The sequence below is a fragment of the Streptomyces sp. NPDC058239 genome, assembly GCF_042882185.1.
In the GTDB taxonomy this organism is placed as follows: Bacteria; Actinomycetota; Actinomycetes; order Streptomycetales; family Streptomycetaceae; genus Streptomyces.
Genome location: NZ_JBHVWS010000060.1, coordinates 1 through 54,474 on the forward strand (window position 1 = coordinate 1; position 54,474 = coordinate 54,474).

At 69.8% G+C, this 54,474-nt stretch carries 55 protein-coding genes and 1 pseudogene; 29 read left to right on the top strand and 27 right to left on the bottom strand.

The annotated features are described in order from the left end of the window. Positions 1-145 precede the first annotated feature (145 nt). Positions 146-706 carry an NAD(P)H-dependent oxidoreductase gene (locus ACFVYE_RS39395; protein ID WP_383965666.1) on the bottom strand — a complete coding sequence of 187 codons (561 nt, stop codon included), beginning with the start codon at positions 704-706 and terminating at the stop codon, positions 146-148. A gap of 114 nt (positions 707-820) precedes the next feature. Between ACFVYE_RS39395 and ACFVYE_RS39400 the strand changes: the two genes are divergently transcribed. Beyond that, complete coding sequence (locus ACFVYE_RS39400; protein ID WP_389608583.1) at positions 821-1,474, top strand: TetR/AcrR family transcriptional regulator; 654 nt, start codon at positions 821-823, stop codon at positions 1,472-1,474. 117 nt (positions 1,475-1,591) lie between these two features. Here ACFVYE_RS39400 and ACFVYE_RS39405 read toward each other — a convergent pair whose 3' ends face one another. The 3 genes from ACFVYE_RS39405 to ACFVYE_RS39415 are packed head-to-tail and all read right to left on the bottom strand — an operon-like array spanning position 1,592 to position 5,780. After that, on the bottom strand, positions 1,592-2,482 hold the full coding sequence (locus ACFVYE_RS39405) for a universal stress protein (protein ID WP_389608584.1): 891 nt from the start codon (positions 2,480-2,482) through the stop codon (positions 1,592-1,594). Between the two features lie 11 nt (positions 2,483-2,493). Beyond that, the gene (locus ACFVYE_RS39410) at positions 2,494-5,019 is read right to left on the bottom strand and encodes a glycoside hydrolase family 65 protein (protein ID WP_389608585.1); all 2,526 of its coding nucleotides are present in this window, start codon (positions 5,017-5,019) and stop codon (positions 2,494-2,496) included. After that, entirely contained in the window at positions 5,019-5,780 is a 762-nt protein-coding gene (locus ACFVYE_RS39415; protein WP_389608586.1) for an HAD family hydrolase, read from the bottom strand. The genes ACFVYE_RS39410 and ACFVYE_RS39415 overlap by 1 nt, the downstream gene beginning before the upstream one ends. A gap of 200 nt (positions 5,781-5,980) precedes the next feature. Between ACFVYE_RS39415 and ACFVYE_RS39420 the strand changes: the two genes are divergently transcribed. The 4 genes from ACFVYE_RS39420 to ACFVYE_RS39435 all read left to right on the top strand — a co-directional run bounded on the left by ACFVYE_RS39420 (position 5,981) and on the right by ACFVYE_RS39435 (position 9,514). Next, a complete protein-coding gene (locus tag ACFVYE_RS39420) occupies positions 5,981-6,442 on the top strand; it encodes a Crp/Fnr family transcriptional regulator (RefSeq protein ID WP_383965652.1) in 462 nt (153 codons plus the stop codon). 320 nt (positions 6,443-6,762) lie between these two features. Then, entirely contained in the window at positions 6,763-7,686 is a 924-nt protein-coding gene (locus ACFVYE_RS39425) for a universal stress protein (RefSeq protein WP_389608587.1), read from the top strand. 203 nt (positions 7,687-7,889) lie between these two features. After that, positions 7,890-9,050 carry a hypothetical protein gene (locus tag ACFVYE_RS39430; protein ID WP_389608588.1) on the top strand — a complete coding sequence of 387 codons (1,161 nt, stop codon included), beginning with the start codon at positions 7,890-7,892 and terminating at the stop codon, positions 9,048-9,050. Between the two features lie 146 nt (positions 9,051-9,196). Further along, positions 9,197-9,514, top strand: coding sequence for a hypothetical protein (locus tag ACFVYE_RS39435; RefSeq protein WP_383965640.1), 318 nt, complete (start codon positions 9,197-9,199; stop codon positions 9,512-9,514). On the opposite strand, the gene ACFVYE_RS39440 is transcribed toward ACFVYE_RS39435, so the two are convergent. Continuing rightward, on the bottom strand, positions 9,447-10,019 hold the full coding sequence (locus ACFVYE_RS39440; protein WP_383965639.1) for a TIGR03086 family metal-binding protein: 573 nt from the start codon (positions 10,017-10,019) through the stop codon (positions 9,447-9,449). The two genes, ACFVYE_RS39435 and ACFVYE_RS39440, sit on opposite strands and share 68 nt — an antisense overlap. 88 nt (positions 10,020-10,107) lie before the next feature. Between ACFVYE_RS39440 and ACFVYE_RS39445 the strand changes: the two genes are divergently transcribed. Beyond that, positions 10,108-10,920, top strand: coding sequence for a DUF6597 domain-containing transcriptional factor (locus tag ACFVYE_RS39445; RefSeq protein ID WP_383965636.1), 813 nt, complete (start codon positions 10,108-10,110; stop codon positions 10,918-10,920). A 71-nt stretch (positions 10,921-10,991) separates the two neighbouring features. Further along, complete coding sequence (locus tag ACFVYE_RS39450) at positions 10,992-11,537, top strand: GNAT family N-acetyltransferase (RefSeq protein WP_383965633.1); 546 nt, start codon at positions 10,992-10,994, stop codon at positions 11,535-11,537. Positions 11,538-11,570: 33 nt separating this feature from the next. Here ACFVYE_RS39450 and ACFVYE_RS39455 read toward each other — a convergent pair whose 3' ends face one another. After that, a complete protein-coding gene (locus ACFVYE_RS39455; protein ID WP_389608589.1) occupies positions 11,571-12,008 on the bottom strand; it encodes a GNAT family N-acetyltransferase in 438 nt (145 codons plus the stop codon). Between the two features lie 149 nt (positions 12,009-12,157). Here ACFVYE_RS39455 and ACFVYE_RS39460 point away from each other — a divergent pair, with 149 nt between their 5' ends. The 3 genes from ACFVYE_RS39460 to ACFVYE_RS39470 all read left to right on the top strand — a co-directional run bounded on the left by ACFVYE_RS39460 (position 12,158) and on the right by ACFVYE_RS39470 (position 14,777). Beyond that, positions 12,158-12,934 carry a phosphodiesterase gene (locus ACFVYE_RS39460; protein WP_383965627.1) on the top strand — a complete coding sequence of 259 codons (777 nt, stop codon included), beginning with the start codon at positions 12,158-12,160 and terminating at the stop codon, positions 12,932-12,934. A 136-nt stretch (positions 12,935-13,070) separates the two neighbouring features. Further along, positions 13,071-13,913 (top strand): SDR family oxidoreductase, encoded by an 843-nt coding sequence (locus ACFVYE_RS39465; RefSeq protein ID WP_383965624.1) that lies wholly within the window; start codon positions 13,071-13,073, stop codon positions 13,911-13,913. Positions 13,914-13,982: 69 nt separating this feature from the next. After that, on the top strand, positions 13,983-14,777 hold the full coding sequence (locus tag ACFVYE_RS39470) for a Mut7-C RNAse domain-containing protein (RefSeq protein WP_383965621.1): 795 nt from the start codon (positions 13,983-13,985) through the stop codon (positions 14,775-14,777). Here ACFVYE_RS39470 and ACFVYE_RS39475 read toward each other — a convergent pair. Both ACFVYE_RS39475 and ACFVYE_RS39480 read right to left on the bottom strand, forming a co-directional pair. After that, positions 14,751-15,257 carry a MarR family winged helix-turn-helix transcriptional regulator gene (locus ACFVYE_RS39475; RefSeq protein WP_383965619.1) on the bottom strand — a complete coding sequence of 169 codons (507 nt, stop codon included), beginning with the start codon at positions 15,255-15,257 and terminating at the stop codon, positions 14,751-14,753. The genes ACFVYE_RS39470 and ACFVYE_RS39475 overlap by 27 nt on opposite strands. 41 nt (positions 15,258-15,298) lie before the next feature. Further along, positions 15,299-15,415: pseudogene (locus tag ACFVYE_RS39480) on the bottom strand (TetR/AcrR family transcriptional regulator); the annotation flags it as partial. 116 nt (positions 15,416-15,531) lie between these two features. Here ACFVYE_RS39480 and ACFVYE_RS39485 point away from each other — a divergent pair. Both ACFVYE_RS39485 and ACFVYE_RS39490 read left to right on the top strand, forming a co-directional pair. After that, positions 15,532-15,867 carry a YnfA family protein gene (locus ACFVYE_RS39485; protein ID WP_093898485.1) on the top strand — a complete coding sequence of 112 codons (336 nt, stop codon included), beginning with the start codon at positions 15,532-15,534 and terminating at the stop codon, positions 15,865-15,867. A 54-nt stretch (positions 15,868-15,921) separates the two neighbouring features. Beyond that, positions 15,922-16,680 (top strand): SDR family NAD(P)-dependent oxidoreductase, encoded by a 759-nt coding sequence (locus ACFVYE_RS39490; protein ID WP_383965616.1) that lies wholly within the window; start codon positions 15,922-15,924, stop codon positions 16,678-16,680. Between the two features lie 155 nt (positions 16,681-16,835). On the opposite strand, the gene ACFVYE_RS39495 is transcribed toward ACFVYE_RS39490, so the two are convergent. Then, positions 16,836-18,029, bottom strand: coding sequence for an RtcB family protein (locus ACFVYE_RS39495; RefSeq protein WP_383965614.1), 1,194 nt, complete (start codon positions 18,027-18,029; stop codon positions 16,836-16,838). A gap of 170 nt (positions 18,030-18,199) precedes the next feature. Here ACFVYE_RS39495 and ACFVYE_RS39500 point away from each other — a divergent pair, with 170 nt between their 5' ends. The 3 genes from ACFVYE_RS39500 to ACFVYE_RS39510 all read left to right on the top strand — a co-directional run bounded on the left by ACFVYE_RS39500 (position 18,200) and on the right by ACFVYE_RS39510 (position 21,613). Further along, complete coding sequence (locus tag ACFVYE_RS39500; protein WP_383965612.1) at positions 18,200-19,087, top strand: DUF3558 domain-containing protein; 888 nt, start codon at positions 18,200-18,202, stop codon at positions 19,085-19,087. 191 nt (positions 19,088-19,278) lie between these two features. Next, a complete protein-coding gene (locus ACFVYE_RS39505) occupies positions 19,279-20,061 on the top strand; it encodes a DUF3558 family protein (RefSeq protein ID WP_389608590.1) in 783 nt (260 codons plus the stop codon). A gap of 205 nt (positions 20,062-20,266) precedes the next feature. Continuing rightward, the gene (locus tag ACFVYE_RS39510; RefSeq protein ID WP_383965606.1) at positions 20,267-21,613 is read left to right on the top strand and encodes a DUF2637 domain-containing protein; all 1,347 of its coding nucleotides are present in this window, start codon (positions 20,267-20,269) and stop codon (positions 21,611-21,613) included. A gap of 99 nt (positions 21,614-21,712) precedes the next feature. On the opposite strand, the gene lysS is transcribed toward ACFVYE_RS39510, so the two are convergent. Further along, positions 21,713-23,476: a lysine--tRNA ligase gene (gene lysS, locus ACFVYE_RS39515; RefSeq protein ID WP_383965603.1), complete on the bottom strand. Its 1,764-nt coding sequence runs from the start codon at positions 23,474-23,476 to the stop codon at positions 21,713-21,715. Positions 23,477-23,633: 157 nt separating this feature from the next. Here lysS and argS point away from each other — a divergent pair, with 157 nt between their 5' ends. Further along, positions 23,634-25,406 carry an arginine--tRNA ligase gene (argS, locus tag ACFVYE_RS39520; RefSeq protein WP_383965601.1) on the top strand — a complete coding sequence of 591 codons (1,773 nt, stop codon included), beginning with the start codon at positions 23,634-23,636 and terminating at the stop codon, positions 25,404-25,406. A gap of 48 nt (positions 25,407-25,454) precedes the next feature. Here argS and ACFVYE_RS39525 read toward each other — a convergent pair whose 3' ends face one another. Continuing rightward, the gene (locus ACFVYE_RS39525) at positions 25,455-26,855 is read right to left on the bottom strand and encodes a helix-turn-helix domain-containing protein (RefSeq protein ID WP_383965598.1); all 1,401 of its coding nucleotides are present in this window, start codon (positions 26,853-26,855) and stop codon (positions 25,455-25,457) included. A gap of 310 nt (positions 26,856-27,165) precedes the next feature. Here ACFVYE_RS39525 and ACFVYE_RS39530 point away from each other — a divergent pair, with 310 nt between their 5' ends. From ACFVYE_RS39530 to ACFVYE_RS39540, 3 genes are all read left to right on the top strand, one after another. After that, entirely contained in the window at positions 27,166-27,909 is a 744-nt protein-coding gene (locus tag ACFVYE_RS39530; RefSeq protein WP_389608591.1) for a DUF4232 domain-containing protein, read from the top strand. Between the two features lie 70 nt (positions 27,910-27,979). Continuing rightward, the gene (locus ACFVYE_RS39535; protein WP_383965593.1) at positions 27,980-28,375 is read left to right on the top strand and encodes a hypothetical protein; all 396 of its coding nucleotides are present in this window, start codon (positions 27,980-27,982) and stop codon (positions 28,373-28,375) included. 10 nt (positions 28,376-28,385) lie between these two features. Then, entirely contained in the window at positions 28,386-29,183 is a 798-nt protein-coding gene (locus tag ACFVYE_RS39540; RefSeq protein WP_383965590.1) for a HEAT repeat domain-containing protein, read from the top strand. Here the strand turns inward: ACFVYE_RS39540 and ACFVYE_RS39545 are convergent. Then, positions 29,180-29,575, bottom strand: coding sequence for an ATP-binding protein (locus ACFVYE_RS39545; protein ID WP_383965587.1), 396 nt, complete (start codon positions 29,573-29,575; stop codon positions 29,180-29,182). The two genes, ACFVYE_RS39540 and ACFVYE_RS39545, sit on opposite strands and share 4 nt — an antisense overlap. Before the next feature lie 112 nt (positions 29,576-29,687). On the opposite strand from ACFVYE_RS39545, the gene ACFVYE_RS39550 reads away from it, so the two are divergent. The 7 genes from ACFVYE_RS39550 to ACFVYE_RS39580 all read left to right on the top strand — a co-directional run bounded on the left by ACFVYE_RS39550 (position 29,688) and on the right by ACFVYE_RS39580 (position 33,935). Then, positions 29,688-30,512, top strand: a complete 825-nt coding sequence (locus ACFVYE_RS39550; protein ID WP_389608592.1) for a Scr1 family TA system antitoxin-like transcriptional regulator — start codon at positions 29,688-29,690, stop codon at positions 30,510-30,512. Further along, positions 30,509-30,760: a DUF397 domain-containing protein gene (locus tag ACFVYE_RS39555; RefSeq protein ID WP_383965585.1), complete on the top strand. Its 252-nt coding sequence runs from the start codon at positions 30,509-30,511 to the stop codon at positions 30,758-30,760. The genes ACFVYE_RS39550 and ACFVYE_RS39555 overlap by 4 nt, the downstream gene beginning before the upstream one ends. 20 nt (positions 30,761-30,780) lie before the next feature. After that, a complete protein-coding gene (locus ACFVYE_RS39560) occupies positions 30,781-31,446 on the top strand; it encodes a 1,4-alpha-glucan branching protein (protein ID WP_383965582.1) in 666 nt (221 codons plus the stop codon). A 63-nt stretch (positions 31,447-31,509) separates the two neighbouring features. After that, positions 31,510-32,301 (top strand): DUF4253 domain-containing protein, encoded by a 792-nt coding sequence (locus tag ACFVYE_RS39565; protein WP_389608593.1) that lies wholly within the window; start codon positions 31,510-31,512, stop codon positions 32,299-32,301. 68 nt (positions 32,302-32,369) lie between these two features. Then, positions 32,370-32,714 carry a hypothetical protein gene (locus ACFVYE_RS39570; protein ID WP_383965576.1) on the top strand — a complete coding sequence of 115 codons (345 nt, stop codon included), beginning with the start codon at positions 32,370-32,372 and terminating at the stop codon, positions 32,712-32,714. Positions 32,715-32,983: 269 nt separating this feature from the next. Further along, positions 32,984-33,622 (top strand): HAD family acid phosphatase, encoded by a 639-nt coding sequence (locus ACFVYE_RS39575; RefSeq protein ID WP_383965574.1) that lies wholly within the window; start codon positions 32,984-32,986, stop codon positions 33,620-33,622. 169 nt (positions 33,623-33,791) lie between these two features. After that, entirely contained in the window at positions 33,792-33,935 is a 144-nt protein-coding gene (locus tag ACFVYE_RS39580) for a hypothetical protein (RefSeq protein ID WP_383965571.1), read from the top strand. A gap of 50 nt (positions 33,936-33,985) precedes the next feature. On the opposite strand, the gene ACFVYE_RS39585 is transcribed toward ACFVYE_RS39580, so the two are convergent. The 7 genes from ACFVYE_RS39585 to ACFVYE_RS39615 all read right to left on the bottom strand — a co-directional run bounded on the left by ACFVYE_RS39585 (position 33,986) and on the right by ACFVYE_RS39615 (position 43,683). Beyond that, the gene (locus ACFVYE_RS39585) at positions 33,986-36,835 is read right to left on the bottom strand and encodes a right-handed parallel beta-helix repeat-containing protein (protein WP_383965568.1); all 2,850 of its coding nucleotides are present in this window, start codon (positions 36,833-36,835) and stop codon (positions 33,986-33,988) included. Between the two features lie 283 nt (positions 36,836-37,118). Further along, positions 37,119-38,117 (bottom strand): porphobilinogen synthase, encoded by a 999-nt coding sequence (gene hemB, locus ACFVYE_RS39590; protein WP_389608594.1) that lies wholly within the window; start codon positions 38,115-38,117, stop codon positions 37,119-37,121. A 113-nt stretch (positions 38,118-38,230) separates the two neighbouring features. Continuing rightward, a complete protein-coding gene (locus ACFVYE_RS39595) occupies positions 38,231-39,898 on the bottom strand; it encodes a uroporphyrinogen-III synthase (protein WP_383965564.1) in 1,668 nt (555 codons plus the stop codon). Continuing rightward, positions 39,895-40,881: a hydroxymethylbilane synthase gene (hemC, locus tag ACFVYE_RS39600; protein ID WP_383965561.1), complete on the bottom strand. Its 987-nt coding sequence runs from the start codon at positions 40,879-40,881 to the stop codon at positions 39,895-39,897. The genes ACFVYE_RS39595 and hemC overlap by 4 nt, the downstream gene beginning before the upstream one ends. Then, on the bottom strand, positions 40,878-42,371 hold the full coding sequence (locus ACFVYE_RS39605; RefSeq protein WP_383965558.1) for a glutamyl-tRNA reductase: 1,494 nt from the start codon (positions 42,369-42,371) through the stop codon (positions 40,878-40,880). The genes hemC and ACFVYE_RS39605 overlap by 4 nt, the downstream gene beginning before the upstream one ends. Further along, entirely contained in the window at positions 42,368-43,135 is a 768-nt protein-coding gene (locus ACFVYE_RS39610) for a redox-sensing transcriptional repressor Rex (protein WP_383965556.1), read from the bottom strand. The genes ACFVYE_RS39605 and ACFVYE_RS39610 overlap by 4 nt, the downstream gene beginning before the upstream one ends. A gap of 272 nt (positions 43,136-43,407) precedes the next feature. Next, the gene (locus ACFVYE_RS39615) at positions 43,408-43,683 is read right to left on the bottom strand and encodes a glutaredoxin family protein (protein WP_114245169.1); all 276 of its coding nucleotides are present in this window, start codon (positions 43,681-43,683) and stop codon (positions 43,408-43,410) included. Between the two features lie 170 nt (positions 43,684-43,853). On the opposite strand from ACFVYE_RS39615, the gene ACFVYE_RS39620 reads away from it, so the two are divergent. The 3 genes from ACFVYE_RS39620 (at position 43,854) to ACFVYE_RS39630 (ending at position 47,367) form a co-directional block, all read left to right on the top strand. Next, positions 43,854-44,807 (top strand): HAD family hydrolase, encoded by a 954-nt coding sequence (locus tag ACFVYE_RS39620; RefSeq protein WP_383965552.1) that lies wholly within the window; start codon positions 43,854-43,856, stop codon positions 44,805-44,807. A gap of 367 nt (positions 44,808-45,174) precedes the next feature. After that, positions 45,175-45,951, top strand: coding sequence for an ECF subfamily RNA polymerase sigma factor, BldN family (locus tag ACFVYE_RS39625; protein WP_030928170.1), 777 nt, complete (start codon positions 45,175-45,177; stop codon positions 45,949-45,951). Between the two features lie 225 nt (positions 45,952-46,176). Further along, entirely contained in the window at positions 46,177-47,367 is a 1,191-nt protein-coding gene (locus ACFVYE_RS39630) for a DUF5667 domain-containing protein (RefSeq protein ID WP_389608595.1), read from the top strand. Positions 47,368-47,471: 104 nt separating this feature from the next. Here ACFVYE_RS39630 and ACFVYE_RS39635 read toward each other — a convergent pair whose 3' ends face one another. The 8 genes from ACFVYE_RS39635 to ACFVYE_RS39670 all read right to left on the bottom strand — a co-directional run bounded on the left by ACFVYE_RS39635 (position 47,472) and on the right by ACFVYE_RS39670 (position 54,359). Further along, a complete protein-coding gene (locus ACFVYE_RS39635; protein WP_389608596.1) occupies positions 47,472-48,539 on the bottom strand; it encodes a lysophospholipid acyltransferase family protein in 1,068 nt (355 codons plus the stop codon). A gap of 15 nt (positions 48,540-48,554) precedes the next feature. Further along, the gene (locus ACFVYE_RS39640; protein WP_383965544.1) at positions 48,555-49,649 is read right to left on the bottom strand and encodes an NAD-dependent epimerase/dehydratase family protein; all 1,095 of its coding nucleotides are present in this window, start codon (positions 49,647-49,649) and stop codon (positions 48,555-48,557) included. Positions 49,650-49,837: 188 nt separating this feature from the next. Further along, on the bottom strand, positions 49,838-49,936 hold the full coding sequence (locus ACFVYE_RS39645; protein ID WP_003948845.1) for a 30S ribosomal protein bS22: 99 nt from the start codon (positions 49,934-49,936) through the stop codon (positions 49,838-49,840). 110 nt (positions 49,937-50,046) lie between these two features. Next, complete coding sequence (locus ACFVYE_RS39650; protein ID WP_014046653.1) at positions 50,047-50,259, bottom strand: helix-turn-helix domain-containing protein; 213 nt, start codon at positions 50,257-50,259, stop codon at positions 50,047-50,049. A 128-nt stretch (positions 50,260-50,387) separates the two neighbouring features. Then, entirely contained in the window at positions 50,388-51,203 is an 816-nt protein-coding gene (locus ACFVYE_RS39655; RefSeq protein ID WP_266360563.1) for a phosphatase, read from the bottom strand. A 122-nt stretch (positions 51,204-51,325) separates the two neighbouring features. Continuing rightward, positions 51,326-52,498 carry an acetoin utilization protein AcuC gene (locus ACFVYE_RS39660; protein ID WP_389608597.1) on the bottom strand — a complete coding sequence of 391 codons (1,173 nt, stop codon included), beginning with the start codon at positions 52,496-52,498 and terminating at the stop codon, positions 51,326-51,328. Beyond that, entirely contained in the window at positions 52,467-53,672 is a 1,206-nt protein-coding gene (locus ACFVYE_RS39665; protein ID WP_389608598.1) for an MFS transporter, read from the bottom strand. Before ACFVYE_RS39665 ends, ACFVYE_RS39660 begins: the two co-directional genes overlap by 32 nt. Positions 53,673-53,714: 42 nt before the next feature. Further along, positions 53,715-54,359: an HAD family hydrolase gene (locus ACFVYE_RS39670; RefSeq protein ID WP_389608599.1), complete on the bottom strand. Its 645-nt coding sequence runs from the start codon at positions 54,357-54,359 to the stop codon at positions 53,715-53,717. Positions 54,360-54,474 lie beyond the last annotated feature (115 nt).

Sequence of the window (54,474 nt, forward strand, 5' to 3'; positions counted from 1 at the left end):
ACACGCAAGTGTTGCGACGGCCCTTCGGTGAGCCGGGGAAGTCCATGTCTTCCGCCTCGGCGTCGGTCCGCACGGCGGTGACGGTGGCGCCCCGACCGGCGCGGCCGGCCTTCGTCGGCGCCTCGACGAGGCGCACGCGAGGGGGTCAGGCAGCCGCGGAAGTGGCCTGCGAGGTCACCTGCTGGATGACCTCGGTGAGCGCGGTGACGACCTCGGCGTCGTCGGCGGGGTGGGTGTCGGCGAAGCGCGTCACGGAGCCCGGGATGGACAGCTTGACGTCCTCCAGGACCACACCGCCCGCGATCCCGGCGGACTTGCGGGCGTCGTCCTGCGCCCAGACGCCACCGTACTGACCGAAGGCGGTGCCGACCACGGCGACCGGCTTGCCGGAGATGGCGCCGGCACCGTACGGGCGGGACAGCCAGTCGATGACGTTCTTCAGGACGGCCGGCATGGTGCCGTTGTACTCGGGCGAGAACAGCAGGAACGCGTCGGCCTGGCCCGCCGCCTCGCGCAGCCGGGCGGCAGCGGCCGGGACGCTTCCCTCGACGTCGATGTCCTCGTTGTAGAAGGGCACGTCGGCCAGGCCCTCGTACAGCTCGATGTCGACACCCGCGGGGGCGTGCTTGACGGCGGCTTCGGCGAGCTGACGGTTGTGCGAGCCGGCGCGGAGGCTGCCGACGAGCGCGAGGATGCGTACAGACATGGAGAACTCCCGGAAGGCGGAATCTGCGGAACAAGCGGACCGTGGTCCGTTGAAAGTTGTACCACTTAAGCGGACTGCGGTCCACTTATATCTTCCGGGCGCTACTCTGAGCCCATGACCGGTCACGTTCCCCCGCCGCTCAGGCCGCCCGACCCCGGCGAGGCGCGGACAAGTCTCCCGCTCGCCCCGACGGGTGAGCCGCCGCAACTACGGGCGGACGCGGCACGCAATCGCACGCGCCTGCTGGACGCCGCTTCCCGGCTTCTGACCGAGTGCGGAGCAGCGAACCTGACCATGGAATCGGTGGCCGCCGCCGCAGGGGTGGGCAAAGGCACCGTCTTCCGGCGCTTCGGCGACCGAGCCGGACTCCTGCTCGCGCTCCTGGACCATCGGGAGGAGCAGCTCCAGGCCGCCTTCCTCTCGGGTCCGCCGCCCCTGGGCCCCGACGCCCCCGCGGCGGAGCGTCTGCATGCCTTCGGGCCCGCCGTCCTGCGCCACGAGCGCGACCACCACTCCCTGATCCTGGCCAGCCGGACGGACCCGCTGCGCAACTACACCGTCCCGGCCCACCATCTGCGGCTCAGCCACATCACGATGCTGCTGTGTCGGGCGGACGTGGCCGGCGACCCGGAACTGCTCGCACACACCCTGCTCGGATCCATCGACACCGCCCTGGTCCACCACCTCACCGAGGAGCGCGGCATTCCGCTGGAACGCCTGGAGGAAGGCTGGCACCACCTGGTCACGCGACTCGGCGCGACCAGGTAGTCGACGGGCGCGGCGAGGGAGTGCGTCAAGGCCGCCGGCGGCCGAAGCCGGGGGGTGCCATTCCTGCCCGGCGCGTGCCGGTCGGCCGGTTCCGATGCCGGGTTCGGGGCCGGCCCGTCACGCCGACGGCACAACTGCCACCGGCGCCGGACAGTGGTGCAGGACGGCGTGGGCCACATGCCCGATGCGGGGTGGTCCGGGCCGGCGCGGGTTCGCCCGGCGGCCGATGACCACGAGTCCGGCCTCGGCTCCGGCCTCCGACAGAAGACGGGCGGGCCGCCCGATCCCGGGTTCCTCGACCACGGCGACGGCCGGGTGGCGCTCGCACCACGGTGCCAGCACGGACCGCATCGTCTCCGCGGCCCGGGCGGTCGCCTCGGCCCGCCAGTGCGGGTCACCGCCGATGCCATGCATGACATGGGGCGGCGGGTTCCAGCCGTTGATCACCCGCAGCGTGGCCGACCTGGCAGCAGCGGCTTCGAAGCCGAACCCGATCACCTCGTCGCTGGGACTGCTCAGGTCGATGCCGAGCACCACGGCGCGGCCGTCCGCATCCGGCCGCGTTTCCCCGCTCCCGGCCGGGGCCGAGGCGTCGTCGGCCTGCTCGTCGGCGCGGACGAGGACGACGGGCCGCTCGGTGTGCGCGATCGTGGCCATCGCGACGGACCCCATCAGGAATCCGGCGACCGGGCCGAGCCCCGCGGACCCGAGGGCCAGCAGTTCGCTCTCCTTCGCGGCCCGGCACAGCATCTCGGGCGGCGGGCCCGTGAGCCGGTCCGTGGTGATGTCGAGTCCGGGGAAGCGGCGTCGCAGCTCCGTGGCGGTCTCCTCCGGCAGACGCTGGGACCACTGCTCGGGCCTCTCGGTTCCGGCCAGGGGAGCGTACGAGAACGGCTGCCACTCCCACACGCTGACGAGTCGCAGCGGCAGATCTCTGAGCGACGCCTCACGGGCGCCCCAGTCCGCCGCAGCCAGGCTTGCGGGCGAACCGTTCAGGCCGACGGTCACGGGGCGGGGCATCATGCACCTCCGGTGAGAGACGTTCCGCCTTCTTCCTCCACGATCCCCCCTGTTCCTCGGCCGGGCGAGGGAGGGCTTCCGTGGCCGGGCGGGGCAGGGCTTTCGGGGCCGGGCGGGGGCAGATCGAGCCATCGGGCCGTACCGGGTGTGATCACATGGGTGTGGCCTCCCAGGACGACCCGGACGGCCGGGTGGCGCGAGTCCGGTACGGCGATCCGTAGGCGCTGGGCACGGATGCGCAGGTCCACGTCCCAGTGCCGGCGGAATCTGATGCGTACCCCGAGTTTCGAGAGCTGTGGCAGCGTGGCCGGCGCGAGCCACAGTGCGTCGTCGCGGGTCTCCAGCCCCGTCATCCCGCGCTGCACGAAGTCGAGCGTGCCCGCCATCGCCCCCAGATGGATGCCTTCCTCGGTGGTGCCGCCCTGGATGTCGGCCACGTCCCCGGTCAGCGCCTCCTCGCAGTACTTCCACGCCGCCTCGCGGCGTACGCGGGCCAGCACCCAGGCATGGACCAGGGAGCTGAGTGTGGAGCCGTGGCTCGTACGGGCGAGGTAGTAGTCGACGGTGGCGCGCCAGGTGTGTTCGTCCAGCACATGCCCGAGCTGCCGGAAGAGGCCGGCGAGTTCCTCCGGCGAGAAGAGGTAGCCGAGCATCAGCACATCGGCCTGTTTGGACGCCTGGTAGCGGTTGACGGTGTCGCCCTCCGCCTCCAGGATCCGGTCCAGCCGCCGGATGTCCCCGTACCGCCTCCGGTACCCCTCCCAGTCGAGCTCGGCCAGCTCCCCGTAACCGGCGAACTGGCTGATGACACCCCGGTGATACGGCACATGCAGCCGGTGGGAGATGTCCTCCCAGCGTTCCGGTTCATCGGGATCGAGCCGGATCCGGTCGAGGAGCTGCCGGCGTCGTGTCTCGGACAGGGCGCGGTACAGCTCCGTCGAACGTGACAGAACCCAGGCCGCTGTCACGTTCGTGTACGCGTTGTCGTCGAGGCCTGCCGCCTCGGTTCCCGGATAGGCGTCGTGGTACTCGTCCGGCCCGACGACACCGCGGATGCGATACCGGGCCAGGGACGCGTCCCATTCAGCGCTGTCCGCCCAGAACCTGGCGATCTGCAGCAGCATTTCCGCACCCTTGGAGTGCAGGTACTCCGTGTCCCCGGTGGCCTGGCAGTACTGCCAGACGTTGTACGCGACGGCCGAGCCGACATGGTGCTGCAGCCGGGAGCGGTCGGGCAGCCAGCGCCCCGAGCGCGGGTTGAGATGGAGTTCCTGGGTCTCCTCACGTCCGTTGTCGGCACTCTGCCAGGGGTACATCGCCCCGGCCCTGCCCGCCTCGCTCGCCGCTCGGCAGGCTGCGGGCAGCCGCCTGTGGCGGTAGTCGAGAAGTCCTCGGGAGACTTCCGGGAGATGCAGATTCAGGAACGGCAGTACGAACAGCTCGTCCCAGAAGACATGGCCCCGGTACGCCTCACCGTGCAGTCCTCTCGCCGGTACTCCCACATCGAGTCCTGCGGTGTGCGGGGAGAGCGTCTGCAGTACGTGGAAGAGGTGCAGCCGGAGAATGCGGCCCGCTTCGCCCGGGACCTCCAGCCGGACCTGCTGCCACAGATCGGCCCAGGCCCGCTGGTGCGAGGAGAGCAGATGCGAGAAGTCCGGGGCTCTTCGGACCTCGGCCACGGCTGCCCGCAGGGGGCTGCCGATCGCGGGGTCGCGCGAGGTGTACAGCGCCACCGTCTTGTCGACGACGGCGTCGGAGTCCGGGCTCAGCGGGAGCATCAGCCGCTGGAAGACCGCCTTCGCCGTGTGCCGGGAACTCGGGCCGACCCGCTGCTCCTTCCCTTCACCGCCGCACCCCGCCAGTGTGCGGGCCGCCAGCGCGACACCGATGTCCGACTCCACCGTGCGGCACCTCAGCGACACCGCACCGCCCTCCTCCGCCGCGGTCACCCAGCCGGTCAGGTGCCGGTTCGACAGATCCCGGTACCGCTCGACGCCGGAGTTGCGGATGTCGCCGTCGATCCCCGCCTCCACCTCGATCGCGCCCGCCCATCCCTCCGCCCGGAACACCGTGTGCAGGGCGGCGAGATGCGGATCGCCCATGTGCACCAGGCGGCACTGCTCCACATGCAGCCGCCGGCCCGTCCCGTCCTCGTAGACGGATCGCCGGGTCAGCGTGCCCCCGCGCAGATCGAGTGACTGACGGTGTTCCACGAGGTGCACGTGATCGGGTGAGAGCCATGGTCCCGGGGCGGTACCGGCGGGGTGGATGCGGTAGCGCAGCGGCAGCCAGTTCGGCAGGTTGACCAGGTCCTCGTTCTCCACCCGGCGGCCCCGGACCAAGGAGGTCAGCCGGTTGTAGCAGCCCGCCGCATAGGTGCCGGGGTAGTGCGACCGGCCCTCGGACGTCTCGGGCGCGGCTCCGCGGGTGGCGAAGTATCCGTTGCCGAGCGTGCACAGCACCTCGCGCAGCCGTTCCTCCTGCGGGTCGTACCCCTCGTACGACCAGGTCCAGGCCCGCGCCATCAGTCGTCCCCGGCCGTCAGCAGGTCTCCCGGATCGGACACCACGATGTCGGCACCGTGGCGGCGCAGCTCGGCGGCGGAGGCGGGGGTGCCTGCACGGTCCACGCCGACCACGAGTCCGAAGCCGCCGCGGCGCCCGGCCTCGACCCCGGCCAGCGCGTCCTCCACCACGGCGGTGTCCCGGGCCGGGGTCCGCAGACGCCTCGCCGCTTCGACGAAGAGCGAGGGGTCCGGTTTCCCGGGCAGCCGCAGCCGGCGCGCCTCGTTTCCGTCGACCACGGCGTCGAACCGGTCGATGAGGCCGGCCCGCGCCAGCAGTTCCGTCGCGTGCCGGGACGCGGAGACGGCGGCACAGGGCACCCGCTCGCCGCGCAGCACGCCGAGAAGACGGACCGTGCCGGGCCAGACGCCGACCGGATCGGTGCGCAGGCTCTGCGTGAACAGCTCGTCCTTGCGGGCGGCGATCGCCCATACCGTCGCGGTTCCCGATGGGTCGTCGGGGCTGCCTTCGGGAAGATCCAGTCCCCTCGACGCCAGGAAGGCCGCCGCACCGTCCTTCCGCGACCGGCCGTCGACGTGGCGCAGATAGTCCTCGGCGGCGTCGAACGGCCGCTGCCCCTCGACGGCCGACAGACAGGCGTCGAACGCCTTCTTCCAGGCTGCGGCGTGTCTCCGGGCGGAGTCGGTGATCACTCCGTCGGTGTCGAAGACCACGGCCCGCACGGAGCGCAGGCACGGTGCCAGGGACGGTGCGGCTGCCATGACCGGGGCGGTCCCTTCGTCAGGGGCTCCTCTTCATGGCACCACGGTTCCGGCGCACGGGCGCGTCGTGGACTCCGTACGGCATCGCGACCGAGCATCCTCCCAAAACCGCGCATATCGTTCACAACAGGCAGTCGCGCCCGGGCACGCGCGGCCGCCGCCGCAGCCCCTCCAGGGACCCGCCACAGATGGAGGATTCCATGTCAACGACCAGGAGTCTGCTCGACGTGATCCCGCCCGACGGCCGGACACGCCTGCTCGACGAGGCGGCCCGCGAAGTACCTCTGGCCCTCGACGAACGCCTCTTCGAGGAAGGCAGACGGGCCGACCACTTCTGGATCATCCGCTCCGGACAGGTCGAGGTCGACATCCATGTGCCCGGCCGTCGTGCGGCGGTCATCGAGACGCTGGGCCAGGACGATCTGCTGGGCTGGTCCTGGCTGTTCACCCCGCACATCTGGCACATGGGCGCACACGTGATCCGGGCGGGACAGGCCGTGGAATTCGATGCCGCTGCCGTCCGCTCGTTGTGCGAGGACGATGCGGCACTGGGCCGGGCGGTGTACAAGTACGTCGCCGAGACGGTGGCGGAGCGCCTGTACGGAACACGGAAAAGGCTGCTGCAGCTGTACGGTCCCCGCGGCGCGTCCCTTGAGGACTGAAACGGTCCGAGGCGTGGGACGTTCCGGGGTGCGGGACCTTCCGGGCGCGGGCCCCTCCGTGGCGTGACCGAGGAACGAAAGCCCGTAACACCCGGCCGGCATCTGTTCCATGCTGAAGAGACCATCGACCGTTCTGGATCTCCGGGAGTTCCGATGGGAGTTCCGATGCTCGGCCGGACACTCGACGACACAGCACTGGTCCGCCTGGGACAGGGGCCCATGGGACCGCGCACGCCACGCCGCCCCTGGGACCAGATACTGACGATCGAACCGTAGAGACATCCGGGCCTGCGCCGGGAGATGCGCCCGAGCAGCGCGAGATGAACCGAGCACGGAAGGCGGTGGGAGCGATGCGGCTCCCCGTAGTCGTCGGAGTGGACGGATCCGAGGGCAGTCTCCGTGCCCTGGACTGGGCAGCGGCGCAAGCGGCACGCTCAGGGCTTCCCCTGCGCGTCGTCCACGCGTCGCTGTGGGAGCGCTACGAAGGCACGCACGCCGCCTACGACACCGAGCGTCCCACCGAACAGATCCTCGCCGAGCATCTCGTCGCCGCCGCTCAGGAACGCGCCCAACGGCTCGACCCCGAGGTGCACGTGGTGGCCTCCGTGCAGCCCGAGGACCCGGTGGCCGCACTCGTCAGGGAGAGCCACGAGGCAGCCCTCGTCGTCCTCGGCTCCCGAGGCCGGGGCCGGATCGCCGGGATGCTCCTGGGATCCGTCAGCCTCGCGCTGGCCGGCCGGTCCCACTGCCCGGTCGTGGTGGTCCAGGCAACGGCGCCGGGCACCCCGCCGAAGCCCGGCCGCGTCGTCGTCGGGATCGGCAGCGCCACGGGCCCCTCGGCAGCCGCCGCCTTCGCACTCGACCAGGCGGCGTCGCGTCACGGCGAGCTGATCGCCGTACGAGCCTGGCGCGCCCCCGCCCACGAGGCCATGCGCCATCCGCTCCTCACGGGCTCCCCGGCCTCCGCACACCACCAACAGGCCGAGGAACACCTCGAAGAGGTACTGGCCGCGCTGGACCGGACCGGTTCCTCCGACGTCACCGTCCACGGGTCGGTGGTGCAGGGACCGGCGCACCAGGAACTGATCGAAGCTGCCGCAGGTGCCGAACTGCTGGTCGTCGGCGCCCGGCGCACCGGAGGATGGCACGGATTCCATCTGGGCCCGGTGAACCACGCGATGCTGCACTACGCGCCCTGCCCGGTCGCAGTCGTCCCCGATGCGTACCTTTCGTCCCGAGCCTGAGGGCCCGTACCCGGCTCTTCCGCGCTCGGCGTGGGGCAGGTGTCAGGGACGTACGCCGAAGCCGGCCAGGGCTCGTACGCCGGCACGGCGCGACCGACCTCATGGGCGCGAGCGACTGTCGGTCCCCGGCCGTACGGTTCTCCTCGTACCGATGCACTCATGTACGAGTCGATGTACTCATGTACGAGGGGGAGGGCCGACCCATGGCCAAGGCTGCCGCCGCACGTCTTGTCACCACGCTCGCCGCACCGCTGGATCGCAAGCAGGACGCTGCGGACGCCCCGCACCTCCTGAGGTGGCCCGCGCATCCGGAGGGCATGCGGCCCGCATCCGGCGACGAGCGGCCCGCCCCCGGCCGGCGTCTGCTCCTCCAGCGCAGCGACACCGAGTTGGTCGCCGTCGACCCGGACACCGAGGACGCCCCGGCGATCCGTTTCCCCGCGCCGTGGCCCCGCCGCTTCGGTACCTGCACGGTGGCGCCGAGCGGTGATCTCGCGGTCTTCTCCGGAGTGCACGCGCTGCGCGCGGTGGACCCGACGGGCGCGGTGCGCTGGGAGGTCCGGCACGGCTGCTGGGACGGCAGCTGCCGCACGCTCCACACCACGTACGAGGAGTACGCGACCGGTCGTTCGCATCTGTACGCGGACAGTGGCTCGGCCGTCTTCTCGGCGGACGGGACACTGGTGTGGGCCCACATCCGCGGCCCCGTCGCGGCGGCCGGACCCGACCCGGAGGCGCTGGACGAGTGGCTGGTCGTCGACGCCGCCGACGGGCGGGTGCTCGGCCGGGCGGACGCGGAGACCGTCGCCGCGGGCTCGGATCATGTCCCGCACCCGGACCCCTCCCGGATGGGGCTGAGTGTCGGCGAGGGCCAGGACGGGGTGCCGATGCTGTGGGGCCGGTGGGACGGCGAGAAGCTCTCCGTCGAGCGGTTCTGCGACGACGAGCGGGTCCTGATGGCGGTGAGCCCTTCGGGCGAGCGCTTTCTGACGGTGACTCATTACGAGGAGACACTCGGCGTGCACCGGATCGGCGACGGCTCCGTACTGACCGAACTCGACACCGAGAACGCCATTCCACGCCACCCCGAGGCCGATCCCGACGACAAGGACGCCGACGAGACGCTCTGGGACTACGAGTGCGGCTTCCTCGACGAGGAGACCGTCATCGCCGGTACGTCGGAGAGGGACGAGGAGTACGGCGAGGAGCGCCACTGGCTGGTGAGCACGGACGCTGCACAGATGCGGGTGGCGGCGCAGATCACGTACCCCTTCCCGGTATCGGGCGGAGTCACGGCCCTCGGCGACGGCACCTGGTACACGGTGTCGGAGGCGGGCGACGCCGTACATGTGTGGAGCCGGTAGGCCGCGCCGGGGGCGTCGGACCGAGGTCCCGCCCCCAATCACCCGCATTCGGCCATACATTGGCCGAAGAATGATCTTCAGCTGACCTGCCGATCCTGCCGATGCAGAAGACATCTGCGTTGTTCCGCGCCGTGAGGAGGCCTGCCATGGGCGACACTCTGCTGGCCCTGTCCATCCCCGTGCTGGTCTTCGCCGGAGGTATCTACGCGGCGTGCGAGAGCTGGTGGCGGCGCCGGCACCCCGCGCCGCCGTCCCCGTACACGCATCAGGCGGCGCGGCTGGCCGAGCGCGCGATGCTGGTGGACGCCGAGGACATCGTCGACGGCGCTCACACGAGACTGGGCGGCCTCTACGACAGCGCGGGTTCGCCGGACACACCCCCTCCGGCCCCCGGCGTCACGCGCCGGGAGGCCGCCAGCCCGGATCCCGGCCGGTCAGCGCCAGCACCTGCTCGAAAGGGCTAGCCCCGACCGGTACGGGATGGGGCTCGCCGAACACCTTCGCCTCCCGGGCCATCGGCGCCATCGCGGCCAGCCCGGGACCGATCTCGCTCAGCACGGACTCGTCCGGAACGAACTCCTGGCCGGTGGCACGGGCCAGATCCCAGGCATGAACGGTCAGATCGCCCAGCACCATGTTCCCGACGGTCCTGGCCGGGAGCCCCATGGACCCCGCGGTCCCCTCGTCGGCGCCGGGCACCGCCCAGGCCGCCACCAGCCTGGCCGTCTCCTCGCCGAAGCGGGCCCGCCAGTCCCCCGTGACGGCGTCCGGCACCTCGCCGAAGTCGGCCTGCTCCCTGGCCGCCAGGGCCTGGAAGTTGACGACCACTTGGAAGAGATGGCCGACCAGGGCCCGTACGTCGTACTCCGCGCACGGCGTGGGGTCTCCCAGGCTGCTGTCGTCGATCCCGTGCATCACGGGGACGGCCCGCCCGGCGGCCGCTTCCAGCAACTCGCTGATCTTCTTCATGCTTCGACCCTGCATGCCGGAGCCGACCGGCGCTTGAAGAAACGCGACACTGCCCCCAGGGAGTTCCGCGCATCGTAGGATCGCCGCCATGGCAGGTCCGCGACGCGACACCCGGGGCATCGTCGACGCCCCCGAACTCTTCGCGCAGGTACGTTTCCGCCGCCGCGAGCCCGCCCCCGTACTGCAGCCGTACCTGGAGCACTACTGGCTCATCGACTGGGATCTGCCGAAGCCGTACGCCTCCCACCTGGTGCCGCACCCGTCCGTGAATCTGGTCTTCCAGCGGTACGGGACCGTCGAGGACCACGGTGCCGGGTTCGCGGAGGTCTCGGGCATCGGTCTGGAGCTCTTCACGCAGAAGCTGGAGGGCCGGGGGCGGGTCTGCGGGGTGCAGTTCCGGCCCGGCGGATTCCGTCCGTTCGCACCGGGGCGGCCGGTGTCGGAGTGGACGGGGCGGCGGCTCCCCGCGGACGAGGTGTTCGCCCCGCCCGCCTCGCCGTCGGCCGTGCTGGACCCGGTGGACGAGGACGCGCGGGTGGCGGCACTCGACGCGTATCTGCTGGCGCTCGGCCCGGAACCGGACCCGCAGGCCGAACGTGCGATGGCCCTGGTCGACCTGGTACGTACTGACCGCACGGTGCGCCGCGTCGACGAGCTCGCCCGCATCGAAGGGCTGTCGCCGCGCTCGCTCCAGCGGCTCTTCGCCGCGTACGTCGGCGTCGGCCCCAAGTGGGTCATCCTCCGCTACCGCATCCACGAGGCGCTGGAGCGGGCCGAGTCGGACCCGGAGGTGGACTGGGCGGCACTCGCCGCGGAGCTCGGTTACAGCGACCAGGCCCACCTGATCAGAGACTTCACGGCCACGGTCGGTGTCCCGCCGACGGCGTTCGCCCCACACTGATTGCCGGAGGGACTCCCTCTGAATCACCCGAGCCCCATCCGGCTGTCAGTGCCGCGTCCTACAGTTTCGGCATGGAACGCACCGCTTCATCATCCGTACGGATCGAGCCCTGGTCGGACGCCGACCTGGAGCTGCTCCGCCGTGCCAACGCACCGGAGCTGATGGACCATCTGGGCGGCCCCGAGACGGAGGAGCAGCTCATAACGCGTCACGAGCGCTACGTGGCGATGAGCGCGGACCGGACGGGCGGAGGCAGGATGTTCCGCATCGCCCTGGCCGACGGGGGCGAGGCCGTGGGCACGATCGGTTTCTGGGAGCGGACCTGGCAGGGCCGGGAGGTGTACGAGACGGGGTGGGCCGTCCTCCCCGGATACCAGGGCCTGGGCATCGCGACAGCCGCCACGACGGCCGTCGCCGAACAGGCCCGCGCCGAGCACAGGCACCGCTATCTGCATGCCTATCCGTCCGTCGACAACGGCGCGTCGAACGCGGTGTGCCGCAAGGCCGGCTTCGTCCTGATCGGCAAGTGCGACTTCGAGTACCCGCCCGGCAATGTGCTGCTGACGAACGACTGGCAGCTGGACCTCACCCCGGACGCCCCGGGCGCGGGACGCTGAACCCAGGCCCACGCCGCGCCCCGGGCCTTGAGCTCAGTCCAGATCAAGGACCTTGTCGAAGTTGAACGCGACGATGCTCAGCCGCTCCCGCAGATAGAAGCGGTGGGCGTCGGTGCGCTGCGTGCCCGAGTCCAGGTTGAGGTGCAGGCAGCCTGCCTCCCTGGCCCGCCCTTCGAGATGCCCGAGGAGCCGACGGCCGACGCCGGTGGAACGGGCGCCTTCGGCGGTGACCAGGTCGTCCACGTACAGCTTCCGGATCTGGCTGGTGTTGTCCACGATGCGCCAGCCGGCCGCGCCCACGCAGGCACCCTCGTCGTCGTAGGCGGCGGTGAACCGCAGCCCCTGTGCGTGCCCCTTCTCGTACACCTCCCGGAAGAGGTCCTCGGTGAGGTGCGGGCGGAGTTCGCGCAGGACGGGAAGCAGGTCTGCGGCCAGTCGGGCATCGCCGGGTTCGAGGTCGAGGATCTTCATGCGGGAACTGTAGGCGCCGGGGCCGCCCGGGCCCATCCGCTTCCTCCCGGGTCCGCCCGGGTCTTGCGCGGACACCCCACCCATCGGTCTAATGGCAAGGAACGCATTAACCATTAGATCGACTTCATCTACTGACGGGGGACGACCCGATGCTGCTGGCACACATCAGCGATCTGCATCTCGACGGCACCGACCGGGCCACGGACAGGGCCACCCGGGTTGTGGCGTATCTCAACTCCCTGACCCGACAGCCGGATGCGGTCCTGGTCACCGGCGACATCGCGGACCACGGCGCTCCCGAGGAGTACGCGGAGGCGGCCCGGTTGCTGGCCGAACTCACCGCACCCGCTTTCCCGTGCCCCGGCAACCACGACGACCGGAGCGCCTACCGCAAGGTCCTGCTGGCCGGCGAACCGGACGACGGGGCACGCCCGACCGCCCCCGTCAACCGGCTGCACCACGTGGCCGGTTACGCCCTGCTTCTCTGCGACTCGACCATCCCCGGCGAGGATCCGGGCCGGTTCGACGACGAGACCCTGGACTGGCTGGCCCGCACACTCGACGACCTCGGCGACACCCCGGCGATCCCCGCCTTCCACCACCCCCCGGCCGCCGTCCACCACCCGTATCTGGACTCGACCAACCTGACCGATGCCGCCCGGTTCGCCGAACTCCTCGCCGAGCGCCCCATCGACAACGTCCCGGCGATCCTGACCGGACACGCACACACCGCGATGGCGGCGACCTTCGCCGGACGGCCCCTGCTCGTGGCGCCCGGAGTCGTGTCGACGCTGCGCCTGCCCTGGGAGGGCGGCGAGGGACTGACCGACCTGGTGGCGCCGCCCGGGGTCGCCTTCCATGTCCTGGACGAGGGCGACAGGGGCGCGGGCGGGCGCATCACCACGCACTACCGCGTCGTGCCGTAGCCGCCCCGCCCTCCGGAGCCCTGCCCCCGGGTCCACCCGAAACCGTTTGACGGGCGGGCCCGCCTCCAGGATATTTATCTGTGTCACGCAGCTTATGCGCATCACAGATAAAAAATGATCAGAGGAGACCCACCCCATGCTCACTCTCGTCACCGGATGCCGAGGCCGTATCGGCGCCACGCTCGTCTCACTCCTGCACCGCGACGGCCACGCCGTACGTGCCGCCTCACGCAACCCCGAGGCGCTCACCACCCTGCCCGCCGGCGTACCGGTCGTGGCCTGCGATCTCGGCGATCCCGCCACCTTCGCGACCGCTCTCGACGGGGTCGACTCCGTCTTCCTCTACGCCGAGGTGTCCGGCATCGAAGCCTTCCTCTCCGCGGCCGAGACCGCCGGGGTCGGCCACATCGTGCTGCTGTCCTCCAGCTCGGTCCTCGGCCCGGACGTCCACGGCAACCCGATCGCCGCCTCCCACCACGCGGTGGAACAGGCCCTGACGGCCTCGTCCCTCACCACGACGCTGCTCCGCCCCGGCGCCTTCGCGAGCAACGCGTACCAGTGGGCGGAGTCGGTACGGACCCACGGCTCCGTCGACCTCCCCCACCCCCGCAGCCACACCAGCCCGATCCATGGGACGGACATCGCCGAGGCCGCCCTCGCCGTTCTCACCGACCCTCGGCTGCAGGGCGCGGCATACCACCTGACCGGCCCCGAATCTCTCACCGCCGCCGAACAGGCCGGCCTGCTGGCGGCGGCGGCCGGGCGCCCCATCACCGTCAACACCGTGACCGGGGAGGCATGGAAGGAATCCGTGGCCCCCTTCGTTCCCGAGCCGATCGCCGACGCGCTGCTCGCCTACTCGGCCGCCGCGGACGGCTCACCGGCCGAGGTGACCGGCGACACGGAGAGGCTGACCGGCCACCCGGCCCGCACCTTCGCCTCCTGGGCCGAGGAACACGCGGCAGCCTTCCGCCCCTGAACCCTGAGCCCTGCGCCCCGGCGCCGAAACCCCTGGCTGACGCACCCCGCGCGGTGACATCCTGACGAGGTGAACGGACCGGAGATCCACCTCGAAGTCGACCCCGAACTGCGGCTCTTCGTCGCCCATGAACGCCGCAGGGGACGCTCTGCCGTGACCACCGACGGCTCCTCCACCCTCGGCCATGTCGTGGAGTCGCTCGGCATCCCGCTCACCGAGGCCGGACAGCTCCTGGTCGACGGCCGCCCCGTACCCGTCTCACACATCCCGGGGGCGGGCGAGCTGGTCGAGGTACGCGCCGTGGAGCGCCCCCAGCGCGTCCCGGGCGCACCCCTGCGGTTCCTGCTCGACGTCCACCTCGGCACGCTCGCCCGGCGGCTTCGGCTGCTGGGTGTCGATGCGGCGTACGAGAGCGAGGACATCGGTGATGCCGCGCTGGCCACCCGGTCGGCGGACGAACGCCGCGTACTGCTCTCCCGGGACCGCGGGCTTCTGCACCGGCGGGAGATCTGGGCCGGGGCGTACATCTACAGCGACCGGCCGGATGACCAGCTACGGGACGTGTTGGAGCGGTTCACACCGCGTCTGGCCCCCTGGACCAGATGCACCGCCTGCAACGGCCCGCTGAAGGCGGCCGACAAGGACTCCGTCAGCGACCATCTGGAGCACGGCACCCGGCGCTCGTACGACGTCTTCGCGCAGTGCACGGAGTGCGACCGCGTCTACTGGCGGGGTGCCCACCACTCCCGCCTGGACGCGATCGTCACGAAGGCGCTCCACGACTTCGCGCCCACTCCCCCGGACGGCACCGGGGAGAACGGCCACGACCGGGCGCCGTCAAGCCCGTCCGGGGCCGGCGACTGACGGGTCACCCTCCCGCAACGCCGTGACCTGCAGTGCACTCAGCTCGACCGTCCGCCGCATATGGGCGATGAGCAGAGCCACTTCGTCATCGTCGTACGCCTCGAACATCGCCGCCCATGCACCGTTCAGCCGCTCCCACACCGCACCGATCTCCGCCATCCGCTCCGGGACGGTCGTGACGAGCACCCGCCGCCGGTCGGCCGTGTCACGCCTCCGCGTCACATAGCCGCCCCGCTCCAGCCGGTCGACCAGCCGGGTCGCCGACCCCGTGGTGAGCCCGGTCAGCTCCGCGATGCGGCCCGTGGTGACCGGCACCGTCTCCAGACTGAGCAGATTGAGGCACTGCAGATCGGTCGGATGGAGCCGCAGATGGTCCGCGACGGCCTGGTTGAAGAGGGCGTACGCGGCCATGTAGCGGCGCGACTCGACGGTCAGCTCGGCCATCAGCGCACTGCGGCGGGCCCGGGACTTCTGCGGCATGCAGAGAGTGTACGAAGCAGATAATGCCCCTCGCGGCTGCGCTACGGCCGCTCGGCGGTCAGATGGCGCTGAACGGTGGGCGCGAGCCAGGCGACCACCTCTTCGCGCGACATCGAGACGGCGGGCGCGATCCGCAGGACGTAGCGCGCGAGCACCACAGGCGCAGCTCTACGTGTCATTCCATGCCCCGAAGATGTAGATCGCCCCGAATTGCCCATATCTACCCACCGGTTCGGCGTGCCCTCCCCCTCGCCGCCCATGACACGCTGATTCCATGGTCGTCGCCCGCTCTGTCGCTCTGTTCGTCATCGCCGCACTCTTCGAGATCGGCGGCGCCTGGCTCGTCTGGCAGGGCTTGCGTGAGCACCGGGGCTGGATCTGGATCGGCGCGGGCGTCATCGCGCTGGGTGCCTACGGTTTCGTCGCCACGCTCCAGCCGGACGGCGAGTTCGGCCGCATCCTCGCCGCGTACGGCGGTGTCTTCGTCGCGGGCTCGATCGCCTGGGGCATGGTCGCCGACGGCTACCGCCCCGACCGCTGGGACGTGATCGGCGCGCTGATCTGTCTGGCCGGCATGGCCGTGATCATGTACGCCCCGCGCAACCACTGACCGCGCACCTGCCTATCCTGGCCCCGTACCGATCAGCTGCCCGAGGAGCCCGTCATGGCCGCCATCCCGATCGCCGTCATCACCGGAGCGAGCAGCGGCATCGGCGCCGCGACCGCCCGACAGCTGGCCGCCGCCGGCTACCGCGTAGTCCTGACCGCCCGCCGCAAGGACCGCATCGAGGCGCTCGCCGCCGAGATCAATGAGGCGGGCCACCAGGCAACGGCCTACGCCCTCGATGTCACCGACCGCAATGCGGTGGACGAGTTCGCCACGGCGTTCCGCACCCTCGCCGTCCTCGTCAACAACGCCGGCGGCGCACTCGGCGCCGACCCCGTCGCCACCGGCGATCCCGGCGACTGGCGCCAGATGTACGAGACGAACGTCATCGGCACGCTCAACGTCACCCAGGCCCTGCTCCCCGCCCTCACCGAGAGCGGGGACGGCACGGTCGTGATCCTCTCCTCCACCGCGGGCCTCGCCACCTATGAGGGCGGCGGCGGCTACGTGGCGGCCAAGCACGGCGAACACGTCCTGGCCGAAACCCTCCGCCTGGAGATCGTCGGCACCCCGGTCCGCGTCATCGAGGTCGCCCCCGGCATGGTCAAGACGGAGGAGTTCGCCACGACCCGCTTCCGCGGTGACACCGAGAAGGCGGCAAAGGTGTACGCGGGCGTCGAGGCCCCCCTCAGCGCCGACGACGTGGCCGACACCATCACCTGGGCCGTCACCCGCCCCAGCCACGTCAACATCGACCTCCTGGTGGTCCGCCCCCGCGCCCAGGCCTCCAACGCCAAGGTCCACCGCACCACCTGACCCGCACCACCCGGCCCGCACCGCCCGAGCCCGGCGAAGGCCCGAAAGAGCCCGGAGACCGGAAGAAGCCCCGGACACACCACCCGCGTCCGGGGCTCCTCCGTTCAGAGGTCCTTCCGCCCGAAGGCCCTCCGTTCAGTCGCGCGCAAAAGGCCTCAACCCTTCACACACACAACCTGCTTGAGCTTGGCGACGACCTCCACCAGGTCCCGCTGCTGCTCGATGACCTGCTCGATCGGCTTGTACGCGGCCGGAATCTCATCCACGACGCCGGAGTCCTTGCGGCACTCCACGCCCCGTGTCTGATCCTCCAGGTCACGCGTCGAGAAGCGCCGCTTCGCAGCGTTCCGGCTCATCTTCCGGCCGGCGCCGTGCGAGGCCGAGTTGAAGGACTTCTCGTTCCCGAGGCCCTTCACGATGTACGAGCCGGTGCCCATCGAGCCCGGGATGATCCCGAAGTCCCCGGAACCCGCACGGATCGCCCCCTTCCGCGTGACCAGCAGGTCCATGCCCTCGTACCGCTCCTCCGCCACATAGTTGTGGTGGCAGGAGATGACCGGCTCGAAGGTGACCTTGGCCTTCTTGAACTCCTTGCGGACCACGTTCTGGAAGAGCGCCATCATGATGGCGCGGTTGTGCTTCGCGTACTCCTGCGCCCAGAACAAGTCGTTCCGGTACGCCGCCATCTGCGGGGTACCGGCGATGAATACGGCCAGGTCGCGGTCGATCAGGTCCTGGTTGTGCGGCAGCTTCTGCGCCTGCCCGATGTGGAAGTCGGCCAGTTCCTTGCCGATGTTCCGCGATCCGGAGTGCAGCATCAGCCAGACCGAACCCGACTCGTCGAGGCAGAACTCGATGAAGTGGTTGCCCGATCCGAGCGTCCCCATCTGCTTCGTGGCACGTTCCTGACGGAACTTGACCGCATCGGCAACCCCGTCGAACCGCCCCCAGAAGTCGTCCCAGCCCGGCGCCCGGAAGCCGTACAGCTGGTCCGGCTCCACGGACTCGTCATGCATGCCGCGGCCCACCGGAATCGCCTGCTCGATCTTCGACCGCAGCCGGGACAGGTCGCCCGGCAGGTCATTGGCCGTCAGAGAGGTCTTCACCGCGGACATTCCGCAGCCGATGTCCACACCGACCGCCGCCGGACAGACCGCACCGTGCATCGCGATCACCGAACCGACCGTCGCCCCCTTGCCGAAGTGGACGTCCGGCATGACGGCGAGCCCCTTGATCCAGGGCAGGGTGGCCACGTTGCGCAGCTGCTGCATCGCGACGTCCTCGACCGAGGCCGGGTCGGCCCACATGCGGATGGGGACCTTCGCGCCCGGCACCTCTACATACGACATAGTTCCTCGATTCCCCCGAAAAGTCTTAAAGCGCAAAACCGGTGCCAAGGTCGGCAAATGAGTCGGTCGACCGGCATTCACAGCGGCGCGTGCGATACACATTGTGTCCACCGGTCGCCATCGAGCGGCAACCGTTTTTCGCACGAAGGGAGCCCAGGACCGTGCGACGAATGGCGTACGTACCCGGCACCGCGCTACTGGCAGCGCTTGTCGTCGGCTGCAGTGCCAGCACCGGAACGGGTGGCTCCGCCCCCGACAGCAAGCCCGGCGAGGCGACCGTCGCCGCGGCGGCCCCCGGCAAGTACCGCACCCTCCCCGACCCTTGCCGCGCCGTTGCGTCGTCCGCACTGAAGGACCTGCTCCCGGGCGCCGCCGAACTCCCGGAGGACCAGCAGAAGAAGGTGTACGAGGGCACTGCCACCGTCACCTACGACACCGACCGCAGGGTCGGCTGCCACTGGAAGTCCGAGGCCCCCGACTCCTCGCACACCCTCTTCATCGACTTCGAGCGTGTCGTGTCCTACGACCCCTCGGTGAGCGACGACGACCGCGCCCGCGAGGTGTACGCGAAGAAGGAGACCGCCGCCGGTCTGTCCTCGCCCTCCGCCACACCCAGCAGCACGAAGGACGCGGAGAAGCAGACACCTTCCTCCTCGGAGCCCGGGGCGGACTCCTCCTCGGACTCCACCTCGCACGCCCTGTCCGGCCCGGCCTCCGAAGACGGGAGCGACGTGAGCACGGACGATCCCGCAGGCGAGAGCACCGACGAGAACGGCAGCGACACCGACGGCGGCACGAACGGCAGCGCCGACGAGAGCCTTCTGCCACGCACCCTCGACGACCTCGGAGACGGTGCATTTCTGGACGATCTGCTCACTCGGGCAGGTTCCACCGCACAGAACCGCACGGTGAGCGTGGTATTCCGCACATCGAACGTCATCGTGACCATCGAGTACACCGAGCAGCCGGCCGTCTCCACCGTGCCCCCCGACAGCAAGGAACTGCAGGACAAGGCCCAGTCGCTGGCCCGAGAGCTGGTCGACAAGTTCAGCGAATAGCCCCGCCCGGAGCACCCCGGACCGGTGTCGCCCACGCCCGCCGGGTGCCCGGCCGAGGCGGCATCCGGTCGCCGTCCGTCGTACCGTGGCCCTCCGGAACACCCGCCGAACCACCCGCCGACCGCCGACCTCCGACCGCCCGCGCCGAACACCTGGCAGCCCGCCCGCCGCGCCACCCGAGTGAAGGAACCATGCACCGTTCAGCCCCGCGACTCTCCCGCATACTCGCCTGCGCCGCCGTTCCGGTGATGCTCGTCGTCGCCGGCTGCTCGTCGGACTCCGGCGACAAGAAGGACTCGGGTTCGTCCTCGTCGTCCGCCGCGCCGAGCGCGAAGAAGTCGGAAGCGAGCGTCGAGCCGGCGAAGTTCGCCGCACTGCCCGCCGACCCGTGCAAGTCGGTCAGCACGAAGACGGTCACCTCCCTGGTCCCCAAGGTGAAGTCCAAGGGCGGCACGCCTGCCTACTCCAGCGACACCGCGTACCGCGCGGGCTGCTCCTGGAACGGCCTCGACGACAACGGAGTGAAGGGTTCCCAGTACCGCTGGCTCGACGTCGGCTTCACCCGCTTCGACTCGGACCAGGCCCTGGGCAGCGGCGCCAAGCGCGCGCAGCAGGACTTCGCGAAGCAGGTCGCCAAGGCCAAGGCGACCGAGGGTGCGAAGAAGGTCGCCGAGGCGCCCGTCTCCGGCATCGGCGAGCAGGCCACCAAGATCACGTATGACCTCACCAAGACGAGTGAGGACTTCAAGTACGCAACGGTCGTGGCCCGTACAGGGAACGTCGTCGTCACCCTCACCTACAACGGGGCGGGTTACGCGGGCGCGAAGTCTCCGTCCGCCGACGACATCCTGAAGGGTGCCGAGAAGGCGGCCAAGGAGGCAGTGGCCTCGGTCGCCGCCGCCGACACGAAGTCGGCCGAGCCGAGCGGGTCGACCAAGCCCAGCGAGAAGTCCACGGAGAAGAAGACGAGCTAGCCGACGCGGCAGGGCCTGCCCCAACGTCCCTGCCCGGAAGCAGTTTTACGAAGCCCGGCCCTCCCCCGAGTGCCGGGCTTCGCCCCTCCCCGCGCAACACGCCGCCCCCTCATGTGCCAGGCTGTGCCCGCCAGAAGTCGGAACAGGACGTCGAAGCAGAGCTTCAGCGCAGGACGTCGGACAAGGGAAACGGAGGGGAACGCGGGTGGCCGCGATGCAGCTGACACGCACCCACCGGATACTCATCGGGCTCGTGGTCGCCGGTGCGGTGCTCATCGCCGCGATCGGTTTCGCGGGTTCGTACGCGGCGGTGCGCGAGCTCGCCCTGCAGAAGGGCTTCGGGAACTTCTCGCTGGTCTTCCCGATCGGCATCGACGCGGGCATCTGTGTCCTGCTCGCCCTGGACCTGCTGCTGACCTGGCTGCGCATCCCGTTCCCGCTGCTGCGCCAGACGGCCTGGCTGCTGACCGCCGCGACGATCGCCTTCAACGGCGCCGCGGCCTGGCCCGACCCCCTCGGCGTCGGCATGCACGCGGTCATCCCGGTGCTGTTCGTGGTCTCCGTCGAGGCCGCCCGGCACGCCGTGGGCCGGATCGCCGACATCACGGCCGACAAGCACATGGAGGGCGTGCGGCTCACCCGCTGGCTGCTCTCCCCCGTGCCGACGTTCCGGCTGTGGCGGCGGATGAAGCTCTGGGAGCTCCGGTCGTACGAGCAGGTCATCAAGCTCGAACAGGACCGGCTCATCTACCAGGCCCGCCTCCAGGCCCGCTTCGGCCGCAACTGGCGCCGCAAGGCACCCGTCGAGTCCCTGATGCCGCTGCGCCTGGCGAAGTACGGCGTCCCGCTGGCCGAGACCGGACCGGCCGGTCTCGCCGCCGCAGGCATCGAGCCGGCCCTGCTTCCCCCGGCCCCCGACGCCCTGGTCGAACCGGGCGGGTTCCAGCCCGAGTTGCCGTACGCCGAGCCCCACCCCCAGCAGCAGTACGAGCAACAGCAGCAGCACACCCACCCCTCCGACCCGGCCGCCGCCGAGGAGTGGCCCCAGGAGGGCCCCGGCTCGCACGAGAGCCCGTGGTTCGCGGCGCCCCAGGTGCCGGACGATGCGTACGAGAGTGCGTACAACCCGACGTACGTCGAGGGCCTGGAGCCCACCCCGGTCATGGTCCCGTCGGGCGCCGGCGGCCGCACCCGCCCCCTGGGCAATGTGGGCACCATCGGCGCCGTCCCGGGCCCCCGCGCCGCGGAACCCCAGCCGGAGCCCCGGTCCGAGGAGCCGGAGCCGGAACCGGAACCCCGGCCCGTGCAGCAGCAGGAGCCCGACCCTTCCGAATGGGCCGAGGCCGAAGTCGAGTTCAGCAACATCGCGTACGAGGTGTTCACCGCGTACACGCACGCGCACCAGGACTACCCGAGTGCGGAGGTCCTCGACATACACCTCTCGGACGGCCACAACGTCCGGCACCCCCGCAGCGCGGCCCTGCTCCGCCGCCTCCTGCCGGGGTTCAAGCAGCGCTTCGACAACGAGATGGCGGAGAACCACATCGCGTAGGACCCCGCCCGCCCGTCCGGCGTCCGAGGACGGAACCGGCAACGACAAAGGGCCGTCACCCGAATCACCGGGTGACGGCCCTCCGCAATTGAGTACTCCCTACGCGCCCAGCAGCCTGCGCACCCGGTCCGCCCCCACGGCCAGCAGCAGCGTGGGCAGCCGCGGCCCCGTGTCCCGGCTGACCAGTAGCCGGTACAGCAGCGCGAAGAACGACCGCTGCGCGACCTTCAGCTCGGGCGACGGCTTGGCGTCCGGCTCCAGGCCCGCCAGGATCTTCGGCACTCCGTAGACGAGCGTGGTGAGCCCGTCCAGCGACCAGTGCGAGTCCAGCCCTTCCAGGAGCAGCCGCAGCGACTCACGGCCCTGCTCGTCCAGCGAGCCGAGCAGTTCCTTGTCCGGCTCGTCGCGGACGATCGTGCGGGCCTCGGCCGGGACCTGGCTGGTGATCCAGTTCTCGGCGCGGTCGAGCCGGGGCCGGGCCTCGTCCAGCGAGGTCAGCGGGTTCTCCGGGTCCAGCTCGCTCAGGATGCGCAGCGTCTGCTCGTCGTGCCCGGCCGTGATGTCGACGACCGACGCGAGCGTGCGGTACGGCAGCGGGCGCGGCGTACGCGGCAGCTCACCGGCGGCCGTGCCGACGGCCCTGGCGTACGCGGCGGCGTCGGACGGCAGCACCGAGCCGTCCGCGACCTTGCGCGCCAGCGAATCCCACTCGTCGTAGAGCCGCTGGATCTCCTGGTCGAAGGCGATCTTGAAGGACTGGTTGGGCTTGCGGCGCGCGTACAGCCAGCGCAGCAGCGGCGCCTCCATGATCTTCAGCGCATCGGCCGGGGTCGGCACGCCGCCCTTGCTGGAGGACATCTTCGCCATGCCGGAGATGCCGACGAACGCGTACATCGGGCCGATCGGCTGTACGCCGTCGAAGACCTCGCGGACGATCTGGCCGCCGACGACGAACGAGGAGCCCGGCGAGGAGTGGTCCACGCCGCTCGGCTCGAAGATCACGCCTTCGTACGCCCAGCGCATCGGCCAGTCGACCTTCCAGACCAGCTTGCCGCGGTTGAACTCGCTCAGCCGGACGGTCTCGGCGAAGCCGCAGGACGTGCAGGTGTAGTTCAGCTCGGTGCTGTCGTCGTCGTAGGACGTGACGGTCGTGAGGTCCTTCTCGCAGTTGCCGCAGTAGGGCTTGTACGGGAAGTAGCCGGCCGAGCCGCCGCTGCCGTCGTCCTCGCCGGCCGCACCGGAGCCCGCCTCGGCCTCCAGCTCGGCCTCGTCGACCTTCTTCTGCTGCTGCGGCTTCTTGCCGCCCTTGGCTCCGGCCGCCGGGTCCTTCTTCGTCCGGTACCGGTCGAGGACGGCGTCGATGTCGGCCCGGTGCTTCATCGCGTGCAGGATCTGCTCGCGGTACGCGCCCACCGTGTACTGCTCGGTCTGGCTGATGCCGTCGTACTCGACGCCCAGCTCGTCCAGCGCCGCGGTCATGGCGGCCTTGAAGTGCTCGGCCCAGTTCGGGTACGTGGACCCGGCCGGGGCGGGCACCGAGGTCAGCGGCTTGCCGATGTGCTCGGCCCAGGAGTCGTCGACACCCGGGACACCGTTCGGAACCTTGCGGTAGCGGTCGTAGTCGTCCCAGGAGATCAGGTGCCGGACGGTGTAACCCCGGCGGCGGATCTCGTCGGCGACCAGGTGCGGGGTCATGACCTCACGAAGGTTGCCCAGGTGGATCGGGCCCGACGGGGAGAGACCGGACGCGACGACGACCGGTTTGCCAGGCGCACGACGCTCCGATTCGGCGATGACATCGTCCGCGAAGCGGGAGACCCAGTCGGTCTCGGTGCTGCTCTGACTCTGAGCCACGGTCTGCACGTCCTTCTCTCTTGTAGGACTCGTAGGAACACCCTTGTGGGACTCGTAGGGGCATCGCCCATTCTCCCAGGTCCCACCGGCAGCGCGAAAACGGCTTTACTCGCCGTGGAATACTGGGTGTGATCCCTTGTACCCCTACGGAAACGGCAGCCAGCTCATGGCCTCGGTCAATTCCCTCGCTTCCACGCTCCAGCAGCAGCTGGCGGACGCCCTGACGGCAGCGCTGCCGGATGCCGGCACCGCGGACCCGCTGCTGCGACGAAGCGACCGGGCCGACTTCCAGGCCAACGGCATCCTGGCCCTCGCCAAGAAGCTCAAGGGCAACCCGCGCGAGCTGGCGTCCCAGGTCACGGCCGCGATCCCGGCAGGCGGCCTGATCAAGGAGATCGAGGTCTCCGGCCCCGGCTTCCTGAATGTGACGCTCTCCGACAGGGCGATCATCGAGACCCTCGCCGCGCGTGACGCGGACGACGAGGGCCGGCTCGGTGTCCCGTACAACAGCGCCGCGGGCACCACGGTCATCGACTACGCACAGCCGAACGTGGCCAAGGAGATGCACGTCGGCCACCTCCGTTCCGCGGTGATCGGTGACGCGATGGTGCAGATCCTGGAGTTCACGGGCGAGACCGTGGTCCGGCGGCACCACATCGGCGACTGGGGCACCCAGTTCGGCATGCTCATCCAGTACCTGATCGAGCACCCGGGCGAGCTGAACCACGAGGGCGACGGCGGCGCGGCGGACGGCGAAGCCGCCATGTCCTCGCTGAACCGGCTCTACAAGGCCTCGCGGGTGCTCTTCGACTCCGACGAGGAGTTCAAGGCCCGCTCCCGGGACCGCGTCGTGGCGCTCCAGGCCGGCGACGAGGAGACGCTCGCCATGTGGCAGCGCTTCGTCGACGAGTCGAAGATCTACTTCTACTCGGTCTTCAACAAGCTCGACATGGAGATCCGGGACGCCGACATCGTCGGCGAGTCCGGCTACAACGACATGCTGGAGGAGACCTGCCGCATCCTGGAGGAGTCGGGCGTCGCCGTCCGCTCCGAGGGTGCGCTGTGCGTGTTCTTCGACGATGTGAAGGGCCCGGACGGCAACCCGGTGCCGCTGATCGTCAAGAAGTCGAACGGCGGCTACGGCTACGCGGCGACGGACCTCTCCGCGATCCGCGACCGGGTCCAGAACCTCAAGGTAAACACCCTGCTGTACGTGGTCGACGCGCGGCAGGCCCTGCACTTCAAGATGGTCTTCGAGACGGCCCGCCGGGCCGGCTGGCTGAACGAGGACGTCAAGGCCGTGCACCTCCCCTTCGGCACGGTGCTCGGCAAGGACGGCAAGCCGTTCAAGACCCGTGAGGGCGAGACGGTCCGGCTGGCCGACCTCCTGGACGAGGCGATCGACCGGGCATCCACCGTCGTGCGCGAGAAGGCCAAGGACCTCACCGAGGACGAGATCACCGAGCGGGCCACGCAGGTCGGTATCGGCGCGGTGAAGTACGCGGACCTGTCGACGTCGGCCGCCCGCGACTACAAGTTCGACCTGGACCAGATGGTGTCGCTGACCGGCGACACGAGCGTGTACATCCAGTACGCGCACGCCCGGTCCCGCTCCATCAAGCGCAAGGCGGGCGAGCTGAAGTCCCAGCCGCACCCGGAGCTGGAGCTGGCCCCGGCCGAGCGCGCGCTGGCCCTGCACCTGGACCAGTTCGCCGAGGTCGTGGCCGAGGTCGCCGCCGCGTACGAGCCGCACAAGCTGGCCTCGTACCTCTACCAGCTGTCGTCGCTCTTCACGACGTTCTACGACCAGTGCCCGGTGCTGAAGCCCGAGGTTCCGGGCGATGTGGCCGAGAACCGACTCTTCCTCTCGGACCTCACCGCCCGCACCCTGCACCAGGGCATGGAGCTGCTCGGCATCAGGACCCCCGAGCGCCTCTGAGCCGACCGGGGCACCCGCCCCTACGCACCGGCCCGGTGGCCGTGACCGCTATTCCTGCTCCTTGGTCACCCACTGGGCCGTGTCGTACCGGTACATGTACGTCGGCCGCACCTTGATGCTGCTGGTACGGAACGGCTTCCCGCCGTCGTCGATGCGCAGCGTCCCCTCCCGGCCGCCGCTGCTCCACTCCAGCTCCAGGTACCAGCTGACGTCGTGCCCTTCGACATGGGCGTTGAGGTCGAACACCTCCACATCGGTGGAGGACACCCGGAACGGGAAGTCCTTCGGCGGCACCCGTACGTCCCCCTGCTTACCCGCCACCGGGGTGAGGGTCGGCCGGCCGTCGTCGAGGTCGATGTCGAAGGACTGCGGGGTGATGCCGCTCCCGCAGCCCTCCCCCATCGAGTACGCCGACCACGCCAGCGGCGCCTTCCGGGACAGCGTCCGCACATGCAGTCCGTTCAGCACGACGGCCTGCCCCGACTTCCCCTGCACGGTGACTTCGAGCAGCATGCTGCCGCCGTCCACCCCGCCGAGCGCCCTGGCCCAGCCGCGGGTGTCCTGCGGCGGGGGCGGCGGAGGCACGTCGTTCGGCTTCTGGTCCAGCACGTAGTACTGGCCGCAGGGCTCTTCCCAGTTGTACGAGCTGATGGTGGCGCTCAGGGGTACGCCCCCGCTCTGCTGCCCACCCGACCCGGCTCCCGTGCCGTGCCCCCCGGACGTGGCGGAGGCGCCGCCGGACGGCGGGGACGAGACGGTCGCCGAGCCGGACGGTACGGGTTTGCCCGACTTCTTCGCCCCGCTGGGCGAGGCGGTGGCGCTCGCGTCGGGGCCGGGCCGGACGCGCGCGGCCCCGTCCGGGTCCTTCGCGTCCACGGCGGGGGCGTTGCTGAGATCGTCGGTGCCCGTACCCGACAGATTGCTGACGACGATCGAGGTCGGCACGGTCAGTGCGACGACGGCGACGGCCGCGAGCAGCACACGCGCCCGCGCGGAGGCCAGGAACCGCCGGGGCCGGCTCGCCCCACCGGCCAGGATCGCGGGTTCGGGCTCGGGTTCGGGTTCGGGCATGAGCCCGGACGCGTCGCCACCGGCCCCGGAGCCACGAACCGCCTCCGGACCCGAGTCGGAAACCACGTCCGAAACCACTTCCCGCACCGGCTCGGCAGGAGCAGGAACAGGAGCAGCCGCGGCAGGGCGTCTGCGGGCCGCATCCGCCACGATCCACCGCCGGTGCAGCTCCACCAGCTCGTCCGGACTCGCCCCGCACAGCCGCCCCAGCCGCTCCACCGGCGCGTACTCATTGGGCACGGCGTCACCGTTGCAGTACCGGTGGAGCGTCGACGTACTGACGTGCAGTCTTCCGGCGAGAACCCCGTAACTGTGTCCCGAACGGTCCTTCAGTTCCTTGAGCAGAGCCGCGAATTCCTCGGCCTCCGGCGTCGCCACTGCGGCGTTCCCCCTCCTGGTTCGTCCCGGAACACCGTTCCAGGGACGTGGAATTTGCCCAGGTCACAGTACGCGCAGACATTCCAGCTTCCCCAATGGGTCGTTCGGCGTTGCGGCCGGAATCTGCCGTCCCGCAGTCTGTGACCACACCGCAGAGACCACCGGGACGACACAGTGCGAACCCGTTTCCGCATCGAGTTGATCGATGCCGTGGCAATCGGCGTAGTGATCGTGTCGACCACGATCGTCATGGTCCTGATCTGCCATCACTGACTGAACAACCTCACCAACACACACGGGGAGTACCACCATGCGCAGCAACCGCATCCGCACCACCGCCCTCGCCGCGACCGCCCTCCTGGCCGCCCTCTCGCTCACCGCCTGCAGCGACAACGGCAGCGGTGACAACGGCAAGACGGGAGCGGCGGCTCCGGCAGGGAGCACCGCCGGCCGGCAGTCCCCGACCGCCACCGCGCCGGACTCGGACAAGGACGCCAAGGACACCGGCGGCACGCCCAACGCCCCGGCCGAGAACACGGCTGCCAACTCCAAGGACTCCACCTCCGGCACGAGCGGCCGGAAGAGCAACACCGGCGCCACCGGCAACAAGGGCACCGGAACCGGCAACAGCTCCCCCGTCACCTGCACCGGCGGGAACACCAAGGTCACCGTCAGCAAGGTGAGCCGCCCCATCAACCACCTGCTGCTCACCGCGACCAACACGGGCTCCCGCCCCTGCTACGCGTACCACGCGCCGGCGCTCCGGTTCGACGACGCCCAGGCCGCCTTCCCGGTCCTCCGCGACAGCATCCCGCAGGCCGTGGTCACCCTTGAGCCGGGCCAGTCCGCCTACGCCTCGATCGGGCTGTCCGGTGAACCCGACGGACAGGACCTGCACAAGGGCACCCGCCTCGGGGTGTACTTCACCGGCAAGAGCAACCAGGGCTCCACGGGCGCCCCTGCCGAACTGACGCTCCCGGCCGGCACCCACTGGGGCGACAACGGCTTCGTCACCTACTGGCAGAGCGAAATGGACGATGCCCTCATGTACTGATTCGTCCACAACTCACGTTCCCCCAAGGGCAGTCGATCGCAGAATCGGAGATCGAGCCCGAGGGGGAGACGTGTGTACGAAGAGCGGCGGCAGAGCGACGGCCACCGCCGCCGCAGTCGCAGCGCTGGTGCTGGTCACCGGCTACGGGAAGGCACCCGGTGACCGGCCGTCGGACACGGACACGGCATCCGCCGCCTCACCGCCCCCACGTGACTACAAAGCCGATGCCGTCTTCAGCGAGAACCCGATGTCCGACTCCGACCCGGCCAAGAACGACCGCGTCCTGTGCGGCAAGAAGCTCTGGGCGGGCGGCACAGAGATGACAGCCGGCCGGGCGTACGACTCCGCATCCCCGCTCCACTGGCAGATATGGGTTCCGGTCACCCTCTTCGGTGCCGCACTCGTCGTCCTCGTGGCTGCCCGGCTGAGCCACCGCAGGCACCCGGGCAAGCCCGCCCCCGGTTAGCATCGGCCGTATGGCGATGTTCGTGCACCTGACACCCGCAGCGAACGCGGCGCGCATCCGCCGCTCCGGGATACGGGCCACCAGCCACGGCCGCGACGGCTCACGGGGCCTCTACTGCTTCCCCGTCCTCCCCTCGTACACCCTCACCCACCAGTGGCTGCGCGAACTGGCCCGGCACGGCGGCCCACGCGGTCTCGTCGCCGTACACATACGGCTGCCCGACGACGAACCCGTCACCGTGGGCCGCTACAACCACCACCCCTCGGCCACCACAGCCGCCGAGGCCGTCCGCCGCACAGCCGCCCTGGACGACCCGCGCGGCTGGGAAGTGTTCGTCCCCCGCGCGGTCACCAGACACGAAGTGCACCGCCTCCGCGCCGTCAGGCAGGTCAACGGCTGGCGCTACTTCCCCAACTCCAACGGCAGGACGCCCTGCACCTGTTTCGGTTGCAGAGTGCGCGGCGAATACGGCTCACAGCGCCTGCGCCGACGCCGGCCGCACCCCCTCGACGGCCCGGCGCCCGCAACCCCGGTCCTCCTCCGCCGGATCGCCGCAGCGGGCACCCCCGGCGACCCCACGGAACTCACCGAGACCCTCCACTGGTTCGGCATGCGCCGACGCGGACCGCTCGCCCAGCTGACCCACCTCGCGGACCACCCCGACCCACAGGTCCGTGTGGCCCTCGTCGAAGCCGTCGCCAACTGGTCGACACCGGGCGTCAGGGAACTCCTCGACCGCCTCTCCCAGGACCCGGACGCGGATGTCCGGGAGGCCGTCGAATTCACCGCGCCCGAGGAACAGCCCTAACCGAACTCGCACCACACCACCTTGCCCGGGTCCCGCTCCCCCACCCCCCACGCATCCGCCAGCGCCGCCACGATCACCAGCCCACGACCCGACTCCCCGTCCGGCTCCCGCACGCCCGGCTGCCCACCCCCGCTGTCGTGGACCTCGACCCGCAGCAACTTCCCCTCTTCACGCAGCAGCAGCCGCACCAGATACCCCCGCCCCGGCGGCACCCCGTGCACCAGCGCATTCGTGGCCAGCTCGCTCACACACAGCAGTACGTCATCCAGCCGCGCACCGAACCCCCAGTCGGTGACAGCTCCTCGTACGAACTCCCTCGCCGCAGGAACCGATCGGCGCTCACGCCGGTAGAACCGCTCACGCAGCAGCGAGAGTTGCATCGTCTCGTTCATGGGACGAGAGTCACACTCTGTGACTACGCTGCCGCAGTATGCGCACCCGTACAGATTTCTTGTACGGGTCGTGCGCGCGTGACGTACGCATGCAGGTGGGAGTTCGATCCGTATGCACCCCAGGAAGCGGCAGCGCAAGAACGCGTCGGCAATGAAACTCGTGGGCAAGCTGGTCGGCGTGTTCCGCGTCGCGGCGGGCCTGACCCAGGCCCAGCTCGCCGACCGGGTGGGCCACCAGGTGGAGACGATCGCCTCGATCGAGCAGGGCAGACGCGCGCTGCTGCCGGGCCTGGCCCGCCAGCTGGACCAGTTACTGGATACGAAGAAGGCGCTGGAGACGGCGGTGGAGAACATGCCGGAGATCGATTTGATCCCGGCGTGGGCGGAGCAGTACATGGACTTGGAACATGCGGCCCTCGCTCTGTCCTGGTTCGAGAACCAGGTACTGCCCGGCCTGCTCCAGACGAAGAACTACGCGCGAGCGGTCTTTCGCACCGACGTCCCGACTTTGAGCGAAGAGGACATTGAGCAACGAATCGCAGCAAGGCTCGAACGGCAAGAGATCCTGCTTCGAAAGCCGCCACCAACCGCGAGCTTCATCTTCTCCGAGGCAATCCTGATCGACCGACTCGGCGGGAACGACGTGCATACCGAGATGTTGCAGCACGTACGTGCCTGTATGGAGATCCCCGGGATCGCTATCCAGGTAATGCCGCTCGGCCGCCGAACACATGCCGGGCTCTCTGGCCCCTTCATTCTCCTGGAGACCCCCGACCACCAGCGTCTCGCCTACACGGAGACGCAGCGCGGCAGCCAGCTCATCTCCACTCCGGACGAAGTAAGCATCCTGGAACGCAAATATGCGATGCTGCGAACGCAGGCCCTCAACACCGAAGCGACGAGGGAACTGTTGGACCGGCTGCTAGGAGAGCAATGAGCACCGCACGTGAGTGGTTCAAGTCGAGCTACAGCAGCGAGCAGGGCGGCGCCTGCCTCGAAGTCGCGTACACCTGGCGCAAGTCGAGCTACAGCGGCAGCGACGGCGGCGAATGCGTCGAGATCGCCGCCCACCCCGCCGCCGTCCACATCCGCGACTCCAAGAACCCCGACGGCCCCACCCTCACCATCGCCCCCACCACCTGGACGGCCTTCGCCGGCTTCGCCGCCGACCGGCGACTCGTCTGAGCCCACGGGAGGAATACCGCATGGCTGTCATCCACCACACCACACTGACACCCACCAAGCTGGAACTCCTCGCCTCCTGGCTGCCCGCACAGCCCTGGTACCGCGGCAAGTCGGGACAGCAGCCCGAGCTAGCCAGGACCGGCGGATTCCGACTGGACGACCCGAAGGGCGAGGTCGGGATCGAGTTCATGGCGGTCACCGACACATCGGGGGACCAACCGGTCACGTACCAGGTGCCGTTCAGCTACCGCGGCGCCCCGATCGCGGGCGCCGACCAAGCGCTCATCGGGACGACCGAGCACGGGGTGCTGGGGCAGCGGTGGGTGTACGACGGGACGCGTGACCCTGTCCTCGTCGCCCAGTTGCTCGCACTGATCGTCGGCGAGGCCGAGCCGCAGATGCAGAGCACGAGCGACACCCCCGACCCGTCCGTCACCGGTTGGTTCGCGGAGACCGGCGCAACGGCGGCGATCGCCTCCACGACCGTGAGCGACGACCCGAGCGGTACGGACCTCCTCGTGGAGACAGCAGCCGACGGACGCCGGCTGACCATCCACATCAACCGCGTTCTCCAGCCCGGCCAGGACACCGAGGGGCAGGCACTCGGCCACGTCACAGCGGACGCGCCACTCCCCGACGGCACCACTGCTCGCACCGCTTTCGCCGTCGTTCTCGCACACCCGTAGTCCAAGGCCCGTGCCACCGGCCGCGCCCCACCGCTGTCAGTGGCCGCGTCTAGAGTCGCGGTCATGGCGACGCTCCCTAACCCGCTCCCGTCCCTGGCCACGTCAGGGCTTCAACTCCCGCCCGGCTCACTGGTGGACGCCACGGTCGACGGCACGTGGCACGAACCGCTGCTCTGGTACGCCGACGAGCCCGCGTCCCCCGGGACGTGGGCCGAGCTGCGTGAGGCGGGACGGCCGGTCGGACTCATTCCCGTCCTGATCAACGGCGGGATACGCGACCAGTGGCCCGACACCTGGGACCTCGCCCCGGACAGAACGTCGTACCCGGGTGATCACGACGCCGAGGAGGTGCTCGGCGAGTACTGGGCGGACTGCGCGCCCGAAGAACTCGACGCCGCCGACGGCGAATGGCCGGGCCTGGCCCCCGCCCCGGCCGCAGACGGGCCCGACAGCCCGGACGACCTGGCGGCCGAGATCGCGAACCAGTGCACCGACCCGGACGGCTGGTTCCCCGGCACACGGGCGGCGCTCGTCCCGGCCCGGCGCAGTGCGGACATCCCGGCGGCGATCGGCTGGTCGGGATCGGTCAACTACGAGAACGACGTGGCCCGGCTCTGCGCGGTGCTCCGCTCCTGGGAGGACCGCTTCGGCATACGGGTCGTGGTGCTCGGCTTCGACACCCTGACCGTCTCCGTCGGGCGTCCGCCGACCACCGTGGCCGAGGCGCGGGCGCTGGCCGCCGAGCACTTCGCATTCTGCCCGGACAACATCAACCAGAACCCGCCGTACGACCTGGACGTCTACGCCGAGAAGATGCTGCTGAACCGGGAGACCTGGTCGTTCTGGTGGGACTGAACAGAACTCGGCCGGACTGAGTACGACAACTCATGCGGCGTCCCCGGACAACGAGTTGACTCGTACGCATGCCCGAAGGCGTCACGAACACCCGTCCCCCGCGCACCTGGATCGCGTCACTGATCTCCACGATCGTGACGCTCCCGCTCGCGTTCTTCGCCCTGGTCTTCGGCGGGCTCTCGCCGATGGCCTGCGACTCGTGCGACGAGGCCGAGGCCCACCGGTTCGACACCAGCTTCGATCCCGCGTGGACGGTGCTCACCCTCGGCCTGGTGCTGGCGCTGGGTGTGCTGGTCGCGAGCTGGGTGTTCAGCAGGCGCAGGCCACCGGCCGGTCTCGCCCTCGCCGTGCTCGCGCCCAGCACCGTGTTCGTCGCGTGGGTGACGTTCATGACTCTGGTCGACTGGCCCTGAGCCCCCGGAGGCGTACCGATGCCCGCTCGGGCAGCCATGGGCGGCCTGGCGGCAGGGACGGCGGGCCAACGGGGGGCGTCCGGCCACCCATCGGCCCGACACACCGGCAGTGCTGGTCCGGCCCCATCGCACCCCCGCGAGGGTCGGTCAACGGGGCCTGCAGTACGAGGAGTTCGATCAAATACCGACCGGACTCTACCCACCGGTAACCAAGGGTTGGCACGATGCGTGCGACGCAACAGTCTCACCCCTCACCCAAGGAGACCGGTATGGCGGCATTCGGCCGACTCAGGAGCATCGCCACAACAGCGCTCCTCACCGCGACACTCGCAACGGGCACCGCCCTTCCGGCACTGGCCGCGCCCCCCGCCGCGACCCCCGCCTCCGCGGCCACCACTGCCACGGCGGCTGCAAAACCGGACTACGCGACCTGGCAGGCAGACATCGCCGCCGTCCTGGACCAGGCGGACACCTACGTCGACGGACGCACCGAGTCACTGCCCGCCGGGGAGAAGCCCGCCATCGTCCTGGACATCGACAACACCTCGCTGGAAACCGACTACTCGTGGGCCTTCCCGACCCCGGCGATCCGCCGGACCCTCGCCCTGACGAACTTCGCGCACGCCCGGGGCGTCACGATCTTCTTCGTATCGGCCCGTCCGAACTTCATCGAGTCGATCACCCGGTACAACCTGAAGTCGGTCGGCTACCCGGTCGACGGCCTGTACGGCCGGTCGATAGGTGACCTGTTCTCCGAGGTGAGTGCGTTCAAGACAGCCCAGCGGGCAAAGATCGAGAAGAACGGCTACACGATCATCGCCAACATCGGCAACAACACCACCGACCTGACCGGCGGCCACGCCGAACGCACCTTCAAGCTCCCCGACTACGACGGCGAACTCTCCTGAACAGCGCGGCTCCCTGCCGCCCCGCCCCTTCCTCCTCGACCCGACCTGGGCAGGGCGGCAGCCCGCATCCTCACCGCGTCGCTCCTGCACCCGGTCCGTCTGCGCGTCGTGCACACCATGGCCGGCGGGCGGACACTCACCACGGCTCAGAGCCTGTCGGGACGAGCTCATGGAGGTGATCGTCGAGATGCGCGGCGTGATCGTGTCCCGGATGGGAAACACCTCTTCCCCGGAGCGCACCCGACATCTGATCAGCGCGATTCTTTTCCCCGCCGAGGAGCGGCCTCCGGGGCCCGCTGACAAGCAGGGCTGAACGCGGATGCCCCGCCCGGGGCATCCGCGTTCAGCCCTCGCTCCGGACCGCTACTGAATCCTGAAACTGTCGACGATCATGTAGTCGCCCGTCTTCATGACGCCCTTGATGGTGTGCACACCGGGGGCCAGTCCGCTGCTGCTGAAGACGGTCTTCTGGTGCACGCGCGTGGCGTTGTGGTTGTCGATCGTGCCCACGGACCGACCGTCGATGAAGAGCTCGACCTCGCCCTCATCGGTGTTGACCTGGGTGATGAGATCGATCGCGGTCCCGTTGAAGGCGAGTTCGAAGGAGTCCCCCACGGCCTGGGTGGCGTGCACGTCGTCGATCCAGCCGCCCGCACCGCCCCGGTTCCTGTTCTTCCAGTCCCAGCCGGTGCCGGTGTAGACGACACCGGAGGTGTTGTTGATCTGCTGGACTCCGGCGGGCTTGCGCAGGGTCACGTCGGTGGACGCCTGACTGCGCCAGACCTTCAGCGTGACATCGGCGCCGGGAGCGGCCTGGTTGTATGCGAGCCAGAAGCTGTTGCGGTCGGTGACCGGCCGGCCGTCGATCTCCCGGATGACGTCATTTGCGCGCAGCCCCTGCCGGTACGCCTCCGAGGTGCTCGGCGCGGAGGCCAGATGCAGACCGTTGGTGTCGGTCAGCCCCGTGGCGGACTTGATCTCGTCGGAGTAGATCCGGGTCACCGGCACACCCAGCAGCGGTTCCGGAAGGGCGTCGAGGGTGTCGGTGTCAGGCGTCTCCGTGGGCCATGTGAGCGGCGGCGGGGTGGGTGAGCCCGCCTTGCCGAAGCCGTCCATCACGATGTTGTGGAAGCCGAGGGCCAGGGCCGGGGAGTCGGGCTGGACGGTGTAGTCGAGCTTTGCCGGGTCGGCGAAGGGAGAGGAACCGGTGAACTTCGGGTCGGCGATCACCGAGCGGGTGTCCAGCCCGTTCGCCCGCCAGGCGTCGTTGAGGCCCTGGACGGCTTTGCCGTTGTTCCAGAACAGGTTGTCGTTGATGACGGGCCTGCTCCTGGCCATGTCGACCTGGATCAGGCTGTAGGGAGTGTCGGTGACGAAGACGTTCTTCTCGACGGCATCGCCGCTGTCCGCGAACCAGACGTGGAAGTGCGCGCCGCCGTTGACGAAGACGTTGTTGCGTACGGTTCGGTGGAAGCCTTCGCGGAGCTTGACCCCACCGTTGAGCAGCAGGTTGTCTTCGATGAGGTAGTTCGAGCTGCCGTCGTCGAGGTCGATGTCCCAGTGCGAGGAGTGCCGGATCCGGTTGTGGCGGATGACGGTGGTCTCCATCGCGTCCAGTTTCGCGTACGACTTCTTCGTCGCGTCGTCGGCGGACAGCGGCCAGAAGCGGTCCCGGCCCCAGGAGTTGAAGGGTCCGTGGTCGGACGTCTCCTTGACGCAGTTGAAGATGTCGTTGTTCTCGATGAGGTGACCGCCCCAGGTACCGTCGTTGATGTCGACGCACGCACGGGGACCGTCATGAATGGTGTTGCCGTCGACGGTGACACGACGGCTCATCGATATCTGCACGCCGGAGGTCTGCTTCTCGAACTGTCCGTTGTCGTGCATGTAGTTGTCGCGGATGCCGATGTCGCGGGGGTAGTTCTCGGTCTTCGGTCCGGGCCGGGTGTCGCTGATGGTCCTGCGCATGCTGTCCCAGGTGGAGGGCTCGCGGACCGCGTCCGGGTTGCCGATGACCGCGACGTCGGAGGCCCCCGAGTGGCTGAACTCATTGCCCGAGACGACATCGTGGCTGTTGTACCCGTCGACCAGGAGCGCGTTGCCGCCGAGCTGGTCGAAGCGTGAGTCGCGTACGGAGACGTTCTCGGTATTCTTCAGATGGACCGCTGCCGCTCGCGCAAGGGCCCAGTCCCCGAGCTGGAGCTTCTCGTACGGCGTGTTGAAGAGCGTGCGGTGGGTCTGGGTGAAGGTGAAGCCGGAGAAGGTCAGATGGCGGACGGCGTCGCCCGGCCCGTTGCCCACCACCCGGATCAGTTCGTTCTGCTCGGCCGTCTCGACACGGGCCCGGGCGGGATCGACACCCGCGGGAGGATAGAAGTAGAGCTTCCCGGCGGGCTTGTCGTAGAACCACTCGCCGGGGGCGTCGAGTTCCTCGAAGACGTTCTCGACCATGCGGTACGTGCTGTGCAGGCCACTGCCCCGGTTGTTGTCGCCGACCCAGGCCAGCTCGGGCGTGCCGTCCGCTTTCACGCCGGTGACCTTGAAGGAGTTCCCGCCCCACATGCCGTCGTGCAGACCGCGCACGAGCGCTGTCGTCGGATTCTTCCAACGGGCCACGCGCTCGGCGGAGATGGCGTCCGCCGCGTACCCGCCGAGGATCGCCGTATCCGGGTCGTAGTCGGGGTAGCGGGCGAGCGTCTGCCGCTGCCCGTCGACGAAGAGCCCGTCGAAGTCGAGGCCGGCTCCGATGTCCGCGACCTTGATCGTGCCGGAATAGGACTGCCAGCGCGGTGCGAGCGAACGGCCGCCACTGATGACGACGCGCTCGCCGGGCGCCGCAGCGTACCGGACCGGAGCCTTGGCGGTACCGGAATCGGCGACGGTGAACTTCAGGGCGGACCGCAGCCGGTACGTACCACCGTGCACCACGACGTCGACCGGTCTCTGCTCCCGCACCCCCTTGCGCAACGAAGCACGGACCGCCTTCTGGGCCCGCTCCAGCGTCCTGAACGGTTTCGCCGCCGAGCCCTTGGCCCGGTCGCTGCCCCGGGGCGAGACATGGAAGGTGACGGCCGCGCCGCTCCGGCCACCAGCGGCTGCGGGCACGACAGGCACGACCGCCAGCCCGACACCCAGCGCGGCGGTGGCCACGACGGCGGTCAGCGCGGAGGCCGGGCTTCGGCGGCGGGGGCGGGAACCTGGGACGGTGCGCACGGGCACTCCTCATCGACGGTCACGTCGGATCGGCTTCCATGAAAGCCAGGCATCCAATGTCTATGCCCAACTTCTGCGAGTTGTACAGGGATCAACGCGCCGCAAGCTATTCATACATCGGATGACCGTCAAGAGGTTGAACCAAAAAGAGCCCCCACCCATCCCGGCATCGGGGACGGACGGGGGCTCACCGGTCCGGCGGCGAACACTCAGGGAGCGGCCACCGAGGACGACGGGCGGTGGGGACGGGGACGGCCCGCGCCCACCCCGGCGTCGCTTCCGCTCAGCGCCGCCCCAGCCGCTGCGCGACCTCCGTCGCCCAGTACGTCAGGATCATCTGCGCACCGGCCCGGCGAATCCCGGTCAGGCTCTCCATGATCGCCGCGTCCCGGTCGATCCAGCCCTTCTCGGCGGCAGCCTCGATCATCGCGTACTCACCACTGATCTGGTACGCGGCGACCGGCACGTCCACCGAGTCGGCGACCTTCGCCAGGATGTCGAGATACGGTCCGGCCGGCTTGACCATGACCATGTCGGCGCCCTCTTCGAGGTCGAGCGCCAGCTCACGCAGGGAATCGCGGGCGTTCGCGGGGTCCTGCTGGTACGTCTTGCGGTCGCCCTTGAGCGAGGAACCGACGGCCTCACGGAACGGACCGTAGAACGCCGACGCGTACTTGACCGTGTAGGCGAGGATCGAGACGTCCTCGTGGCCCGTCTGGTCGAGCGCGTCGCGGATGACGCCGACCTGGCCGTCCATCATGCCGCTGGGGCCGACCACATGGGCGCCCGCGTCCGCCTGGACCTGGGCCATCTCCGCGTACCGCTCAAGGGTGATGTCGTTGTCGATACGGCCGTCGGCGGTCAGGACGCCGCAGTGACCGTGGTCCGTGTACTCGTCCAGGCACAGGTCCGACATGACGACGAGATCGTCACCGACCTCCTCACGCACCGCGCGCAGAGCGACCTGGAGGATGCCGTCCGGGTCGGTACCCGCGGTCCCCCGGGCGTCCTTCTTCTCGTCCGTCGGAACACCGAAGAGCATGATCCCGGAGACCCCGGCCGACACCGCCTCGACGGCGGCCTTCCGCAGGCTGTCCAGGGTGTGCTGCTGGACGCCCGGCATGGTCGAGATGGCGACGGGCGCGTCGATGCCCTCGCGTACGAACGCGGGCAGGATCAGATTCGCCGGGTCGAGCCGTGTCTCGGCGACCATCCGTCGCATCACCGGGGTCGTCCGCAGCCGCCGGGGGCGGGAGCCGGGGAAGTTTCCATACACAGTCATGCTTCGAGACTAGACCCGTACACATCACCGTCTTACCGACACCCGGGCCGGGAAAACGGGCAGGGGCCCGGCCGCCGAAGCAGCCGGACCCCTGACACAGTCAACCGGGCCGATCAGGTCGTCGTACGACGCCGCCGCGCCCCCGGACGCCGCTCGCTCGGCCGCGTCACCGGGTCACCGGCCACCTTCGCCGCCTCCCGGCGCTGCGCACCGAACTCGGCGAGAGCCTCGGCCAGCTTGTGCACCGAAGGCTCCGGCGACAGGACGTCGACACGCAGACCGTGCTCCTCGGCGGTCTTGGCCGTCGCCGGGCCGATACACGCGATGACCGTCACGTTGTGCGGCTTGCCCGCGATGCCGACGAGGTTGCGGACGGTCGACGACGAGGTGAAGAGCACCGCGTCGAAACCGCCGCCCTTGATGGCCTCACGCGTGTCGGCGGGCGGCGGCGAGGCGCGGACCGTGCGGTACGCGGTGACGTCGTCGACCTCCCAGCCCAGCTCGATGAGCCCGGCCACCAGCGTCTCGGTGGCGATGTCGGCGCGCGGCAGGAAGACGCGGTCGATCGGGTCGAAGACCGGGTCGTACGGCGGCCAGTCCTCCAGCAGACCGGCGGCGGACTGCTCACCGGACGGCACCAGGTCCGGCTTCACACCGAAGTCGACGAGCGCGGCGGCGGTCTGCTCGCCGACGGCCGCGACCTTGATCCCGGCAAAGGCACGGGCGTCGAGCCCGTACTCCTCGAACTTCTCCCGGACTGCCTTCACGGCATTGACGCTGGTGAAGGCGATCCACTCGTAGCGGCCCGTGACCAGGCCCTTGACCGCGCGCTCCATCTGCTGGGGCGTACGAGGGGGCTCGACGGCGATCGTCGGGACCTCGTGCGGCACGGCACCGTACGAACGCAGCTGGTCGGAGAGCGACGCCGCCTGCTCCTTGGTACGCGGCACGAGCACCTTCCAGCCGAAGAGCGGCTTGGACTCGAACCACGAGAGCTGGTCGCGCTGGGCGGCGGCGCTGCGCTCACCGACCACGGCTATGACGGGCTGGTGCCCGTCCGGCGACGGAAGGACCTTCGCCTGCTTCAGGACCTGGGCGATCGTCCCGAGGGTCGCCGTCCAGGTGCGCTGGCGGGTGGTCGTACCGGCCACCGTCACGGTCAGCGGGGTGTCGGGCTTGCGGCCCGCCGAGACCAGCTCACCGGCGGCCGAGGCCACCGAGTCGAGAGTCGTCGAGACGACGGCCGTGGCATCGCTCGCGCCGACCTCGGTCCAGCAGCGGTCCGAGGCGGTGCGTGCGTCGACGAACCGGACGTCGGCGCCCTGCGCGTCACGCAGCGGCACACCGGCGTACGCGGGCACGCCCACGACGTTGGCGACACCCGGCACGACCTCGAAGGGGATACCGGCGGTGGCGCAGGCAAGCATCTCGGTGCCGGCGTTCCCGTCCAGTCCCGGGTCGCCCAGGACGGCACGGACGACCCGCCTGCCGCCCTTCGCTGCCTCCATGACAAGATTGACCGCATCCCTGAGAACGGGAACACCGGCGGCTGTTGACTGCGCGTCAACAACCGTCAGCTCAGGCGTGCTTACGCCTGCCCGCGCATGGCTGCGAACTACGCCGAGCACGTCGGGCTCGGCGACAAGGACGTCCGCGCTCGCGAGCGCCTCGACAGCGCGCAGAGTCAGCAGTCCCGGATCGCCGGGACCGGCGCCGAGGAAGGTGACGTGCCCTGCGGACAGGACCGGAAAGTCGGATGCGGCGGGGCCGGTGGGGCTCAAAGTGCTCGCTCCCCCATAAGACCGGCCGCACCCTTGGCGAGCATCTCGACCGCGAGTTCGCGACCGAGGGCCGCCGCGTCGTCGTGCGACGTGGGGACGGGACCGGTGGTGGACATCTGTACCAGCGAGGAACCGTCGGTGGAACCGACGACACCGCGCAGGCGCAGTTCGTTGACAGCCTGTCCGTCGACCAGGAGGTCGGCCAGCGCACCCACAGGTGCGGAGCAACCGGCCTCCAGGGCGGCGAGCAGGGCACGCTCGGCGGTCACGGCGGCCCGGGTGTACGGGTCGTCGAGCTCGGCGAGCGCGGCGGCGAGGTCTGCGCTGGTCGCAGCGCATTCGATCGCCAGTGCTCCCTGGCCGGGAGCGGGCAGGACGGTGTCGACCGACAGGAAGTCGGTCACCTCACCGATCCGGCCGAGGCGGCTGAGCCCGGCCGCGGCGAGTACCACCGCGTCCAGCTCCCCGCTTCGTACAAATCCGATACGCGTATCGACGTTCCCCCGGATCGGCACGGTCTCGATGTCGAGGCCGTGGTTACGGGCGTACGAGTTGAGCTGCGCCATGCGGCGCGGCGAGCCGGTGCCTATGCGGGCACCGGACGGCAGCTGCTCGAAGGTCAGCCCGTCCCGCGCCACCAGTACGTCGCGCGGATCCTCGCGCACCGGTACGGCGGCCAGCACGAGGCCCTCGGGCTGGGCGGTCGGCAGGTCCTTGAGCGAGTGGACGGCGAAGTCCACCTCGCCGCGCAGCAGCGCGTCGCGCAGCGCCGCGACGAACACGCCGGTGCCGCCGATCTGCGCGAGGTGCTCCCGGGAGGTGTCGCCGTACGTGGTGATCTCGACGAGCTCGACGGCGCGCCCGGTCACCTCGCTGACCGCGTCGGCGACGAGGCCGGACTGCGCCATGGCGAGCTTGCTGCGCCGGGTCCCCAGCCGCAGCGGCTTGGTGGCCCCCGCGCCCAGGGGTGAGTTGTCGGTCATGACCGCCCTCGATTCGGGTCGTTCAGGTCTGCCCGGGAGACGGCGGCGACCGTCTGCGGGTCGAGGTCGAAGAGTTCCCGCAGCGCATCGGCGTACCCGGCGCCGCCGGGCTCGCTGGCGAGCTGCTTGACCCGCACGGTGGGCGCGTGCAGGAGCTTGTCGACGACGCGGCGCACGGTCTGCGTGATCTCGGCGCGCTGCTTCTCGTCCAGGTCGGGGAGGCGTCCGTCGAGCCGCGCGATCTCGCCCGCGACCACTCCGGCGGCCATCGTGCGCAGGGCGACGACGGTCGGGGTGATGTGGGCGGCACGCTGGGCGGCACCGAAGGCCGCGACCTCGTCGGCGACGATGGTGCGCACCTGGTCCACGTCGGCGGCCATCGGGGCGTCCGCGGACGCCTCGGCGAGCGACTCGATGTCGACGAGGCGCACACCGTCGAGGCGGGCGGTGGCTCCGTCAATGTCGCGCGGCATGGCGAGGTCGAGCAGTGCGAGGCGGACGGGGCCGGTGCCCTGGGCGGGCACGGTGGTCCGGCGGACGGCCTGGCGCACCGTACCGGCGGCGCCGTTCTCCACCCAGGCGGCGTGCCGGTCGGGGTCGGCGGGCGGCGCGGGGACGGACGCGGCGGGCGCCTCGTGCGCGGGGTCGAAGGCCAGGCCGAGCGCTCCGGCGACGGCCTCGGCGGTCAGCACGAGACCCGTCGCGCCGGTGCACGAGACGACGACATCGGCACGTGTCAGTTCGTCGGAGACCGCGGCCATCTCCACGGCGTGAGCGGCCACTCCCGTACCGCCGGGCTGGCCCAGGATCTCGACGAGCCGGTCGGCGCGGGCCCGGGTCCGGTTGGCGACGACGATCTCGGCGACACCGGTACGGGCCAGGGTGGCGGCGGCCAGCGAGGACATCGAGCCGGCGCCGATCACCAGGGCACGCTTGCCCCTGGCCCAGGCGGCGACATCCGCACCGGCCGCGAGCTGCTCGAGACCGAAGGTGACGAGCGACTGCCCGGCCCGGTCGATCCCGGTCTCGCTGTGGGCACGCTTGCCGACCCGCAGGGCCTGCTGGAACAGGTCGTTCAGCAGCCGGCCGGCGGTGTGGAGCTCCTGCCCCAGCGCCAGCGCGTCCTTGATCTGGCCGAGGATCTGGCCCTCGCCGACGACCATCGAGTCCAGCCCGCAGGCCACCGAGAAGAGGTGGTGGACGGCCCGGTCCTCGTAGTGCACATAAAGATACGGAGTGAGCTCCTCCAGCCCGACGCCGCTGTGCTGGGCGAGGAGCGTGGACAGCTCGGCGACGCCCGCGTGGAACTTGTCCACGTCGGCGTACAGCTCGATGCGGTTGCAGGTGGCCAGCACGGCGGCCTCGACCGCGGGCTCCGCGGCGAGGGTGTCCTGGAGGAGCTTGGCCTGCGTCTCGGCAGCCAGCGAGGCCCGCTCCAGTACGGATACGGGGGCGCTGCGGTGGCTCAGCCCTACGACAAGAAGACTCATGCCGGCATCACGGCGGGCATGTCCCCGTCAGGTCCCTTCCGGCCGCCGGTGGCGGCGCGCACGGGCGGTGCGGCCGGGTCCGGGCTGCCCTGGACTCCGTCCTCGCCGGCCTTGCGCTGCTCGTGGAAGGCGAGGATCTGAAGCTCGATGGACAGGTCGACCTTGCGCACGTCGACGCCGTCGGGCACGGAGAGCACCGTCGGCGCGAAGTTCAGGATGGAGGTGACGCCCGCGGCGACGAGCCGGTCGCAGACCTGCTGAGCGGCACCGGCCGGGGTCGAGATGACACCGATCGACACGCCGTTGTCGCCGACGATCTTCTCCAGTTCGTCGGCGTGCTGCACGGGAATCCCGGCGACGGGCGTTCCGGCCATCGCGGGGTCGGCGTCGATCAGTGCGGCGACCCGGAAACCGCGGGAGGCGAAGCCGCCGTAGTTGGCGAGCGCGGCGCCGAGGTTACCGATACCGACGATCACGACCGGCCAGTCCTGGGTGAGCCCGAGTTCGCGGGAGATCTGGTAGACGAGATACTCGACGTCGTACCCGACACCACGCGTCCCGTAGGACCCGAGGTAGCTGAAGTCCTTGCGCAACTTGGCAGAGTTGACCCCCGCCGCCGCGGCGAGCTCCTCGGACGAGACGGTGGGGACCGAGCGCTCGGAGAGCGCGGTCAGTGCGCGCAGGTACAGCGGAAGTCGGGCGACGGTGGCCTCGGGAATTCCTCGGCTACGGGTCGCCGGTCGGTGATTTCGGCCAGTTGCCACGGTGCTCCTGCGGGATGAGCGGGGCTGCAGGCGGCCGTATGTCCCAAGGCCGCCCCGTCGAATGCAGGCTATGTCTTTGTGAACGCGTGCACAAAGATGGTGTCCGTTTTGTCCGGTCAAAGTGACCGGGGTCACGCACATTCGTCGTGCGATCCCGGAACCAAGGATCGCATCAGCCCGTTGCAGGCCCGAAGGGGGCAAAGCGGTACACACTCCTCATAACCACTCCCCCGAGAGCACTCAAAACGCCCACGATGGTAACCGCGTTTTCCTCACGAACGCAGTGCGTTGCGCAGCCTCGCCGGGTCCACCCGCCAGAACGTGTGCTGTTCGTTATCAATCAGGACGACCGGGATCTGCTCCCAGTACTCCCGGTGCAGCTCCTCGTCCTGGGTGATGTCCTTCTCCTCCCAGGACGCACCGGTCTCCGCACAGACCTCCCGCACCACCGCCCTCGCGTCGTCGCAGAGGTGACATCCGGGCTTCCCTACCAGGGTCACCACCCGGTCCGCGGGCTTCTTCTTCGTACGTCGCAGCAGGGCACTCATGCCTTCATTCTGCGCCGAAAAGGGACCAGCCCCCGAGTCGGAAGGGGACCACTTCCACCCTTGATCCGAAACGCCCCGAATCGCCCGTTTAACAAATCAGCAGCCGAGAGTTCACGGCACGGCATCCCAGCAGGTCGGGAAGGGCCGAACCGACTGGCTATGCTCACGACATGGCCGCTCTTGGATGGCTCACACCCCGTAGGCGCCCCGCAACAGCACGGAGCGTGCTGGCCGGCGAGGCAGCAGCTGAGGCAGCGCGGAAGTCCTCCCTCCCCGACGATCAGTCCTCCGCCACCGACCAGGACACCTCTGTCCTCACCACGACCGAGGAACCAGCCTTCCCCGTCGTCGGCGACGACCGGGCCGCTGCCTTCTTCGACCTGGACAACACCGTGATGCAGGGCGCGGCGATCTTCCACTTCGGCCGCGGCCTGTACAAGCGGAAGTTCTTCCAGCGCCGCGAGCTGACCAGGTTCGCCTGGCAGCAGGCCTGGTTCAGGCTGGCCGGCGTCGAGGACCCGGAACACATGCAGGACGCGCGCGACAGCGCCCTGTCCATCGTCAAGGGCCACCGCGTGTCCGAGCTGATGTCCATCGGCGAGGAGATCTACGACGAGTACATGGCCGACCGCATCTGGCCCGGCACCCGCGCACTCGCCCAGGCCCACCTCGACGCCGGACAGCGGGTCTGGCTGGTCACCGCCGCCCCGGTGGAGACCGCCACGATCATCGCCCGCCGCCTCGGCCTGACCGGCGCACTCGGCACGGTCGCCGAATCCGTCGACGGCGTCTACACCGGCCGCCTGGTCGGCGAGCCGCTGCACGGCCCCGCGAAGGCCGAGGCGGTCCGCGCCCTCGCGGCGGCCGAGGGCCTGGACCTCGACCGCTGTGCGGCGTACAGCGATTCGCACAACGACATCCCGATGCTGTCCCTGGTCGGACACCCGTACGCGATCAACCCGGACGCCAAGCTCCGCAAGCACGCCCGCGCGCTCGACTGGCGACTGCGGGACTACCGGACGGGCCGCAAGGCGGCCAAGGTCGGCATCCCGGCCGCGGCCGGCGTGGGCGCCCTCGCAGGCGGCACCGCGGCCGCCGTCGCCCTGCACCGCCGCCGCCGCTGACGCACACCCGTTCGCGCCCCCGCCCGATCCCGCCGGGGGCCACCGAGCCACGCCCGGACGCCTGCCGCCAATCGGGACCCCTTACCCACCGACCGCTCCCGCCAGTCGGATTGCTCGCACCCGACCACAACCCGTCGCGCCCGTAGGCAGATCGCGAAGTAATCCGATCAATATCCGGTCACGATGTGCTACTTGATGCATCGATTAGTCGCTACAGAAACGACGTAATCGGTGATTTTAGCAACTGGGTGTAGCGCTGCCTGTACGAAGCGTTATTCTCCTCAGACGCATTCCGGAACCCCCCACTCACTACGACGAGTGACGGTTCCGCACTGCACGTGATGGAAGCTCTGCCTCTGGGAGTCCCGTGTACCCACACGTCGGGGTTGACGCCTCGGGCCTGGCTACGCTGCGCGCAACGGTCGCCGACCGCTTGCGCGGCTTCGTCCCCACCGCGTACGCCGTACCCGCATTTGCCACCCCTGCACCTGTCGGCCCTTGCTACGCCCTGGCCGAACGCGGTGCGGCGGTCGGAAGACGCAGCAACCGCGGCGCAACTACTACGTCCACCGTTCGCCGGCCCACCGCCGACAGCGACAGCGCGCGCATGATGGATCTCGTCGAGCGCGCACAGGCCGGCGAGGCTGACGCCTTCGGCCGCCTCTACGACCAGTACAGCGACACCGTCTACCGATACATCTACTACCGCGTGGGCGGCAAGGCGACAGCGGAGGACCTCACGAGCGAGACCTTCCTGCGCGCCCTGCGCCGCATCTCCACGTTCACCTGGCAGGGCCGCGACTTCGGCGCCTGGCTGGTCACGATCGCCCGCAACCTGGTCGCCGACCACTTCAAGTCCAGCCGTTTCCGGCTGGAGGTGACCACCGGCGAAATGCTCGATGCCAACGAAGTCGAGCGCAGCCCGGAGGACTCCGTCCTGGAGTCTCTCTCCAACGCCGCACTGCTGCAGGCCGTGCGCCGACTCAACCCCCAGCAGCAGGAGTGCGTGACCCTGCGTTTCCTGCAGGGCCTCTCGGTCGCCGAGACCGCCCGGGTCATGGGCAAGAACGAGGGTGCGATCAAGACCCTCCAGTACCGCGCCGTCCGCACCCTGGCCCGGCTCCTTCCGGACGATGCCCGCTGACCCCACTCCCGGCCGAATCACTCTCGGCGATATGTTCGTCACGCACTGGTCCGATCATCCTTCGTGCGTAACCCAAGTGCCGCGCCCCTCGTTGTGCCGGTTGCAGGCCCCCTGTCGTCACTCCATGTCCGCCGACACTCACTCTTTCGTGTGGAAGCGCTCAAGGTGTGCAACTATCCGGACCCCCAGGGGAGTCGACCGTCATGACGAGAGGAGGTGCCGCCAGTGATCGCAAACGTTTCGGCACACCGGCGGGCGAACGCCTTCGCCCAGGCCCTGGAGGAGCAGTCGCTCCGCGGTGCGGCGGCCGTACAGCCCGAGGAACCGGCCGAACCGGCCGACCACGGAACGCTGTTGGCCCTGGCGAACGGCCTCGGTGAGCTACCGCGGCCGGAGTTGGATCCCGAAGTCAAAGTGGTGCAGCGAGCCCAGCTCGTCGCAGCCATGGAAGCCATGTTCGCCGAGGGTGGTGCGTCCGCGGGCCCTACGGTGCCCGAGCAACGGACCAAGGGGGCCCACCGGGCCTCCCCGCTCCGGAAATTGCGTCCGCGCTCACGCTGGACGAAGGGCCTCGCGGCCGGCGGACTCACCGTCGGTGTGGCAGCGGGAGCCTTCGGCGGAGTGGCCGCTGCCAGTTCCGACGCCCTGCCGGGTGATTCGCTGTACGGGCTCAAGCGCGGCATGGAGGACATCCACCTCGGCATGGCCAGCGGCGATGCCGACCGCGGCGAGGTCTACCTCGACCAGGCATCGACCCGGCTCAGCGAAGCCCGCCGACTGATGGAGCGCGCCCGCTCCGGCGATCTGGACCATGAACAGCTCGGCGAGGTCAGGCGCACGCTCAACGGAATGACGCACGACGCCACCGAGGGCCACCGTCTGCTCCACACCGCCTACCAACGAGACTGCGCCATCGGCCCGATCCAGACCCTGGAGTCCTTCTCCCGCTCGCACCGCGACAGCTGGAGCAGCCTGCGCGACCGGCTGCCCGTACAGCTGACCGATGTCGGCGACCAGGTCAGCTCGGTCTTCGACGCCATAGACGAAGAGGTCGAACCGCTGCAGTCGCTGCTGCCCCGCACCCCGGACAGAAGCAGCGGTTCCCAGCAGTCGGACGAAACGGAACAGGGCACGGGACCGTCCCATACGGACCAGTCCTCGCCCTCGTCGCCGGAGGCCTCACAGGGCCGTACGGGCGACAGCACCTCACCCCTTCCGTCCGACTCCGGCAGCACCCCGTCCGACGGCCTGATCACCGGCGGCACGGACGGCCTCCTCGGCACCCCGCCCCCCGGCACCACCCCGTCCGCCGACGGCCGTTTCAGCCCCCCGCCCACCCCGGACGTAACCCTGCCCCCGCTCCTCCCCGGCCTGCTCCCTGGCCTGGGCATCAACGGCGAGGACCAGAACGACTAGCGCAACCCTCAGTCGCCGGACGGGCATTCAACAACATCAAGCCCGTCCGGCGACTGAGGACATGGCGCCCACCGGGCGCCCCCGGCACTCCTCGCGTACACCCCTCAGAAGAACACCGACCTCCGCTGCACCAACAACTTGTACAGCGTGTGCTGAATCTGCTCCCGCACCTGATCCGTCAGATTGAACATCAGCATCGGGTCCTCCGCCGCCTCCACCGGATACCCACTCGTGGCGATCGGCTCCCCGAACTGGATCGTCCACTTCGTCGGCAACGGCACCGCCCCGAGCGGCCCCAGCCAGGGAAACGTCGGCGTGATCGGGAAGTACGGAAACCCCAGCAGCCGCGCCAGCGTCTTCGAGTCGCCGATCATCGGGTAGATCTCCTCCGCCCCCACGATCGAGCACGGAACGATCGGCACCCCGGCCCGCAACGCCGTGGAGACAAAGCCGCCCCGCCCGAAGCGCTGCAGTTTGTACCGCTCGCCGAACGGCTTGCCGATGCCCTTGAAGCCTTCCGGCATCACCCCGACGACCTCGCCCCGCCGCAGCAGCCGCTCCGCGTCCTCCGCACAGGCCAGCGTATGCCCGGCCTTGCGGGCAAGCTCGTTGACCACCGGCAGCATGAAGACGAGATCGGCGGCGAGCAGTCGCAGATGCCGCCCCGCCGGATGGTTGTCGTGCACCGCGACCTGAAGCATCAGCCCGTCGAGCGGCAGCGTCCCCGAGTGGTTGGACACGATGAGCGCCCCGCCGTCGGACGGGATGTTCTCAATGCCCTTCACCTCGACCCGGAAGTACTTCTCGTACATCGGCCGCAGCATCGACATCAGGACCTGATCGGTCAGCTCCTTGTCGTACCCGAACTCGTCGACTTCGTACTCACCGGTGACCCGCCGACGCAGGAACGCGAGCCCGCCGGCGATCCGCCGGTCCCAGCCACCGCGCTCGGCCCCCTCCAGGGGCTGCCCGGCCTGCTGGGGTTCCTCCTGCGGCAGCGAGGCGTCCTGCTGCCCAGGAAGGGCGCTGACGGCCGCAGTACCGACCACGGAGGCCGCCGAGGGCCCCTGGCCCCGGCTGCCGCCCCCTGCGGACCGGCGTCGCGCAGAGCGCGGCGAGCCGCCCGAACGCGAACGGTCGTCGTCGAACGGAATGACCTTGGCATCCGCCATCGTCGATGCGCTCCTCTACCTGGCGCTGGGGGTCGGGTGTGTGTCGCCCGCCCCGGTGGTCCCCGCAACATCGCCGGCCGCCCCGGCGAACGGCATGGCGGCCAGTCGGTCGACCGCCCTGCCCACCACCTCCGGCGGCAGCAGTCCTGGCCCCTGACTGCTCGCAAACTCCGCGAACGTCTCCGCGGTACTGAACTGCGGGTGGAAACCCAGGGTCTCGCGCATCTGGACGGTGGAGACCACCCGGCCGTGGGTGAGCAGCCGGATCTGCTCCGGCGAGAAGTCCGTCATGCCGACCGTACGCAGCGCCTGGCCGACCCAGGTGACAGCGGGCAGCAGCAGCGGCATCGTCGGCCGCCCCAGCCGCCGCGAGCACTGCGAGAGCAGCAGCACACCGTCCCCGGCGATGTTGAAGGTGCCGCTGTTCAGCGTCCCGCGCCTCGGCTCTCGCGAGGCGATTCCCAGTACGTCGACGACATCGTCCTCGTGCACGAACTGGAGCCTCGGGTCGTATCCGAACACCGTCGGCAGTACAGGCAGCGACAGATAGTCGGCGAGCGGCGAATCCGCCTCCGGCCCCAGGATGTTCGCGAACCTGAGCACGCACACGGCGACGTCCGGCCGACGGCGCGCGAAGCCCCGTACGTACCCCTCGACCTCCACCACGTCCTTGGCGAAGCCCCCGCTCGGCAAGGACTTGGGCGGGGTGGTCTCGGTGAAGACCGCAGGATCGCGGGGCGCGGAGCCGTACACATTCGTACTGGATTTGATCACCAGCCGCCGCACGCTCGGCGCCTTCTGGCAGGCACCGAGCAGCTGCATGGTGCCGATGACATTGGTCTCCTTGACCGTCGTCCGGCCACCCGTGCCGACCGTCTTGGCGGAGACGTCCAGATGGACGACCGTGTCGACGGAGTGCTCGGCGAGGACCCTGGCGATCGCGGGCTGGCGGATGTCCGCGCGGACGAAGTCGGCGTCGCCCAACTGGTGCCCGGGCGCGACCGCGTCCACGGCGATCACCCGGTCCACTTCCGGATCACGCTGGATGCGCCGCACGAAGCGGCCGCCCAGTTGCCGGGCCGCTCCCGTGACCAGCACGACCTTCCCCAAGATCAGCGCCTTCCGTCGAAAGGTTTCCCCTGGCCGTCACCGTAGCGGGTGGATGTTGCCCTGTGATGACCGCACGGCGGCCTTCTACCAAGTCTTTGGCCCGAATGCGCGTACGTGCCGCCCCACAACGCACCGCAGCCCTCCCGCCATGTCGGCGGGAGGGCTGCGGATTCACGAACTGCGTTCGCTTACTTCTTGTTGCGACGCTGAACGCGCGTGCGCTTGAGCAGCTTGCGGTGCTTCTTCTTGGCCATCCGCTTGCGCCGCTTCTTGATAACAGAGCCCACGACTACCCTCGCTCACTTCTTCTTCACTGGTGCGGGGCGTCTGGGCCCACACGACCTACGTCGGCCTAGCCTACCCGCCACCGCGTGAGGGGCGTAATCCGAGGTGAACCTCAGGCGGACTCCACCCCCACAAAGGACTCGCGGAGATACTCGTGAACCGCTTGCTCCGGAACCCGGAAGGACCTTCCCACCCGGATCGCCGGCAGATGACCGCTGTGCACCAAGCGGTACACGGTCATCTTCGACACCCTCATGACCGAGGCGACTTCCGCCACAGTCAGAAACTTGACCTCGTTGAGAGGCCTCTCGCTGCCAGCAGCCATGACCCACCTGTACCTTCCGCACGAGACGCGCACCGGCTTCCCCTCCGGTGACTCTTCGTCGTTGTGCGCTCACTCCCCAGATTAGGGGCGTGTGATGCGAGTGGGGAAGAGGAGAGACGATCGGCCGCCTACTGTGACAGACACGCCCGATTGAGTACATAGCGAGTGAGCGGCCGGTAGTAGGCGGACCGCACGGCATCGTCGAGCGGAACGGCGACCGACACCCGCCCCTCGGCCTCCCCGACGAACAGCGCCGGATCGTCCGTATCCGCGAGCCCGATCGCCTCGATGCCCAGCTGACCTGCCCCGCAGACCCATCCGTGGTCCCCGACGACCAGCTCCGGCAGCCGCCCGCAACCTTCCGCGACCGCCTCCAGAGCCACCCGGACCGGCAACGGCGAATGGGTGTGTGCGCCGGTGTCACCACCGGGAGCCCGCACGCCGGGTTCGCGCACCATCGCGACACCTCGTACGTAGTCGAGGCTGTACGTGCGTACGCCGAACCGGGCCGTTATGTCGATACATCTCCCCTGCGCGGGGGTGAGTACGGGGCACCCGGCCGCCGACATGGCGTCTGCCAGCTCTGCGTAGAAGCCGAGCAGCCGGTGCGGATGGCCGGTTCCGAACAGCACCGGCGCCCGCCGGACCGCGGCATACGACAGCCGCACGGCAAAGGCATCCAGACCTGCCAGGGTCCGCTCCGGATCAATCACATCAGGGCCCGAAACATGAGCAGGATCGTCCGAGACCCCGCACTTGTCGGCCATGAGACGAAGGAGATCGGGCTCCTTCCAGCCCCGTTCGGGGTCGAGGCCGAGCATCACCCGCGGGTCGCGGGCCGCGAAGAGCCGATAGCTCCGCAGACTCACTTCCCTCGATGTGGCCACGGGCCCGGCCAGCCGGGCCGCCAGCAGATGCGCACGCAGCGCTCCGGTGCTCAACACCCCACCGATGCTCCCCGAATCACCCGGACGGGGGGCCAGAAGCCCGGTTACGCCCCACAGTTGGCGTAACCATTCCTCACCACCGCACGGAAACGGCCACACCGCGACCGCCCCCGCCCGCCTCAGGCCAGCAGCCCCCGCAACGGGAACGCCGCCCGCCTGGTCGCCAGCACCGCCTGATCCAGCCGGTCCGCAGGGTCGTACCCCTCCTCCCACGACTTCCAGGAAGGAGTACGCCCATCCGTCATCCGGGCCGGCCCCAACTGCCGCGTCCGGGCATAGACCTCGTCCCGCCACGAGGACGGAATCACCGACTCCGGGTCCACCGGCGCATGCGCGGCGATCCCCACCAGATGCGTCCAGGACCGCGGCACCACATCGACCACCGCATATCCGCCCCCGCCGAGCGCCACCCAGCGCCCGCCCTCCGCGTACTCATGGGCGAGATCGTGACAGGCCGCCATCACCACCCGTTGCGCATCCAGCGACACCGCGAAATGAGCGAGGGGATCCTCGAAATGCGTATCGGCCCCGTGCTGACTCACCAGCACCTGAGGCCGGAAGTCCGCCAGCAGCTCCGGCACCACCGCATGGAATGCCCGCAGCCACCCCGCGTCCCCCGTACCGGCCGGCAGCGCCACATTCACCGCACTGCCCTCACCCGCCCCGGAGCCGGTCTCCTCCGGCCAGCCGGTCTGCGGGAAAAGCGTCCGCGGATGCTCGTGCAGCGACACGGTCAGGACCCGCGGATCCTCCCAGAAGGCCGCCTGCACCCCATCCCCGTGGTGCACATCCACATCGATGTACGCGACCCGCTCGGCACCCAGCTCCAGCAGCCGCGCGATGGCGAGCGCCGGATCGTTGTAGATGCAGAACCCCGCCGCACCGCCCGGCATGGCGTGGTGCAGCCCGCCCGCGAAGTTCACGGCATGCGCGGTGTCACCGCGCCACACCGCCTCGGCCGCAGCCACCGACTGCCCGGCGATCAGCGCCGACACCTCATGCATCCCCGCGAACGCGGGATCGTCCACCGTCCCGAGACCGTAGTTCTGGTCGGCGTGCTTCGGATCCGCCGAAGCGGAGCGTACGGCGGCCACATAGTCCTCGCGGTGCACGAGCCGCAGTGTGGACTCCCCGGCGGGCTTGGCCGCCACCACATCCACCGCACCGTCCAGCCCGAACGCCCGCACCAGCCCCATCGTCAGGGCGAGTCTGACGGGGTCCATCGGATGGCTTTCCCCGAAGTCGTATCCCGTTACTGCGTCATCCCACATCAACTGTGTGCGGCCGCTCATGCCCGCCACCGTATCGGGCAGGCTCCGCGCCGAACGACTTGGCGTACACCAGCGTCGCAAGCACCAACACCATCGGCACGAGCATCGCCCCCCGATAGCTCCAGGCGTCCCCGAGCGCCCCCACCAGCGGCGACCCCACCAGGAATCCCACGTAGTTGAAGACATTCAGCCGCGCGATGGCCGTATCACTCGCCCCGGGGAACATCCGCCCGGCAGCGGCGAACGTCTGCGGCACGATCACACACAGCCCGAGCCCCAGCAGGGTGAACCCGAGCATCCCGACCCACGCCCCACCGGCCACCGCCACCACACCGAACCCGGCGGCAGCCAGCACACTCCCGAACCGCACCACGGCCACAGCCCCGAACCGCCGCACCCCGAAGTCCCCGACAGCCCGCCCCAGCAGCGTCGTCACCATGTAGACGTTGTACGGAACGGTCGACAGCTGCTCCGAGCTCCCCAGCACATCCTGCAGATACTTGGCGCTCCAGTTGGACACCGTCGAGTCCCCGATGTACGCGAAGCTCATCACCAGACAGAGCGGCATCAGCAACTTGAAGGAGACCGAGGCGGCCCCCTTCCCCTGTGCCTCTCCCAGCCTCTTCTCCGCCGACGCGCCGTCGACGTACCACCGGCTCCCGATGAACGCGACGGGCAGCAGCACAACAACCGCCGGCAGGTACGAGACCAGCAGCGAGAGATCCCAGTGGGCCCCGGCCCACGCCATGGACGCCCCGGCGATCCCGCCCAGGCTGTACGCGGCATGGAACCCGAGCATGATGGAACGCCCGTACGCCCGCTGAAGACTGACCCCCATCATGTTCATGGAGGCATCGAGCGCCCCGACGGCAAGCCCGAACACACCGAGCGCCAGGGCCGCCTCCCACAATGCGCTCCCGGCCCCGACACCGAGCAGCGCAAGCAGCACGACGGGCTGCGCCCACCTCAGTACGACCCCGGGCCGCACCCGCGCGACCACCTTCTCGGTGACCACGCTGCCCACCCCGGCCAGGATCGGCACCGCGGCCAGGAACACAGGCAACAGCCCGTCGGATATCCCGTACCGGTCCTGGATGGCGGGAATCCGCGTCACGAGCAGAGCAAAGGTGACTCCCTGCACGAAGAAGCTCAACGCGAGGGAGGCCCTGCCGTGCCGCAAACGAGCATCTGTCATGGCCGCGAGCGTAGGGCCAGTCTCTACCCATGGGTAGATGGATCAGGCGAGCAATTCCCGCAGTTGACTCATGTCGGAGAAGTGCCCGGTCACCCCGGCGAGCCGGTCCGCCGGCATCATCGATGTAAACCCGTACACATCCATCCCCGCGGCCCTGGCCGCCTCCACTCCGAGCGGGCTGTCCTCGATGACGACGCACCGCTCGGGAGGTACGCCCATCCGCTCGGCGGCATGCAGGAACAGATCGGGCGCCGGCTTTCCCTGCCCCACGTCCTCCGCGCTGAAGATCCACTCCTCCTCGAACCACTGGTCGAGCCCGGTCTTGCGATGCCCGACCCTGATCCGCTCATGGCTGCTGGAGGACGCGACGCAGTAGGCGACCCCGTCGGCGACAAGCTTCCCCAGCACATCGTCGACACCCGCCACCGGCTCCAGCTCCTGCTGGAACGCAGCGAAGACCCGCGAGTGAAGCGTCTCGTCGAAGTCCGCGGGCAGCTTCTCCCCGGTCCTCTCCTCGACGAGATCGTGCACCCGGTGCACGGCAGACCCCATGTAGTCGCGAAGACACTCCTGGTACGAGGTGGGGTGACCGAGCTCCGTGAGGTACTCGGCCAGGATGGTGTTGGAGATCGGCTCGCTGTCCACGAGCACACCGTCGTTGTCGAAGATGACCAGTTCGTAGCGCATGGTTCGAGCCTAGACGCTCAGAACGCAGAAAAGCCCCGTGCCACAAGGGCACGGGGCTTTCCCGTAAAAGGAGTTCGGCGGCGTCCTACTCTCCCACAGGGTCCCCCCTGCAGTA

What these genes read in the sequence shown, in the direction of transcription:
- ACFVYE_RS39605 (WP_383965558.1), bottom strand. Translation starts at nt 42,371, where the DNA reads ATGAGTCTTCTTGTCGTAGGGCTGAGCCACCGCAGCGCCCCCGTATCC.
- ACFVYE_RS39455 (WP_389608589.1), bottom strand. Translation starts at nt 12,008, where the DNA reads ATGAAGATCCTCGACCTCGAACCCGGCGATGCCCGACTGGCCGCAGAC.
- ACFVYE_RS39475 (WP_383965619.1), bottom strand. Translation starts at nt 15,257, where the DNA reads ATGCCGCAGAAGTCCCGGGCCCGCCGCAGTGCGCTGATGGCCGAGCTG.
- ACFVYE_RS39410 (WP_389608585.1), bottom strand. Translation starts at nt 5,019, where the DNA reads ATGGCGCGGGCCTGGACCTGGTCGTACGAGGGGTACGACCCGCAGGAG.
- ACFVYE_RS39545 (WP_383965587.1), bottom strand. Translation starts at nt 29,575, where the DNA reads ATGAACGAGACGATGCAACTCTCGCTGCTGCGTGAGCGGTTCTACCGG.
- ACFVYE_RS39570 (WP_383965576.1), top strand. Translation starts at nt 32,370, where the DNA reads ATGCCCGAAGGCGTCACGAACACCCGTCCCCCGCGCACCTGGATCGCG.
- ACFVYE_RS39485 (WP_093898485.1), top strand. Translation starts at nt 15,532, where the DNA reads ATGGTCGTCGCCCGCTCTGTCGCTCTGTTCGTCATCGCCGCACTCTTC.
- ACFVYE_RS39560 (WP_383965582.1), top strand. Translation starts at nt 30,781, where the DNA reads ATGGCTGTCATCCACCACACCACACTGACACCCACCAAGCTGGAACTC.
- ACFVYE_RS39635 (WP_389608596.1), bottom strand. Translation starts at nt 48,539, where the DNA reads ATGGCGGATGCCAAGGTCATTCCGTTCGACGACGACCGTTCGCGTTCG.
- ACFVYE_RS39460 (WP_383965627.1), top strand. Translation starts at nt 12,158, where the DNA reads ATGCTGCTGGCACACATCAGCGATCTGCATCTCGACGGCACCGACCGG.
- ACFVYE_RS39465 (WP_383965624.1), top strand. Translation starts at nt 13,071, where the DNA reads ATGCTCACTCTCGTCACCGGATGCCGAGGCCGTATCGGCGCCACGCTC.
- ACFVYE_RS39435 (WP_383965640.1), top strand. Translation starts at nt 9,197, where the DNA reads ATGGGCGACACTCTGCTGGCCCTGTCCATCCCCGTGCTGGTCTTCGCC.
- ACFVYE_RS39400 (WP_389608583.1), top strand. Translation starts at nt 821, where the DNA reads ATGACCGGTCACGTTCCCCCGCCGCTCAGGCCGCCCGACCCCGGCGAG.
- ACFVYE_RS39445 (WP_383965636.1), top strand. Translation starts at nt 10,108, where the DNA reads ATGGCAGGTCCGCGACGCGACACCCGGGGCATCGTCGACGCCCCCGAA.
- ACFVYE_RS39565 (WP_389608593.1), top strand. Translation starts at nt 31,510, where the DNA reads ATGGCGACGCTCCCTAACCCGCTCCCGTCCCTGGCCACGTCAGGGCTT.
- ACFVYE_RS39665 (WP_389608598.1), bottom strand. Translation starts at nt 53,672, where the DNA reads ATGACAGATGCTCGTTTGCGGCACGGCAGGGCCTCCCTCGCGTTGAGC.
- ACFVYE_RS39540 (WP_383965590.1), top strand. Translation starts at nt 28,386, where the DNA reads ATGGCGATGTTCGTGCACCTGACACCCGCAGCGAACGCGGCGCGCATC.
- ACFVYE_RS39425 (WP_389608587.1), top strand. Translation starts at nt 6,763, where the DNA reads ATGAACCGAGCACGGAAGGCGGTGGGAGCGATGCGGCTCCCCGTAGTC.
- ACFVYE_RS39490 (WP_383965616.1), top strand. Translation starts at nt 15,922, where the DNA reads ATGGCCGCCATCCCGATCGCCGTCATCACCGGAGCGAGCAGCGGCATC.
- ACFVYE_RS39395 (WP_383965666.1), bottom strand. Translation starts at nt 706, where the DNA reads ATGTCTGTACGCATCCTCGCGCTCGTCGGCAGCCTCCGCGCCGGCTCG.
- ACFVYE_RS39670 (WP_389608599.1), bottom strand. Translation starts at nt 54,359, where the DNA reads ATGCGCTACGAACTGGTCATCTTCGACAACGACGGTGTGCTCGTGGAC.
- ACFVYE_RS39550 (WP_389608592.1), top strand. Translation starts at nt 29,688, where the DNA reads ATGCACCCCAGGAAGCGGCAGCGCAAGAACGCGTCGGCAATGAAACTC.
- ACFVYE_RS39620 (WP_383965552.1), top strand. Translation starts at nt 43,854, where the DNA reads ATGGCCGCTCTTGGATGGCTCACACCCCGTAGGCGCCCCGCAACAGCA.
- ACFVYE_RS39615 (WP_114245169.1), bottom strand. Translation starts at nt 43,683, where the DNA reads ATGAGTGCCCTGCTGCGACGTACGAAGAAGAAGCCCGCGGACCGGGTG.
- ACFVYE_RS39450 (WP_383965633.1), top strand. Translation starts at nt 10,992, where the DNA reads ATGGAACGCACCGCTTCATCATCCGTACGGATCGAGCCCTGGTCGGAC.
- argS (WP_383965601.1), top strand. Translation starts at nt 23,634, where the DNA reads ATGGCCTCGGTCAATTCCCTCGCTTCCACGCTCCAGCAGCAGCTGGCG.
- hemB (WP_389608594.1), bottom strand. Translation starts at nt 38,117, where the DNA reads ATGACTGTGTATGGAAACTTCCCCGGCTCCCGCCCCCGGCGGCTGCGG.
- ACFVYE_RS39420 (WP_383965652.1), top strand. Translation starts at nt 5,981, where the DNA reads ATGTCAACGACCAGGAGTCTGCTCGACGTGATCCCGCCCGACGGCCGG.
- ACFVYE_RS39575 (WP_383965574.1), top strand. Translation starts at nt 32,984, where the DNA reads ATGGCGGCATTCGGCCGACTCAGGAGCATCGCCACAACAGCGCTCCTC.
- ACFVYE_RS39580 (WP_383965571.1), top strand. Translation starts at nt 33,792, where the DNA reads ATGGAGGTGATCGTCGAGATGCGCGGCGTGATCGTGTCCCGGATGGGA.
- ACFVYE_RS39430 (WP_389608588.1), top strand. Translation starts at nt 7,890, where the DNA reads ATGGCCAAGGCTGCCGCCGCACGTCTTGTCACCACGCTCGCCGCACCG.
- ACFVYE_RS39495 (WP_383965614.1), bottom strand. Translation starts at nt 18,029, where the DNA reads ATGTCGTATGTAGAGGTGCCGGGCGCGAAGGTCCCCATCCGCATGTGG.
- hemC (WP_383965561.1), bottom strand. Translation starts at nt 40,881, where the DNA reads ATGACCGACAACTCACCCCTGGGCGCGGGGGCCACCAAGCCGCTGCGG.
- ACFVYE_RS39650 (WP_014046653.1), bottom strand. Translation starts at nt 50,259, where the DNA reads ATGGCTGCTGGCAGCGAGAGGCCTCTCAACGAGGTCAAGTTTCTGACT.
- ACFVYE_RS39505 (WP_389608590.1), top strand. Translation starts at nt 19,279, where the DNA reads ATGCACCGTTCAGCCCCGCGACTCTCCCGCATACTCGCCTGCGCCGCC.
- ACFVYE_RS39660 (WP_389608597.1), bottom strand. Translation starts at nt 52,498, where the DNA reads ATGAGCGGCCGCACACAGTTGATGTGGGATGACGCAGTAACGGGATAC.
- ACFVYE_RS39555 (WP_383965585.1), top strand. Translation starts at nt 30,509, where the DNA reads ATGAGCACCGCACGTGAGTGGTTCAAGTCGAGCTACAGCAGCGAGCAG.
- ACFVYE_RS39415 (WP_389608586.1), bottom strand. Translation starts at nt 5,780, where the DNA reads ATGGCAGCCGCACCGTCCCTGGCACCGTGCCTGCGCTCCGTGCGGGCC.
- ACFVYE_RS39530 (WP_389608591.1), top strand. Translation starts at nt 27,166, where the DNA reads ATGCGCAGCAACCGCATCCGCACCACCGCCCTCGCCGCGACCGCCCTC.
- ACFVYE_RS39500 (WP_383965612.1), top strand. Translation starts at nt 18,200, where the DNA reads ATGGCGTACGTACCCGGCACCGCGCTACTGGCAGCGCTTGTCGTCGGC.
- ACFVYE_RS39440 (WP_383965639.1), bottom strand. Translation starts at nt 10,019, where the DNA reads ATGAAGAAGATCAGCGAGTTGCTGGAAGCGGCCGCCGGGCGGGCCGTC.